Source organism: Paenibacillus sp. J22P277 (genome assembly GCF_059383675.1).
The window spans coordinates 57,672-115,342 of the sequence record NZ_JBXENS010000001.1 but is presented as its reverse complement, the minus strand read 5'-3'; the positions used below and the strand labels follow the sequence as shown (position 1 = coordinate 115,342).

Annotated in this window: 52 protein-coding genes and 1 riboswitch (1 of these 53 only partly in view); of the genes, 49 read left to right on the top strand and 3 right to left on the bottom strand. The window is 61.5% G+C overall.

All coding sequences use genetic code 11. From position 1 onward, the window contains the following. From AC50YL_RS00520 to AC50YL_RS00385, 28 genes are all read left to right on the top strand, one after another. Positions 1-179: the end of a heavy metal translocating P-type ATPase gene (locus AC50YL_RS00520; protein ID WP_494828462.1), read on the top strand. The gene continues 2,032 nt to the left of window position 1, outside the view; only the last 179 of its 2,211 coding nucleotides appear in the window; its start codon lies beyond the left edge, outside the window; the stop codon is at positions 177-179. A 260-nt stretch (positions 180-439) separates the two neighbouring features. Continuing rightward, positions 440-668, top strand: a riboswitch (cobalamin riboswitch). A 211-nt stretch (positions 669-879) separates the two neighbouring features. Beyond that, entirely contained in the window at positions 880-1,992 is a 1,113-nt protein-coding gene (locus tag AC50YL_RS00515; RefSeq protein ID WP_494828460.1) for an ABC transporter substrate-binding protein, read from the top strand. 1 nt (position 1,993) lies between these two features. Then, the gene (locus tag AC50YL_RS00510) at positions 1,994-3,031 is read left to right on the top strand and encodes a FecCD family ABC transporter permease (protein WP_494828458.1); all 1,038 of its coding nucleotides are present in this window, start codon (positions 1,994-1,996) and stop codon (positions 3,029-3,031) included. Then, complete coding sequence (locus AC50YL_RS00505; protein ID WP_494828456.1) at positions 3,028-3,840, top strand: ABC transporter ATP-binding protein; 813 nt, start codon at positions 3,028-3,030, stop codon at positions 3,838-3,840. The genes AC50YL_RS00510 and AC50YL_RS00505 overlap by 4 nt, the downstream gene beginning before the upstream one ends. Continuing rightward, positions 3,837-4,892 (top strand): nicotinate-nucleotide--dimethylbenzimidazole phosphoribosyltransferase, encoded by a 1,056-nt coding sequence (cobT, locus tag AC50YL_RS00500; protein WP_494828454.1) that lies wholly within the window; start codon positions 3,837-3,839, stop codon positions 4,890-4,892. The genes AC50YL_RS00505 and cobT overlap by 4 nt, the downstream gene beginning before the upstream one ends. Before the next feature lie 129 nt (positions 4,893-5,021). Beyond that, positions 5,022-5,624, top strand: coding sequence for a bifunctional adenosylcobinamide kinase/adenosylcobinamide-phosphate guanylyltransferase (cobU, locus tag AC50YL_RS00495; protein ID WP_494828452.1), 603 nt, complete (start codon positions 5,022-5,024; stop codon positions 5,622-5,624). A gap of 4 nt (positions 5,625-5,628) precedes the next feature. Further along, complete coding sequence (gene cbiB / locus AC50YL_RS00490) at positions 5,629-6,609, top strand: adenosylcobinamide-phosphate synthase CbiB (protein WP_494828451.1); 981 nt, start codon at positions 5,629-5,631, stop codon at positions 6,607-6,609. Next, positions 6,591-7,400 carry an adenosylcobinamide-GDP ribazoletransferase gene (cobS, locus tag AC50YL_RS00485; RefSeq protein WP_494828449.1) on the top strand — a complete coding sequence of 270 codons (810 nt, stop codon included), beginning with the start codon at positions 6,591-6,593 and terminating at the stop codon, positions 7,398-7,400. The genes cbiB and cobS overlap by 19 nt, the downstream gene beginning before the upstream one ends. Positions 7,401-7,434: 34 nt before the next feature. Beyond that, positions 7,435-8,583 (top strand): threonine-phosphate decarboxylase CobD, encoded by a 1,149-nt coding sequence (gene cobD, locus AC50YL_RS00480; protein WP_494828447.1) that lies wholly within the window; start codon positions 7,435-7,437, stop codon positions 8,581-8,583. Continuing rightward, positions 8,580-10,199 carry a cobyric acid synthase gene (locus tag AC50YL_RS00475; RefSeq protein WP_494828445.1) on the top strand — a complete coding sequence of 540 codons (1,620 nt, stop codon included), beginning with the start codon at positions 8,580-8,582 and terminating at the stop codon, positions 10,197-10,199. The genes cobD and AC50YL_RS00475 overlap by 4 nt, the downstream gene beginning before the upstream one ends. 14 nt (positions 10,200-10,213) lie before the next feature. Then, positions 10,214-10,927, top strand: coding sequence for an adenosylcobinamide amidohydrolase (locus tag AC50YL_RS00470; RefSeq protein ID WP_494828443.1), 714 nt, complete (start codon positions 10,214-10,216; stop codon positions 10,925-10,927). Positions 10,928-11,111: 184 nt separating this feature from the next. Next, the gene (gene hrpB / locus AC50YL_RS00465) at positions 11,112-13,724 is read left to right on the top strand and encodes an ATP-dependent helicase HrpB (protein WP_494828441.1); all 2,613 of its coding nucleotides are present in this window, start codon (positions 11,112-11,114) and stop codon (positions 13,722-13,724) included. Positions 13,725-13,883: 159 nt separating this feature from the next. Beyond that, the gene (locus AC50YL_RS00460; protein ID WP_494828439.1) at positions 13,884-14,162 is read left to right on the top strand and encodes a DUF1294 domain-containing protein; all 279 of its coding nucleotides are present in this window, start codon (positions 13,884-13,886) and stop codon (positions 14,160-14,162) included. Positions 14,163-14,330: 168 nt separating this feature from the next. Further along, positions 14,331-15,302, top strand: a complete 972-nt coding sequence (locus AC50YL_RS00455) for a sugar-binding transcriptional regulator (protein ID WP_494828437.1) — start codon at positions 14,331-14,333, stop codon at positions 15,300-15,302. 38 nt (positions 15,303-15,340) lie between these two features. Next, on the top strand, positions 15,341-16,627 hold the full coding sequence (trpB, locus tag AC50YL_RS00450) for a tryptophan synthase subunit beta (RefSeq protein WP_494828435.1): 1,287 nt from the start codon (positions 15,341-15,343) through the stop codon (positions 16,625-16,627). Continuing rightward, entirely contained in the window at positions 16,575-17,405 is an 831-nt protein-coding gene (gene trpA, locus AC50YL_RS00445; protein ID WP_494828433.1) for a tryptophan synthase subunit alpha, read from the top strand. The genes trpB and trpA overlap by 53 nt, the downstream gene beginning before the upstream one ends. A 204-nt stretch (positions 17,406-17,609) precedes the next feature. Then, entirely contained in the window at positions 17,610-19,703 is a 2,094-nt protein-coding gene (locus AC50YL_RS00440; protein WP_494828431.1) for a HelD family protein, read from the top strand. 367 nt (positions 19,704-20,070) lie between these two features. Further along, positions 20,071-21,168, top strand: coding sequence for a DUF3900 domain-containing protein (locus AC50YL_RS00435; protein WP_494828429.1), 1,098 nt, complete (start codon positions 20,071-20,073; stop codon positions 21,166-21,168). 27 nt (positions 21,169-21,195) lie between these two features. Next, positions 21,196-21,753, top strand: coding sequence for a ribosomal maturation YjgA family protein (locus tag AC50YL_RS00430; RefSeq protein ID WP_494829745.1), 558 nt, complete (start codon positions 21,196-21,198; stop codon positions 21,751-21,753). A gap of 561 nt (positions 21,754-22,314) precedes the next feature. Further along, positions 22,315-23,958 carry a methionine--tRNA ligase gene (metG, locus tag AC50YL_RS00425; protein ID WP_494828428.1) on the top strand — a complete coding sequence of 548 codons (1,644 nt, stop codon included), beginning with the start codon at positions 22,315-22,317 and terminating at the stop codon, positions 23,956-23,958. 122 nt (positions 23,959-24,080) lie between these two features. Then, positions 24,081-24,749, top strand: a complete 669-nt coding sequence (locus tag AC50YL_RS00420; RefSeq protein ID WP_494828427.1) for a response regulator transcription factor — start codon at positions 24,081-24,083, stop codon at positions 24,747-24,749. Between the two features lie 3 nt (positions 24,750-24,752). Beyond that, positions 24,753-26,210 (top strand): sensor histidine kinase, encoded by a 1,458-nt coding sequence (locus AC50YL_RS00415; RefSeq protein WP_494828426.1) that lies wholly within the window; start codon positions 24,753-24,755, stop codon positions 26,208-26,210. Positions 26,211-26,593: 383 nt separating this feature from the next. After that, positions 26,594-27,490, top strand: a complete 897-nt coding sequence (locus AC50YL_RS00410) for a LysR family transcriptional regulator (RefSeq protein ID WP_494828425.1) — start codon at positions 26,594-26,596, stop codon at positions 27,488-27,490. A gap of 348 nt (positions 27,491-27,838) precedes the next feature. Further along, positions 27,839-28,495 carry an FMN-dependent NADH-azoreductase gene (locus AC50YL_RS00405; protein ID WP_494828423.1) on the top strand — a complete coding sequence of 219 codons (657 nt, stop codon included), beginning with the start codon at positions 27,839-27,841 and terminating at the stop codon, positions 28,493-28,495. Between the two features lie 120 nt (positions 28,496-28,615). Further along, complete coding sequence (helD, locus tag AC50YL_RS00400) at positions 28,616-31,015, top strand: RNA polymerase recycling motor HelD (RefSeq protein ID WP_494828422.1); 2,400 nt, start codon at positions 28,616-28,618, stop codon at positions 31,013-31,015. Between the two features lie 46 nt (positions 31,016-31,061). Beyond that, the gene (locus AC50YL_RS00395) at positions 31,062-31,499 is read left to right on the top strand and encodes a GNAT family N-acetyltransferase (protein WP_494828420.1); all 438 of its coding nucleotides are present in this window, start codon (positions 31,062-31,064) and stop codon (positions 31,497-31,499) included. A 201-nt stretch (positions 31,500-31,700) separates the two neighbouring features. Beyond that, positions 31,701-35,054 carry a carbohydrate-binding protein gene (locus AC50YL_RS00390; RefSeq protein ID WP_494828419.1) on the top strand — a complete coding sequence of 1,118 codons (3,354 nt, stop codon included), beginning with the start codon at positions 31,701-31,703 and terminating at the stop codon, positions 35,052-35,054. A 67-nt stretch (positions 35,055-35,121) separates the two neighbouring features. Continuing rightward, on the top strand, positions 35,122-35,373 hold the full coding sequence (locus AC50YL_RS00385) for a hypothetical protein (protein WP_494828417.1): 252 nt from the start codon (positions 35,122-35,124) through the stop codon (positions 35,371-35,373). A gap of 32 nt (positions 35,374-35,405) precedes the next feature. Here AC50YL_RS00385 and AC50YL_RS00380 read toward each other — a convergent pair whose 3' ends face one another. Both AC50YL_RS00380 and AC50YL_RS00375 read right to left on the bottom strand, forming a co-directional pair. Further along, positions 35,406-37,241, bottom strand: coding sequence for a cache domain-containing sensor histidine kinase (locus AC50YL_RS00380; RefSeq protein ID WP_494828416.1), 1,836 nt, complete (start codon positions 37,239-37,241; stop codon positions 35,406-35,408). Positions 37,242-37,260: 19 nt separating this feature from the next. After that, complete coding sequence (locus AC50YL_RS00375; RefSeq protein WP_494828414.1) at positions 37,261-38,832, bottom strand: response regulator; 1,572 nt, start codon at positions 38,830-38,832, stop codon at positions 37,261-37,263. Between the two features lie 345 nt (positions 38,833-39,177). Between AC50YL_RS00375 and AC50YL_RS00370 the strand changes: the two genes are divergently transcribed. From AC50YL_RS00370 to AC50YL_RS00340, 7 genes are all read left to right on the top strand, one after another. Beyond that, a complete protein-coding gene (locus tag AC50YL_RS00370) occupies positions 39,178-40,050 on the top strand; it encodes an ABC transporter permease (protein WP_494829743.1) in 873 nt (290 codons plus the stop codon). 30 nt (positions 40,051-40,080) lie between these two features. Then, entirely contained in the window at positions 40,081-40,971 is an 891-nt protein-coding gene (locus AC50YL_RS00365) for a carbohydrate ABC transporter permease (RefSeq protein WP_494828413.1), read from the top strand. Between the two features lie 130 nt (positions 40,972-41,101). Next, the gene (locus tag AC50YL_RS00360; RefSeq protein WP_494828411.1) at positions 41,102-42,751 is read left to right on the top strand and encodes an extracellular solute-binding protein; all 1,650 of its coding nucleotides are present in this window, start codon (positions 41,102-41,104) and stop codon (positions 42,749-42,751) included. Between the two features lie 57 nt (positions 42,752-42,808). Next, positions 42,809-44,896, top strand: coding sequence for an alpha-amylase family protein (locus AC50YL_RS00355; RefSeq protein WP_494828409.1), 2,088 nt, complete (start codon positions 42,809-42,811; stop codon positions 44,894-44,896). A gap of 276 nt (positions 44,897-45,172) precedes the next feature. After that, positions 45,173-45,853: a TVP38/TMEM64 family protein gene (locus AC50YL_RS00350; protein ID WP_494828407.1), complete on the top strand. Its 681-nt coding sequence runs from the start codon at positions 45,173-45,175 to the stop codon at positions 45,851-45,853. A 174-nt stretch (positions 45,854-46,027) separates the two neighbouring features. Beyond that, positions 46,028-46,345, top strand: coding sequence for a hypothetical protein (locus AC50YL_RS00345; protein WP_494828405.1), 318 nt, complete (start codon positions 46,028-46,030; stop codon positions 46,343-46,345). 83 nt (positions 46,346-46,428) lie between these two features. Then, on the top strand, positions 46,429-46,647 hold the full coding sequence (locus AC50YL_RS00340) for a helix-hairpin-helix domain-containing protein (protein WP_494828403.1): 219 nt from the start codon (positions 46,429-46,431) through the stop codon (positions 46,645-46,647). A 29-nt stretch (positions 46,648-46,676) separates the two neighbouring features. Here the strand turns inward: AC50YL_RS00340 and AC50YL_RS00335 are convergent, their stop codons facing one another. Next, the gene (locus tag AC50YL_RS00335) at positions 46,677-46,817 is read right to left on the bottom strand and encodes a hypothetical protein (protein ID WP_494828401.1); all 141 of its coding nucleotides are present in this window, start codon (positions 46,815-46,817) and stop codon (positions 46,677-46,679) included. 172 nt (positions 46,818-46,989) lie between these two features. Between AC50YL_RS00335 and AC50YL_RS00330 the strand changes: the two genes are divergently transcribed. From AC50YL_RS00330 to AC50YL_RS00265, 14 genes are all read left to right on the top strand, one after another. Continuing rightward, complete coding sequence (locus AC50YL_RS00330; RefSeq protein ID WP_494828399.1) at positions 46,990-47,145, top strand: hypothetical protein; 156 nt, start codon at positions 46,990-46,992, stop codon at positions 47,143-47,145. Beyond that, positions 47,135-47,323: a hypothetical protein gene (locus tag AC50YL_RS00325; RefSeq protein WP_494828397.1), complete on the top strand. Its 189-nt coding sequence runs from the start codon at positions 47,135-47,137 to the stop codon at positions 47,321-47,323. Before AC50YL_RS00330 ends, AC50YL_RS00325 begins: the two co-directional genes overlap by 11 nt. A 56-nt stretch (positions 47,324-47,379) precedes the next feature. Continuing rightward, positions 47,380-47,934, top strand: a complete 555-nt coding sequence (locus tag AC50YL_RS00320) for an NUDIX hydrolase (protein ID WP_494828396.1) — start codon at positions 47,380-47,382, stop codon at positions 47,932-47,934. 104 nt (positions 47,935-48,038) lie between these two features. Next, on the top strand, positions 48,039-48,284 hold the full coding sequence (locus tag AC50YL_RS00315; RefSeq protein WP_494828394.1) for a hypothetical protein: 246 nt from the start codon (positions 48,039-48,041) through the stop codon (positions 48,282-48,284). Then, entirely contained in the window at positions 48,281-48,826 is a 546-nt protein-coding gene (locus AC50YL_RS00310) for a GrpB family protein (protein ID WP_494828392.1), read from the top strand. Before AC50YL_RS00315 ends, AC50YL_RS00310 begins: the two co-directional genes overlap by 4 nt. Positions 48,827-48,870: 44 nt before the next feature. After that, positions 48,871-49,353 carry a tetratricopeptide repeat protein gene (locus AC50YL_RS00305; protein ID WP_494828390.1) on the top strand — a complete coding sequence of 161 codons (483 nt, stop codon included), beginning with the start codon at positions 48,871-48,873 and terminating at the stop codon, positions 49,351-49,353. A gap of 21 nt (positions 49,354-49,374) precedes the next feature. Beyond that, positions 49,375-49,824, top strand: coding sequence for a GNAT family N-acetyltransferase (locus tag AC50YL_RS00300; RefSeq protein ID WP_494828388.1), 450 nt, complete (start codon positions 49,375-49,377; stop codon positions 49,822-49,824). Between the two features lie 19 nt (positions 49,825-49,843). Continuing rightward, positions 49,844-50,284: a GNAT family N-acetyltransferase gene (locus tag AC50YL_RS00295; RefSeq protein WP_494828386.1), complete on the top strand. Its 441-nt coding sequence runs from the start codon at positions 49,844-49,846 to the stop codon at positions 50,282-50,284. A 5-nt stretch (positions 50,285-50,289) separates the two neighbouring features. Continuing rightward, positions 50,290-51,003, top strand: coding sequence for a hypothetical protein (locus AC50YL_RS00290; RefSeq protein WP_494828385.1), 714 nt, complete (start codon positions 50,290-50,292; stop codon positions 51,001-51,003). Between the two features lie 42 nt (positions 51,004-51,045). Further along, on the top strand, positions 51,046-51,315 hold the full coding sequence (locus AC50YL_RS00285) for a hypothetical protein (protein ID WP_494828384.1): 270 nt from the start codon (positions 51,046-51,048) through the stop codon (positions 51,313-51,315). A 23-nt stretch (positions 51,316-51,338) separates the two neighbouring features. After that, positions 51,339-52,049, top strand: a complete 711-nt coding sequence (locus tag AC50YL_RS00280) for a class I SAM-dependent methyltransferase (protein ID WP_494828382.1) — start codon at positions 51,339-51,341, stop codon at positions 52,047-52,049. Positions 52,050-52,466: 417 nt separating this feature from the next. Next, positions 52,467-54,221, top strand: a complete 1,755-nt coding sequence (locus tag AC50YL_RS00275; RefSeq protein WP_494828380.1) for a cache domain-containing sensor histidine kinase — start codon at positions 52,467-52,469, stop codon at positions 54,219-54,221. Continuing rightward, positions 54,218-55,606 (top strand): response regulator, encoded by a 1,389-nt coding sequence (locus AC50YL_RS00270; RefSeq protein ID WP_494828378.1) that lies wholly within the window; start codon positions 54,218-54,220, stop codon positions 55,604-55,606. The genes AC50YL_RS00275 and AC50YL_RS00270 overlap by 4 nt, the downstream gene beginning before the upstream one ends. A gap of 106 nt (positions 55,607-55,712) precedes the next feature. Beyond that, a complete protein-coding gene (locus tag AC50YL_RS00265) occupies positions 55,713-57,446 on the top strand; it encodes a type 2 periplasmic-binding domain-containing protein (RefSeq protein ID WP_494828376.1) in 1,734 nt (577 codons plus the stop codon). The last annotated feature ends 225 nt before the right edge of the window (positions 57,447-57,671 follow it).

The window sequence follows — 57,671 nt, the reverse complement described above, 5'->3', positions numbered from 1 at the left end:
AGAACCTGGGCTTCGCCTTTCTCTACAATGCGGTCGTGATCCCGTTCGCGGCGGTAGGCGGCATCGAGCCTTGGATGGCGGGAACGGCGATGGCGCTCAGCTCCGTATCGGTCGTGGGGAACGCGCTTCGCTTGAACGGCCAGATGAAGCGCAAGCTGGATCGGCGCCTGGCAGCATAGGCGGTCGCAGCTCGCCGCCTGCCTGCATGCGGGCAACGGCAAGCACGGCCGCGGCGGCGAACAGCGCCGTGCGGCATCTGGCGGCGTGAAGCTCTTTCCGGCGGGACATTCGAACGCCTCCCAATAATGTATAGTGCTATGCTCGGAATTAGGGGAAGGGTATAGGATATGCGGCACAACCCGGCCAAAAGACCTCGTTTTTGGCAGAGGATCGTCTAGACAACGCTTGCGGAGGAATGGTATAGTAGCTCAGATACAATCGCATAGATGGAGTTACAGGTGCTGCACGATCGCGCTGCCAGCGAGCGTGCGGCTTAATAGGGAAGACCGGTGAGAAGCCGGCACGGACCCGCCACTGTAAGGAGCGCCCCGGCTGCATGACGAGCCCGGGCAAGGCATCGATGAAAGTCACTGGACGTTCGACCGTCCGGGAAGACGGCGATGCCCGCTGCTCCGAGTCAGGAGACCTGCCTGTAACGGGATAACGCTGCCTACGAGGATTTAGGAGGGTGTTAGAAAATGGCAATGAGCCGGATACGAACTCGAATTCCGCCGCTTCCGTACACGGAGCGTTTATTGCCGTCGTTCATTGGGACATGAGCATTTCTGACACTGTAGTCGGAGATGCTTTTTTTGTTGCGGGAACCAGTGAAAGCGAAGAAGTGAGTTGCATCAGATTATCGGAACGGGAGAGAGAACGATGAACATGAAACGAGAATGGAAACGGAAATCATCTGCTATTAGGAATATCGCTTTCGTCCTGCTGGCGGCGGCTCTGCTGCTGCTGACGACGGCCTGCGGCGCGCACAAAGCGAACGACGGCGGAACGACGAACAATGCCGCGGCGGGCAATGCGTCGAATGCGGCTGCGGGCAACATTGCGGCAGGCAACGGAGCGGCGGCCGATAATGCGGCCGCCGGCAATGAAGCAGCAGCCGATAACGAAACGGCTGCCGGCAACGAAGTCGCTGCGGCTGGCCCCCAAGCCACGACATATCCGCTTACGGTCAAGGACGTCACGGGTTCCGAGCTGACGTTCGCAGCCGCGCCGCAGCGGATCGTGACGCTCGTGCCGAGCGAGACGGAAATCGTCTACGCGCTCGGAGCGGGCGATGCAGTCGCGGCCGTGGATAACTACTCGAATTACCCGAAGGAAGCGGCGGATAAGCCGAAGATCGGCGACATGAACGCGGATATCGAGAAGATCGTCTCGCTCAAGCCGGACTTGATCCTCGCTTCGTACAGCATGAGCTCGGCCGTCGTCGATAAGCTGCGCGCGCTGAAGCTGCCGGTCTATGCGTCGGATCCCAAGACCTACGACGCGGTTATCGAGAAGGTGAAGCAGATCGGCGCGGTGCTCGATAAAGCGAAGGAAGCGGCGGCGGTCGCCGAGCATATGGAACAGGTGCGCACGCAGGTGGCGGATACGGTCAAGGATGCGCCGAAGCCGAACGTATACCTGGAATTCTCGCCGGGCTGGACAGTCGGCAAGGGCGAGTTTCTGGACGAGCTCATCACGCTGGCCGGCGGGACGAACATCGCCACGGAGCCCAATTGGTACGAGATCGATCCGGAGGCCGTCGTGAAGGCGAACCCCGACGAGATCATATATGCGTCCATGACGGTGAAGGAAGGCGAGAAAAACCCGATCCTCGCGGCGATCGAATCGCGTCCGGGCTGGAATGCGATCAAGGCGATCAAGAATAAGCAGGTATTCGAAGTCGATCAGGACCCGCTGACGCGGGTCGGTCCCCGCTTGGCCGACGGTCTGCTGGAAGTCGCGAAGAAGCTGCATCCGGATCTGTTCCAATAAGATGCGGACGAAATTATACGCGTATGGAGGAGCAGCGATGCTCCTCTTACTCGCATCTATGGTCGTCAGCCTGTCGATCGGCTCGGCCGGCTTGGCGCTGAAGGATGTGTGGGGCATTCTGCTGCATCAGCTGCCATGGATGCCGGATGCCGGCACGAAGTGGGATGCCGCGGATATCGCCATCGTGACGCAGCTTCGTTTATCGCGCGTCGTGCTTGGCGTGCTGGTCGGCGCTTGCCTGGCTTTGGCCGGAGCGGGCTTCCAAGGCGTGCTGCGCAATCCGCTCGCCGATCCGTTCACGCTCGGCGTCGCTTCGGGCTGCTCCGTAGGCGCCGCCTTCATGATCGTGTTCGGGCTGCAATCGGCGCTCGGCCTATGGACCGTCCCCTTGGTCGCCTTCGCCACGGGCATGGTTACGCTGCTGATCGTGTTCGCGTTATCCCGGGCCAGAGGAGCCATGAACGTCGAGACGCTGATCTTGTCGGGCGTCATCGTGCAGGCTTTCCTCGGCGCGCTCGTGTCGTTCCTGGTGACGCTGTCGCAGAACGTCGTGAACGAAGCGATGTTTTGGCTCATGGGCAGCCTCAGCGCAAGAAGCTGGGAGCACGCGAAGCTCATCGCGCCTTTCTTGATCGTGGGACTGCCGGTCCTGATCCGGTATTCGCAGCATCTGAATCTATTCGTCTTCGGCGAGCGGCATGCCGCGCATCTGGGCGTCAACGTCGAGCGCACCAAGCTGATCGTCCTGCTCGTCTCCACGCTGCTTACCGCGGTCGCGGTCTCCATCGCGGGCGTCGTCGGCTTCGTCGGGCTGGTCGTGCCGCATCTGATCCGGCTGATCGTGGGACCCGATTACCGGATTATCGTGCCGTTGTCCGCGATCGGGGGCGGCTTCTACCTCGTCTGGGCGGATACGCTCGCGCGGACGGCACTCAGTCCGAAGGAAATCTCGCTCGGCATCGTGACGGCGTTGATCGGCGCGCCATTCTTCGCGTATTTGCTCTATCGGCGCAAGGTGCTGCAAGGAGGTGCGTCATGATCGAAGCGAAGGGACTCGCGATGACGATTGCCGGCCATTCGATATTGAACGACCTGAACTTCTCGATGCGCAAAGGCGCCATGTACGGCATTATCGGTCCGAACGGCGCGGGCAAGTCGACGCTGCTGCGCCTGCTCTCCGGCATGGACCGCCCCACCGCGGGACAGGCGCTGTTGGAAGGCAAGCCGGCTCTGGCTTACAAGCGCAAGGAGCTGGCCAAACGAATCGCCGTGCTTCAGCAGGGCGGACTGCCGTCCGTCAGCTTCACGGTGCGCGAGGCAGTGACGATGGGGAGATTCCCGTATCAGAACTGGCTCGGCGAGGAAGCCCCCGAAGGCGGGCAGGTCGTGGAGCGGGCGCTTCGGGATATGGGGCTTGCCGAGCTGCAGGATCGCCGGGTCGACGGCCTGAGCGGCGGCGAACGCCAGCGCGTCGCGCTCGCGAAGGTGATGGCGCAGGAGCCGGAACTGCTGCTGCTCGACGAGCCGACGACTTATCTGGATATCGGTTACCAGGTGCAGCTGCTGGATACCGTCAAGCGCTGGCAGGCGGAGCGGCAGCTGACGGTGGTGGCCGTCCTTCACGATCTTAATCTGGCGGCGCATTATTGCGACGAATTGCTCGTGCTGCACGGCGGCGGCATCGAAGCGTTCGGGCCGCCGTCCGAAGTGGTCCGGCCAGACCTGATCGAACGGGTCTTCGGCGCGCGGACCGTCGTGCTGCCGCATCCCGCAACCGGCGTGCCGCAGCTGCTGCTGCTGCCGGAAGTTCCGCCTGCCGAAGAGAAGAGAGAGGAAGCGAATAAATGAGCGAAGAACGATTGTTGGCATCCATGGATCAGATCGGCGAGCTGGACGCCGCGGGCATGGCAACCGCGGAACAACGCTTGAACAGCTTGACGAAACCGCCGGGGAGCCTGGGCCGGTTGGAAAGCATCGCCGTGCAGGCCGCGGGCATAACCGGAGAGCTCGCCGCGGATTTCTCGAAGCGCGCCGTTATCGTCATGGCCGGCGATCATGGCGTTTGCGAAGAGGGCGTCAGCGCGTTCCCGGCGGAGGTAACGCCGCAAATGGTGTTGAATTTCCTGGCGGGCGGAGCTGCGGTGAACGTGCTGGCACGCGGCGCCGGCGCGGACGTCTATTGCGTCGATATGGGCGTGAATGCGGATTTGGCGCACGAAGGACTTATTGTCTGCAAGACGCGCAAAGGGACGGCGAACATGACGCGCGAAGCCGCGATGTCGCGCGCGGATGCGGTCGCCGCCATTCAGGGCGGGTTCGACCTCGTCGCGAGATTAGCGGCCGACGGCTATCGGATGTTCGCGACGGGCGATATGGGCATCGGCAATACGACGCCGAGCGCGGCGCTCTGCGCCGTGTTCGGCGGCTTGCCGGCGGACGAGGCGGTCGGTCTCGGCACGGGAATCGACGAGGCGCGCCGCCAGCATAAGGTCGAAGTCGTTAAGCGCGCGATCGCCCTGAACCGCCCCGACGCTTCCGACCCCATCGGCGCGCTGGCGAAGGTCGGCGGGCTAGAAATCGCCGGGCTCGTCGGCGTCATTCTAGGCGCGGCGGCGAACCGCTGCCTGGTCGTCGTCGACGGCTTTATCTCTTCCGCGGCCGCGCTCGTCGCGACCGCCATTGCGCCGAAAGCGGCCGCGTTCATGCTCGGCTCCCATCTTTCGCACGAGCAGGGGCATGCCGGACTGCTGCGGCGCATCGGCCTCGCGCCGATGATCCATCTGGAGATGCGTCTCGGAGAAGGAACGGGCGCCGTGCTGGCATTTCATTTCGTGGATGCGGCTCTCGGCGTGATGCGGGAGATGGCGACGTTCGAAAGCGCCGGTGTGTCGAGAGAGTAAGCTCGTTCCGCGCGAAGACAATCGCGATGCGAGCGGCTGTTATGAATGGGGAATGCGCATCTGCTGTTCGGATTACGGGCCCGGCCTGAGAGCGCAATAAGGAACGACATTGGAAACGGGGCGAGCGAAATGGCGATATTCATAACGGGCGGGGCGAGAAGCGGCAAGAGCGGCTTCGCCGAAGCGTATGCGATGAAGCTGTCCGGTCATGGCATCTATATCGCGACCGCCCAGAGCTGGGACGACGAGATGAAGGAGCGGACGGCGAGGCATCGGTCGACGCGCGAGCGATCCGGTTATCGCTGGCGGACGATCGAGGAGCCGCTCGTCCTGGCGGAGCTGCTGGGCGAGCTCGAACGCGAGCAGGGCGACGGCGGCGAACGGCCCGCGGTGCTCGTCGACTGCTTGACGTTATGGCTGACGAACCGGCTCCTGCGGCTGGATGAAGGTACGCGGGGCGACGGAGATCAGGATACGGGAACGTACGGGGAGCTGCACGCGGAAGTGGAGAAGCTGAGCGCCGCCGTCGCCGCCTATACCGGGCCGCTGCTGCTCGTCACGAACGAAGTCGGCAGCGGAATCGTGCCCGCCTACCCGCTCGGAAGGCGATTTCGCGATGAAGCGGGCCGCTTGAACCGCAAGCTCGCCGCGATCTGCGACGAAGCCTATCTCGTCGTCGCCGGCATCCCGATCGATCTGAAGAAGCACGCGTTTCGCCTGGAAGGGGAGTGACGGGATGTTGTTCTATTCCCTGCACGAAACGCTGTTGCTCGCGGCTGCCGCGATCGCGATCGACTGGGCCGTCGGCGATCCCAGATGGATCTCGCATCCCGTCATCCTGATCGGACGAATGATCGCGAGGCTGGAGCGGCTGTTGCGCCCTGAAGGGGTGCATTTGACGCCAAGCGCATTGAAAAGGCGCGGCGTGCTGTTGACGGCCGCGACGGTTCTCGTCTCGGCGGCCGTAACCGCGGGAATATGCTGGCTCGCCGCATGGATCCATCCTTGGCTCGGTTATGCCGCGTCGGCATGGCTGATGTCGACGACGATGGCGGTCAAAGGGCTCAAGGACGCGGCGATGCTCGTCTTCCGGCCGCTTGCCTCGGGCGACTTGAGCGAAGCCCGCAAATACGTCGGCTATATCGTCAGCCGCGATACGACGGCGATGGGCGAGCAGGAAACGGCCCGCGCGGCGATCGAAACGGTCGCGGAAAATACCGTGGATGCTTTTCTCTCGCCGCTGCTGTTCGCGGTGCTCGGGGCCGCTCCGCTTGCGATGCTCTACCGCGCTGCCAATACGCTGGATTCCATGGTCGGCTATAAGAACGATCGTTATGCGCGGTTCGGCTGGGCATCCGCTCGGTTCGACGACGTGCTGAATTACATACCGGCCAGAATGAGCGGCTGGCTGCTGGCAGCGGCGGCCTGGATCACGCCGGGTTTGTCGGCCGGCAGGGCGCTTCGGGCCGTCCGTCTGTTCGCGCGCCTTCACCCGAGCCCGAACAGCGGCATTCCGGAATCCGCCGCCGCGGGCGCTCTCGGCATCGAGCTCGGCGGACGGAACGTGTATTTCGGTACGGTCAGCGAACGCGCCCGGATGGGCTGGCCGCTTCGGCCGATCGAGGCTCGGGATATCGTGCGGACCGTCAGGTTGCTGTATATCGTGAGCTTATTTTGTTTTGCGGGGGTGATCGCCGCATGGCGATGGATTTCCTGAGACGCGAGCTGCAGGCGGCCGGCGCCGCGTTTCAACTGTTGACGCGCATTCCGGTGCCGGCGTCGATTCCGTTCACGCCGGAGCTGCTGGCCCGGAGCACGGTCTATTACCCGGTCGTAGGGGTCGTTATCGGCGGTCTGGTTGCCGCCGCCGGAGCCTTGTTGGACGGACATATACCGTCCATGCCCGCGGCGGTGCTGCTGCTGGGATTCTGGCTGCTGCTGAGCGGCGGGCTGCACTTGGACGGGCTGATGGATACGGCCGACGGCGTGCTGAGCCATCGGTCCCGCGAGCGGATGCTCGAGATCATGAAGGACAGCCGCGTCGGCGCCATGGGCGTGCTCGCCGCGATCATGCTGCTGCTGTTCAAATTCTCGCTGCTCGCGGCGTGGTTGGACGGCGGGAAAAATTGGCTGGACGAAGCGCCTCTGTTGGCGCTGGGCTGCGGCTTAAGCCGCTTGTGGGTCGTCGCCGCCATGGCATGCTGGCCGTTCGCGCGGGCCGATGAAGGCATGGCTGCGCTGTTCAAGGACGTCAATCCGCGCCATGCGGTCGCCGCGGCAATCGTCCAGGCGGCGATGTCGGTCGCGTGCCTGTTGACGATACCGTCCGGTCCAATCGGCTGGCTGGCGGCAATCGCGCTGCCGGCCGGACTTGCCGTCGCGGCAGGAGCCGCGCTCGCCGCTTGGCTGACCCGCAAGCTGGGGGGATTGACGGGCGATACGTACGGCGCGATGACGGAGATCCTCGAGGCGGTATTACTGTTCGTTATTATTTTGCAAGTGAACTAGTGTTGAAAACTGAAAGAACGCGAGGAGTGGTACGATGTTGGAACGCTACGGCCACGGCGGGGATTGGACAACCGCCCGGGAGCTGTTCGGAGCGGACGGCGGTCCGCGGCAATTCATCGATTACAGCGCGAACATGAATCCGTTCGGTCCGCCCTCCGGCGTTTTCGAGCTGCTTCGGAATTACGGAGACGCGATCATGCGTTATCCCGATCCGGCCGTTCGGGGACTGCGCGGCAAGCTTGCGCGGCATCATGGCATGCCGATGGACAGCCTGCTCGTCGGCAACGGCGCCGCCGAACTGATCGATTTGCTGTGTCGGTTGATGCGGCCGCAAGCGGCGGTACTCGCGGAGCCCTGCTTCGGCGAGTATCGGGAGGCGGCGGTCAAGAACGGCGCAATCGTTGAGGCGATCGAATTGCAAGCGGAAGAACAATTTCGGCTGACTCCCGAAGCGGTGAGGGAGAAGCTGGCGCAGCTGCGGCGATCGGGCTTGCGAAGCGGGCAGACGCTGTGGTTTCTGGGATCGCCGAACAATCCGACCGGGCAGGTCGTCGACGCGGCGATCGTGAAGGAGCTGCTGGATGAAGGCGAAACGGTGGCCGTGGACGAGGCGTTCATGGATTTCGCCGCGAATGAATCGGAGCTCGGCGTGCTGCGCGACGCCGCTTCGCGCGAGGGGCTGATCGTCATTCGGTCGATGACGAAATTTTACGCGATTCCCGGCATCCGGCTCGGGTACGTGGCGGCGCATCCTGCGCTGATCCGGCGGCTTGCGGCGCTGCAAGTGCCGTGGAGCGTGAATTCGCTCGCCCAGCAGATCGGCGAAGCCGTGCTGGAGGATATTCGGTACGCGGCCGACACGATCGCGTGGCTGGAGGAGGAACGGCAATGGCTGCGTGCGGAGTTGGCCGCGCTCGGATTGGTTACCTATGGCAGCGCCTCGGTTAATTACGTATTGACGGCCTTCCCGGATACGCGGAGCTGGACCTCCGCTCGCCTGCAGGAGGCGCTGGGTTTCAAAGGGATATTGATCCGCGACGCGGCGCATTTCGTCGGCTTGGATGATCGGTACTTCCGCCTGGCCGTCCGGCTGCGGCCCGACAACGAGCTGCTGCTGGAGCAGCTTCGGCAGCTGCTTTCGACAAACCCGCAGGCGGCGAGAGGGGAGGCAGAATGCGAATGAGTCAGTCCGAATATCGTCCCGCGCGCACGCTCATGATTCAAGGAACGGCCTCGGATGTCGGGAAAAGCCTGCTGACCGCGGCCGTTTGCCGGATTCTGAAGGAGGACGGCTACCGGACGGCCCCGTTCAAATCCCAGAACATGTCGCTGAATTCTTACGTCACGTGGGACGGCAAGGAGATCGGCCGGGCGCAGGGCATGCAGGCAGACGCTTGCGGCATTCTCGCGACGACCGATATGAACCCGATCTTGCTCAAGCCGAAGAAGGAGATGGTGTCGCAAGTCGTCGTGCACGGCAAGCCCCTCGGCGACTTCGAAGCGCGGGTCTACCGCGAAGAGGTGCTGGCGGAAGCCGGCACGATCGTTCAAGCGGCGCTCGGGCGGCTGAGAGACGCCTACGACGTCGTCGTGCTGGAGGGCGCGGGCAGCCCCGCGGAAATTAACTTGAAGGACCGCGATATCGTCAACATGCGGGCTGCGGCCTGGGCGGACGCTCCGGTCGTGCTGGCGGCGGACATCGACCGCGGCGGCGTGTTCGCGGCGATCGTCGGGACGCTCGAGCTGCTGGAGCCGCATGAGCGCGACCGGGTGTGCGGCTTCGTCATCAACAAATTTCGCGGCGACGTCACGCTGCTGCAGCCGGGACTCGATTGGCTGGAGGCGCGGACGGGCAAGCCGGTTCTCGGCGTCGTGCCGTATTTGCCGAACGTCGGCCTGGAGGACGAAGATTCCCTCTCGCTGGATTCAGCCATCGCGTCGGCGGCGAACTCGGCGGAGCGCCGGTTGGAAAGCCGCGGCGGCAAGCTCGATATCGCCGTCATCCGGCTGCCGCATATCTCGAATTTCACCGATATCGATCCGCTGGGCGCCGAGCCGGATGTTGCGGTGCGTTTTATCGCAAGGGCCGACCAGTGGGGCGAACCGGATGCGGTGATCGTGCCGGGCAGCAAAAACGCGGTCGACGACCTGATCTTCCTGCGCGCGAGCGGGCTGGCGGAAAAGCTGGAGCGGTTCAAACGCGAGGGCGGCCATGTCGCCGGATTGTGCGGCGGCTACGAGATGTTTGGCGAGCGGCTGCTCGATCCCCTGCATACGGAATCGGATCGCGATGAAGTGCCGGGCTTCGGCTGGTTTCCGTTCGACGTGCGGTTCGCGGCCGAGAAACGCACGGTCCGGGCGGACGGATATGCCGCCATGCCGGGCTGGCGGGCGGAATATCCCGTGTCGGGCTTTGAAATTCATACCGGCCAGGTGATTTGGCGCGGTCAGGCATCGATGGCCGGATCAGCGGGGCCGGCATCGCCCGTGGCCGGCCGACCTTTCCGGCTGCGCGAGAGCCGCATGGCTGGAGAATCGCCCGCGGCCGATTACGCGCCCGAAGGCTGCGCGGACGAAGATGGACGCGTATGGGGAACGTTTTTGCACGGCGTGCTGCATAATGACGATTTTCGCCGGGGCTGGCTGAACCGCCTGCGCATGGCCCGGGACATGGCGCCGCTCGAAGGCGGTATCCGCGTCGGCGAGCTGCGGGAGCAAGCTTTCGCGCGATTGGCCCATCATGTACGGCAGCATGTCGACATCGATCGGCTGAAGCGCATCATCGGACTAACTTCATAGAGAGGAGGAGGGCGATGAGTCAACCATTTCGAAAAGGAACGGCGTCCTTTCAATCCGCGCTTTGCCCCGGCATTACCATTCGCCGCGAGGAAGACCGCTTGGTGCTGAAGACGGAAGACGCTTATCTCACCTTAAGCAGCGCGGTGCACGGCGGCGGTTACGGAAGCGCCTATCGGTTCATTAATTGGAAGGTGCCGCTCAGCTACGATTGCGCAGACCCCGCCCGGGATTTCGGCTCGATGCTGAGCGCCTGGGGGTATTCGCCGCATACGACGATCGGATTCCTGACCGCGGCGAAGCTGTCGCACGCGTCGGTTTTGGAGGCGGAGGGCGAGGCGTTCAGCCTGTTGTGCTGCACGACGGCCGGGACCGGGAACGCCGCGCGCGCCGGTCTGGCCCGCGAGACGTATCCGGCCTACGAGCCGGGGACGGTCAACCAATTCTTGTTCATTGACGGGAACTTGACGGCGGCGGCGATGGTCAACGCGGTCATCACCGCAACCGAAGCCAAGGCTGCGGCGCTGCAGGACTGCGGCGTGCTGGACAAGCTGCATGGCCGGCCCGCGACGGGGACCACGACGGATGCCATCGTGATCGCCTCCAGTCAGACCGACCGGCATGGACGCACGCATCTATACGCCGGCGCGGCGACGCAGCTCGGGGACGCGATCGGCCGCCTCGTATACGATACGGTGACGGAAGCCGTGCGAACGCAGGGCGAGGCTTGACCGCTCGAAGCTGTTGCAGTTCGGTGGAGCGGGGGGAAGCGAGAATGAGGAAGCACGCAGCGCGCAGACCGAACGATTTGCGCGTTTTTTGTCTCGCCGTTCGGGGCAAACCGGCGCTTTTGACGGGTCCGCCGTAAAGTCCCTATAATGGAGCATAGGAAAAGACAGGACAGGGGATTAGGCCATGAACGAACATGACGATAACCAAAACGCACCGGCCCGGGCGCATCTTCCGATCGACGACCTGCTTCCGGAGCTCCGGACGGCGTTGGCGAATCGGGCTTCGGCGGTGCTGGTGGCGGCGCCGGGTGCGGGCAAGACGACCCGCGTTCCGCTCGCGCTTCTCGACGCGCCGTGGCTTGCCGGGCAGCGCATTCTCATGCTGGAGCCACGCCGGCTGGCCGCCCGTTCGGCTGCCCGGTTCATGGCGGCATCGCTCGGGCAAGCGGTCGGCGGGACGGTCGGCTACCGCGTGCGAATGGACACGAAGGTCGGTCCGCGCACGCGGATCGAAGTCATCACGGAAGGCGTGCTGACGCGGATGCTGCAGCAGGATCCTTCGCTCGATGGCGTCGGCCTCGTCATCTTCGACGAGTTTCACGAACGGCATCTGCACGGCGATCTCGGGCTGGCGCTGTGCCTGCAGGCGCAGTCCGTGTTCCGCGAGGAGCTGCGGCTGCTCGTGATGTCGGCAACCCTCGAAGCCGAGCCGGTCGCGCGGCTGCTGGGCGGCGCGCCGCTGCTCGTAAGCGAAGGAAGGGCTTTCCCGGTCGAGACGGAGTATGCGCCGAAGCCGCTGGCCGGCCGAATGGAGGACGCCGTCGTTCGCTGCACGTTGGAAGCGATGCGCGCGCATGAAGGCGACGCGCTCGTGTTTCTGCCCGGCGCGGGCGAGATTCGCCGGGTGGAGCGATTGCTGCGCGCGGCGCAGTCCGGCGGCGCGAACGGCCGGGGACCGGGACTGGAATCGGGCGTTGCCGTGCTGCCGCTCTACGGCGCGCTGCCTCCGGAAGCGCAGGACAGGGCCGTCTCGGCCGCGGCAAGCGACGAACGAAAAATCGTCCTCGCTACCTCGATCGCGGAATCGAGCGTCACCGTTCGAGGCGTGCGCATCGTCGTCGACTGCGGGTTAAGCCGCGTTCCGCGCTTCTCCCCGCGAACCGGCATGGCGCGGCTGGAGACGGTGCCCGTATCGGCGGCCTCCGCGGATCAGCGCCGCGGCCGTGCCGGTCGGGAGGCGCCGGGCGTATGCTATCGCCTATGGACGGAAGGCGAGCAGCGGCAGCTCAAGCCGCAGAGCGATCCGGAGCTGCTCGGAGCGGATCTGGCGCCGTTCGCGCTGGAGCTCGCGATCTGGGGCATCGCCGATCCCGGCGAGCTGGCGTGGCTGACCCCGCCGCCGGCCGCGGCGTACGCCCAGGCCGTCGAGCTGCTGCGCGAGCTGCGCGCGCTGGATGCCGGGGGCAAGCCGACCGCGCACGGGCAGGCGATGGCGGAGCTCGGCATGCATCCGCGCCTTGCCCATATGGTGCTGGAGGCGAAGCCGCTCGGCCTGGGCGCGCTTGCCTGCGAGCTCGCGGCGCTGCTCGGCGACCGCGACCTGCTGCGGAGCACGCGCAGCATCGATATCCGCCTGCGCCTCGACGCGCTGCACGGCCGCGGCGCCGGCGAAGCCGCCGATCCTGCGGCGGTCCAGAGGCTCGTCGCGGAGTCGCGCGAGTGGATGCGCGCGGCGGGTATTTCTCCGAGCCCGGACGGCAGAGCTTCCGGCGCCTCGCCTGCCGCGCCGCCGCGAGCGGATAGCGTGGCGGCCCATGCGCTGCAGCCGGACGCCGCCTGCGGCGTGCTGCTGGCGCTCGCGTACCCGGACCGGATCGCCCAGCGGCGCGGCGACGGCCGCTTCCTGCTCAGGGGCGGGCGGGGCGCCGCCGTGCAGGAATTGCAGCCGCTGTCGGCGGCGCCGTATTTGGCGACGGCCGAGCTGGAAGACAGCGGCAGCGACAGCCGAATCCTGATGGCGGCCCCGCTCGGGCTGGACGAGCTGATCGCGTATTTTGCCGATGAGATTCAATCGGAGACCGAAGTAAAATGGGAGCGTCAGGCGGAAGCCGTGCGGGCGAAGCGGCGGCTGCGGCTCGGGGCGCTCGTGCTGAAGGAATCGCAGCTTGCAGACGCGGATCCGGGGCTGGTCGCCGAAGCGCTGCTCGGCGGAATCGCGGAGCAGGGTCTCGAGCTGCTGCCGTGGTCCAAGCAAGCAAGACAGCTTCGGGACCGGATGAATCTCATGCATGCGCATAATCCGGAATGGCCGGATGTCTCCGACGAAGCGCTGACACGTTCGATCCGGGAATGGCTCGGTCCGTATATCGGGGGCATGCGCAGCCGGAACGACCTGTCGCGCCTCTCCATGGCCGCGATCATGGAATCGCTGCTCTCGTGGCAGGAACGCCAGCTGCTGGAGAAAGAGGTGCCGACGCATCTGACGGTACCGAGCGGTTCGCGCATTCCGCTCGACTACGGCGATCCGGCCGCGCCGGTGCTGGCCGTCCGCCTCCAGGAACTGTTTGGCTTGTCTCGGACGCCGCGCATTGCGGGCGGCAAACTGCCCGTGACCATCCATATGCTGTCGCCGGCGCACCGCCCGGTGCAAGTGACGCAGGACTTGGCCAGCTTCTGGGAACATGCGTATTTCGATGTCAAGAAAGATCTGAAGGGCCGATATCCGAAGCACTATTGGCCGGACAATCCGCTCGAGGCGCCGGCAACGAACCGGGCCAAGCCGCGGCCGCGACCGTAAGCTGCCGTGCCAACCGATCGGCCTCGCCGCTTCGTTCTTCGTTCAGCAAGTGCTTCGGGGATCATGCCGCAAACGCCTTGACGCGCGCAGCGCGTTAGCGGCAAGCACGCATCAAGCCTGCCGTCAAAGGCGGCCCGTAATCATAAAGGAGAATATCAGATGTCGCCCATAGAGAAACTCGTTGCGATCTACCTCGTCATCCTCAATATCTACGCGTTCGCGCTGATGCGCATCGATAAAATCCGGGCCGTGAAGGACCGCAGGCACCGGATTCCGGAACGCAGGCTGCTGGGAGCCAGCGCCGCGGGAGGAGCGCTCGGCGCCTTCGCCGCCATGCGGTTGTTCCGGCATAAGACGAAGCACCCCGCGTTCGCCGCGGGCATACCGATCATGCTGCTCGTCCATATCGTCGTCATTGTCTGGCTGGAAAGCCTATAACGCCGCAAGGAAACGCCGCGGGGGAAGAACTATTCTTCCTCAGAGCGGCGTTTTTCGTTGCATGAATCAGGTTTACATGGGCGGAACTCTAGGGTATACTCAAACCAACGATGAACAAATGTTTATATTATGTACATATGTACTATAAAGGCGGTGATCGGATAAACCATGAGCGAAATCAACCTGGAACGCCGCCGGATTCTCGTCAAGATTTGCCAGCTCTACTACGAGGACGGCTTGAATCAACAGGAGATTGCCAAGCGGCTCGGCATATCGAGGCCGCATGTCAGCCGGATGCTGACGGCCGCGAAGAACGAGGGGATCGTGCGGATTACGATCCAGAATCCGTTCTCCGGCGAGCAGCAGCTGGAGAAGCGCTTCGCCGAAACCTTCGGCATACAGGACGCGATCATCATCGATGCGTCCGCGAGCGATCCGTCGAAGCTGCGCTTGCAGCTTGGGCGCACCGGCGCCGCGTTGCTCGAATCCGTGCTGATGGACGGAGATATCGTCGGCATCATGGCCGGCCGGACCGTGGCTAGCGCAGCGGAGGAACTTGATTATTTTGCCCGCGAAGGACTGCGGTTCGTGCCGCTCATCGGCGGTTGGGGCTCGGAGGGCGGCGTCTGGCATGCCAGCTCCAACACGATGGCGTTCGCGAACAAGCTGAAGGCGAAGTACTGGATGATGCACGCTCCGGCGACCGTTGCCAGCGTCGAGACGGGGCGGCTCCTGCGGCAGGAGCCGGAAATCGCCAAGGTGCTCGAGCTCGCCCGGCAAAGCCGCGTAGCCGTGATCAGCATCGGCGAAGTGGACGATCAGGCGACGATGGTGGAATCGGGCAGCATGAGTCGGGCGGACGTCGGCGCCTTGACGGCGCTTGGCGCCGCCGCGAATCTGTGCGCCTCGTTCATCGACGCCGAGGGCAGAGAACTTGATTTTCCGGACCGGCAACGATGGATCGGCTTATCGGCTTCCGAGCTCCGCGCTATTCCGACCGTGATCGGCATCGCGGGCGGCGAGCGCAAAGTGAAGGCGATCGCGGCGGCGCTGCGCGGCGAATGGATCGACATCCTCGTCACCGATGCCGCGACGGCCAGAGCGGTCCTCGCGTTCCATCAAGGCGGGGAAACGAATTGATTTCACGCGCTATTCGATACGAAGGAGGACAGCATGCCATGTCAACAGAACCATTAGCAGCTGATAGAGCGATTCCCGATGCGACCCGCGCGCTCGCGCCGGAGAACGGATATTACGGCAATTACGGAGGCACGTTCATCCCCGAGATTCTGGTTCCTGCGTTCGCGGAGCTCTCGGCGCAGTTCGAAGCGATCAAACAGGACGCCTCGTTCTGGCAGGAATACACCGCGCTGCTGACGGATTATTCCGGTCGCCCGACGCCGCTCACGCACGCGGACAGGCTGACGGCGCATTTCGGCCGCGCGCGGATCTATGTCAAGCGCGAGGACCTGAACCATACCGGGGCGCACAAGCTGAACAACGCGCTCGGCCAAGCGATGCTCGCGAAGCGCATGGGCAAAACGCGGCTCATCGCCGAGACGGGCGCCGGCCAGCACGGCGTGGCGACCGCGACGGTGGCCGCCAAGCTCGGCATGTCCGCGACCATCTATATGGGGCGGGAGGACATGGAGCGCCAATACGCCAACGTGTTCTGGATGAAACGGCTGGGCGCGGAGGTCGTCGCCGTCGATTACGGCTCGCGGACGCTGAAGGACGCGATCAACGAGACGCTGCGCGACTGGGTATCGAGCTTCGAGACGACGCATTACCTGCTCGGCACGGCGTCCGGCGCGCATCCGTTTCCCGCGATCGTCGCGTTTTTTCAATCCGTCATCGGCATCGAAGCGAAGGAGCAGATCGTGCGCGCGGCGGGCCGTCTGCCGGACCGGGTCTATGCCTGCGTCGGCGGGGGATCGAATGCGCTCGGCGCGTTCCAAGCGTTTCACCCGCACGACGAGGTGCAGCTGGTCGGCGTCGAAGCGGGCGGACAAGGCCCGAATTCCGGCAAGCATGCGTCGCGTCTCGTCTACGGCGAAGCGTCGCCGGGCATCGCGCAGGGCTACAAGACGATGTTTTTGCAGGATCAGGACGGGCAAATGAAAGATACGTACAGCATCGCCGCGGGGTTGGATTACGTGGGCGTATCGCCGATACTGGCGGATCTGGCCGAGCGCGGCCGCGTCCGCTTCGAAGCGGCGACCGACGCGGAGGTCGTCGAGGCGCTGAAGCTCGTCATGCGAACCGAAGGGCTGATTCCCGCGCTGGAATCGACGCATGCGTTCGCCGGGTTGTTCAAGCATATCGAGGAAACGTCGGCGTCGGAGATCGTCATCGTCAACATGTCCGGACGGGGCGACAAGGATATATTCAATGTAGCGGAGGGGTTGCGGGATGAAGAATGGAACGGCTTTATCGAGCGGAAGCACAAGCAGTACAACGGATGAGCTTGCCGAACGCATCGCCCGCGGGGCGGCTGCGGGGAAGCCTATCCAGCTGATGACGCATCAAATTCTCGGTTATCCGGATTTCGAGGCCAACTACGAGATGATCCGCCTGTTTCACGAGAACGGCGTCGCGCTCGTGGAGCTGCAGCTGCCGTTCTCCGAACCGATCGCGGACGGACCGGTGTTTCTGAAGGCGAATCAAGCGTCGCTCGAGAACGGAACGACCACGGAGCAATGCCTGCGCTTCGCGCGCAGGGTGACGGCGGACTTTCCCGGCATCGCCTTCGTCTTCATGACTTATTACAATATCGTCGTCCGGCACGGCATTCAAGCGTTCGTCCGGACCTGCGCCGACATCGGGATCCGCGGGCTCATCGTGCCCGACGCGTATCCGGAGGAGAGCGCCGACTTCCTGGAAGCATGCCGCGAGCACGGCGTCGCGCCGATCCTGATCGTCACGCCGTATACGTCCGACGAGCGTCTAGCTTACCTGTGCGGCCAAACCGGCGGCTTCCTCTACTGCGCGGCGCGCAAGGGCGTCACCGGGTCGAAGACGTCCTTCGGCGAGGAGACGGACGCGTTCCTGGCCCGCGTACGCGGCGCCGCGCGGACGCCGATCGCCGTCGGATTCGGCATCCAGCATGCGGACGACGTCGCTTTCCTTCGGGGCAAAAGCGACATCGCGATCATCGGCACCCGTTTGCTGACGCTGCTTGAACGGGACGGACTTCCAGGCGTCGAACGGTTTCTGAAGTCGCTTTCCGGGGCCGCCTCTTAGACGGCCCGGAACCGATTGACAGCGGTTTACGGCATATGCTATATTGTGAACTCATGCTCCTAGAGAGCGCATATCCGCATAACAAATACGATCAGACCAAGCCGCATGCGAATGCGGCTTTCGCCGCCTTCAACCGCAATTCGGAGGCTGCGCTGGCCGCGTAAGAACGCGCGAGGCTTGCTGTCGCAGAGGGAGGTAACTGACATGACCGTTCAAAGTGCCTTTCAAGAAGAGGCGAAGCGCATCGACGAGGTGCTGAGCAGCATCCGCAAGCAGCTGCGCGAGATCGGACCGCGTTACACCGGGAACGATTTTACGGAGCAAATGCTCGAGCTTCAGCGCGAGCAGCGGGAACAGCGGCTGACCGTCGCCGAGCGCGAGCCGTATTTCGGCCGCATCGATTTTCAAGAAGGGGCGCATCCCGCGCCGAAGCCGCTCTATATCGGCAAAGCGGGGGTTGCCCACGAGAAGTCGAACGAAGTGCTGGTCGTCGATTGGCGCGCGCCCGTCGCGAGCTTGTTCTATGCCTTCAGCGGCGGGGAAGCCCCGGTAGCCTACGAATCGCCGGACGGCGACGTGGAAGGGACCGTGCATCTGAAACGCAACCTGATGGTGCGCGAAGGCAAGCTCGAGCGCGTCGTCGACAGCTACGTCCGGGGGCAGGAAGACGAAAGCGTCACGGACGAATTCCTGCTCTACCGGCTCGGCGAGAGCAAGGACAACAAGCTGCGCGACATCGTCTCGACGATCCAGCAGGAGCAGGACCGCATCATCCGGACGGACAAGAACAAAGCCGTCTTTATCCAAGGGGTGGCGGGAAGCGGGAAGACGACCGTCGCGCTTCACCGCCTCGCTTATTTGCTGTATCGGTACGCCGGCAGCATTCGCGCGGACCGCATGGTCATCTTCGCGCCGAACCGCATGTTCCTCGATTATATTTCCGGCGTGCTGCCGGAGCTCGGCGTCGGCGACATTCAGCAGACGACGTTCGCGGACTGGGCGCTCGAGCAGCTGCAGCAAGCGGTTCGGCTCGACGAAGCGTACGACCCGATGGCGTATTGGTTCGAGCAGCCGCGGACGCGCGAAGAGCTGTTGGCATCGACCGGGCGAATCAAGGGCAGCCTTGACTTCAAAGCGATCATCGACGCGAAGCTGGCGCATACGGAAGCCTCGCTCATACCCGAAGAATCGTTCGAACCGATGGCCGGCTGGCGGGTGACCCCCGCGATGATCGCGGAATGGCTCGCGACCGACGATATCGGCGAGCCGTACATGAAGCGCCGCGCCCGCCTTGTCAGCCGCTTGAAGCGCTGGCTGGAATCGGAATGGAAAGCGCGCCGCTTAACGGACGCCAAGCTGAAGGCGAAGCTGGCCGCGAAGCTGACCGCCTATGCGAAGAAAATCCCTTCCCCGACGCCGGCGCAGCTATACGGCGCGCTGCTCGGCGAACCGGCCGCGCAATCGCTGCTGCCGGCCAAGAGCTGCGCCGCGACGGCCAAGCTGCTGAAGGGGAAGCTCGTTTGGCCTGAGGACTTGGCTCCGCTCGTCTACATCCAAGTTCGCTTGAACGGCTTCGACGGCTCGCCGTACGATCATATCGTCATCGACGAGGCGCAGGATTACTCGCCGTTCCAGCTGGAAGCCTTGAAGCAGTGCCAGCGCCAGCCGTCGATGACGGTGCTGGGCGATTTGCAGCAGGGGATTCACGGCTATGCCGGCATTCACGGCTGGGCGGAATTGACGGCGCTGTTTCCGCAGGCGGACACCGGCTATTTCGAGCTGGACCGCAGCTACCGGTCGACGATGGAGATCATCGATTTCGCCAATCGCGTGCTCGGCGGCATGGGCGACGGCGTGAAGCCGGCCGTGCCGGTCTTCCGGAGCGGCGAGGCCGTGGATGTCGTGGCGATGGAATCCGACGAGAAACGCTTGATCGAAATCGTCCGGACGGTGCGGGATTGGCAGCAGTCCGGCGATTACCGCACGGTCGCCGTACTGGGACGCAATATTCGCTCCTGCGAAGCCATCGCGGAGCGGCTGAACGGCGCCGGGATCCAAGCTTCGCTCGTCCAGAGCAAGCAGGAAGCATACGGCGGCGGTCTTACCGTCGTGCCGGCGTACCTGGCCAAGGGGCTGGAGTTCGACGCCGTGCTCGTGGCCGATGCCGACGGGGAGAGCTTCGGCGGCAACGACGCCAAGCTGCTGTACGTCGCCTGCACCCGCGCGCTGCATAAGCTGAAGCTGCTCTATTGCGGCGAGCTGACCTCGCTGGTCGCGGAGCCGGCGGCCGTCGTCTAGCGAGTGCCGATTCAAAAATCGTCTATCTAATCGATCCGTCCGTCTGCCTCGCGCAGGCGGACTTTTTTGGCGTCCGCGAAAACAAGAACATTCGCCGCGGGGAATTTCTCTTTTTCGCGCGAGGCGCTCCCGGTATGATTTGAATTGTCGGCATGCTGGCCGGACGATGAAGGCGACGCGGGCAATGCGGGCCGCGCCGGTGCGGCGGTACATTCGCGATATCGCGGAACGGAGCGACGAAAACGACGAATAGCCTGAACAACGGTCACGACAGCCGGCGCCGAATTATGCTATGCTAATGTCTCGAGTGCCGCTCGGCACTGCTTAAGCTAACCGATCATCTCGGCAAAAGGAGTCATTCTACCGCATGGACTTTATCGTGGAATATTTATCGTTCTTCGTCATTCAAGGAGAAGGCGGCGACAACAACGCGGCCAAGACGTTCAGCCATTATCAGACGATGGACCGTTACGATTACGCGGACAGCGAGCTGAAGTCGTTCCTGGACGGCGAATTCTCGCGGATCGTGAAACGCAAGGCGGAACGCCATCCGAACTCGGAGGCGGCGCCGACCAAGATCGGCCGGTTCATCGCGGAGCCGGGCTACGAGCTCGACAGCAATCCCAATTACAACACGTTCCAGCGTCTGCGCACGGCCGAGAACGCCGCCGAATTTCACGGCTTCGCGGACGAGCTCGTCCGGCTCTACATGGATGCGGCAGCCGTGCGCGGCGGCGCCTTTATCGTCGTGCACGCCACGCCGAACCGGCATACGGACCAGCCGATCCTGTTCGTGCTGAAATGCGATTTCGAACCGAAGATCGCCCGCATCACCGACGAGCGCAACCTGATCTCCCACGTGGAAATGGCGATCAGCGCGCGCAACATGAAGTCGATTCAATACCCGCACATGCCGGAGGAAGGCATGCTGGAGTATTGGGAGCTGAAGATTCATCAGGCTTCGCATGCGCGGTATTTCGAGGATTTCCTGCGCTTTATCAGCTACGAGAAGGCGATGCCCGAGTTGATGAGCGAGCAGGTGCTGACGATGGTGCACGAGTACATGGAAGACAAATGGCAGGGGCAGGAAGGCGAAGACCGCCAGCAGGAAGCGCAGCGGTTCGAGGTTTGGGCGGCCAGCGAGAAGCGCGAGCTGCAGGAGTCCTGGCCGCAGGAACGCGTAATCGCGGCGGCGGAACAGCTCGTGGAGCAGCAGCCGAATCTGAGCGTGGCGTTCAAGCTGGGCGACGTATCGGTGAAAGGGCCGCTCTCGGAGTTCGGGCAGTCGATTCACTTCGCGACGTATAACGGGCGTTATGTCGCGCTGATCGAAGGCGACTTCTTTCAATTCGACCGCAGCATGTCGCCGGTGGAGCTGCTGCAGCCGCCGGATTTGCTGGAGGTGCTCGAGGTCGTGGGGCGCGGCAAGGAGAAGGAGCAGCCGAAGGACAACCTGCCCTATTAACGTGCATCCGGGCGGCGAAGGGAAGTGATGGCGTTGGCCGTCGACTACCGTGCAAGCAGCAATCTAACCGGCAATGATCATGCCGGAAGCGACAAGAACGGCGGCGAGCGCGCGGGAAGCAAACAACCGGGCGACTATCGTGGCGGAAGCAAACGGTCGCAGAGCCGCCGGCCTCGCAGCAAACGGGCCGGACAACGGCTCGGCTATGTGCTCGCTGTGGCAGCCGCCGTCGTTCTCGGCCTTTGTTCCAGGCGCTTCGCCGCTTCGCTGCCGGAATGGGTGGCGGATCAGGCCGGCGACGCACTGTGGGCGGCGATGATTTATTATGGCTGCCGGCTGCTTTGGCCCGGGCGAATGCCGTCGTTCGCGGCAATCGCCGCCGTCCTGTTCTGCTTCGCCGTAGAATGCAGCCAACTCTATCAGGCGGATTGGATCAATGAGATCAGGCGGACGACGCTGGGCGGTTTGGTGCTGGGACAGGGCTTCCTGGCCGTCGACTTGCTGCGTTATGCCGCGGGGATCGGCGCGGCCGTGCTGTTGGATTGGCTGATCGTCACGCGAAGGAGCGGGAATAGGCATGCATGAAGCCAAGACGCTGATCTCGTCCGTCGTATGGATCCTGCAGACGGCGCCGGATGAATGATCCGTCATGATGACGAAGATCGACAAGGTGCTGGACGACCAGGACGGATTCGACCGGACGGTACCCAAGTGGTATCGTCGCGCGTTCGGGCCGGGAGCCGCTTGACTTCTCCCATGCGATTGACTATTATTTACAATAACTTGCATAAGCTGAAAAGCGACGAAGAGAAAGAGTACCTCGGCCATGTCTTTCGCCAGAGAGCCCCGGCAGCTGGAAAGGGGCAAAGACGAACCTTGGGAACATGGTCTCCGAGCTGCGCATCGAACCCGTTCGCGGGCGTAGGCTGCGCCGTGCCCCGCACCCGTTATCGTGCTAGGGTATACACGCCTTCGGCGTCGTACCCGAAGAGGTGAGCGCCGCAAGGCGTTCATGAAATTGGGTGGTACCGCGCGAGCATAGCTCTCGTCCCTTGGGATGAGGGCTTTTTTGGCGTTTGGCGACGAATGGGCCGCAGCGACCGGTTCACGATCGGGCAACGAACAATTCGAAGGGTGGAGATCGGCATGGCGAATGTATTTATCGGCGGGGCATGGCCTTACGCCAACGGTTCGTTGCACATGGGACGCTTGGCCAGCGTATTGCCGGGAGACGTGCTGGCCCGTTACTTCCGGCTGAAAGGCGATCGGGTGCTGTACGTCTCGGGCAGCGACTGCCATGGCACGCCCGTCGCGGTTCAAGCCATGCAGGAGGGAATCGAGCCCGGCGATATCGCGAGCCGGTATCACGAGGAGTTCGCGGCGTGCTTCGCGCAATTGGGATTTACGTATGACCTCTATACGCGCACCGACCAGCCCTACCACCACCGCGTCGTTCAGGAATTGTTTTTGCAATTGTTGACGAACGGCCATCTATATAAGAAAACGACGCTGCAGACGTATTGCGAGACGGATCGGCGGTTTCTGCCCGACCGGTACGTGGAAGGGACCTGCCCGGTGTGCGGGAATCGCGCGCGCGGCGACCAATGCGACTACTGTTCCACCTTGCTGGAACCGTCCGATCTGATCGACAGCGTCTGCAAGCTGTGCGGCAATCCGCCGGTGGAGCGGGAGACCGAGCATTTCTACCTGGCGCTTTCGCGGTTTCAAGACGCGCTTGCCTCTTATGCCGAGCGGGCCGAAGGCTGGAAGGACAATGCCAAGCAGCTGACGAAGCGCTACCTGGACGAAGGACTTCAAGACCGCGCGGCGACCAGGGACCTGACATGGGGCGTCGACGTTCCGGTCGAAGGCTTCGAAGGCAAGAAGATCTACGTCTGGATCGAGGCCGTCAGCGGATATCTGTCGGCGAGCAAGCAGTGGGGCGAGCAGACGGGGGGCAGCTGGTCGTCCTTCTGGATCGGCGGGCCGGAAGCGATTACGGCCTATTACGTGCACGGGAAGGATAACATTCCGTTCCATACGCTGATCTGGCCGGCCCTGCTGATGGGAGCGGGGGGACTGCATCTGCCTGACCGGATCGTCTCGAGCGAATACATGACGCTGGAAGGGAAGAAGTTCTCGACGAGCAATAACTGGGCGGTTTGGGTGCCGGATATCCTGAGCCGCTATCAGCCGGATTCGATCCGCTATTTTCTGATCGCGAACGGCCCGGAGAAGCGGGATACGGATTTCTCGTGGCGGGAATTCATCCTCAGCCATAACGGCGAGCTGCTCGGGGCTTTCGGCAACTTCGTCAACCGGACGCTTGCCTTCATCGACAAGTCGTTCGACGGACGCGTTCCCGCGGGAAGCCTGGATTCCGAATGGACGAACGCGATCGAATCGCTGTACGCGGATGCCGGCGCGCTGATCGAAGAGGGCCGGCTCAAGGAAGCCTTGGAGCTGATCTTCGAGCTCGTCCGCCGGGCCAACAAGTTCTATGACGAGCGCAAGCCGTGGCTGCAGATCAAGACGAGCGTCGCGGATTGCGGGGCTACGCTCCACGCCTGCACGCAGATCATCGTTAATCTTTCCCGCCTGCTGCAGCCGTTCATTCCGTTTTCCTGCGCGAAGATCACCGCCATTCTGGCGCTCGAAGAACCGGCCTGGACGTTGGCCGGCGTGCCGGAAGGCAGGCGGATAGAAGGACTCGAGCTCTTGTTCCAGCGCATCGATCCGAGCCGCATCGACGAAGAAACCAAGCGCTTGGAGGAGCAAACGAAACGATGACCCCGAACAGGGAAATTCGTGCGCGGTTGTTCATATTCCGTTCACGCAACGATTCTATAGTGGATTCATCAGGACCGCGGGAAATCAAAGCGGACCAACTAGAGTAGGCGGAGATGATGCTGGTGACGACATTGCTGGTCGTAGACGACGATCCCCATATTCGAGAGCTGCTGCGGCTGTTTCTGGCGCGCGAAGGCTTTGACATCGTCGAGGCGGAAGACGGCGAGGACGCGCTGCGCGTGCTGGAGCAGACGCAGGTGCAACTGGTCGTTCTCGACGTGATGATGCCGAATATGGACGGCTGGGAACTGTGCAGGGAGCTTCGCCGCGACAAGGAACTGCCGGTGCTCATGCTCACGGCCAAAGGGGAAACGAGCCAGAAAATCAAAGGCTTCGACCTCGGCGCGGACGATTATCTCGTGAAGCCGTTCGAACCGCTCGAGCTCGTAGCCCGGGTCAAGGCGCTGCTGAAGCGATACCGCATCGCGACGTCGCACAGCGTCCAGGCCGGCAAGGTGCAGTTGAACCGCGAGACGCATGCGGTAACCCTGGAGGAAGAGAGCCTGTCGCTTCCGCTCAAGGAGTTCGAACTGCTCTTCAAGCTAGCCAGCTATCCCGGCAAAACATTCTCGCGCGAGCAGCTGATCGAACAGCTCTGGGGCTTCGATTACGAAGGAGACGAGCGCACGGTCGACGTGCATATCAAGCGGCTGCGCGAGAAGTTTCCCGAGGAGCGGAGCCGTTTCCGCATCCAGACGATCCGCGGGCTCGGTTACCGGCTGGAGGTGTGACGCATGGTCAAGCCCAAACGCGTACCCAAGCCCAAGCCGCCGATGTGGCTGCAAGTCGTAAAGGTGATCGCGGGCATTTTGCTTATGAACGTGCTGACGTATACCTGCTTCTTCATTTCATATACGGTGATCGGCTTCGTGAATGAAAAGCACGGCCAGGCTGCGGTCACCGAACGGTTGGTCCAGGACGGGCGGCTGATCGCGGACGCGCTCGGGTCGAAGCCCGCGGCCGATTGGCCGGTCATGCTGCAGGCGATCGCGAAGGAACGGCAGTACACGGTCGTCTTGGCGGATGCCGCCGGCGAGCAAACCTATTCGACCGCGGACGGGGACGGCAATCGGAACAACATCGAGCAAGAGGACGTGAAGCGAGTCATAGCCGGGGCCGAAGTGAAGGAGATCGACCGGAAATACCCGTTCTCCAAGGGCACTGCCGTGGCGGGCGTTCCGGCCGTGATCGAAGGACAACCTACCGGTCTGTTCCTAGCGCAGAAGGCGCCGAGCCTGTATCAAGATTTTTTGCAGCAGGTGCTGACCGTTTTCTTCGGCTTCCTGCTGATGTTCATCCTCATGATGCTCATCGGCCGGCCGTGGAGGGAGCAGGGCGGAGTCTACGTCTACATCTCGGCGATCCGCCGGATGTCGAAGGGGGATTTCACCGTCTCGATCGATAAGGCGGAGAAAATGCGCGGGCATTTCGGAGAACTCGCTACCAGCATCAACGACATGGCGGCCGAGCTGAACCAGATGGAGCAAATGCGACAGGCGTTCATCTCCAACGTGTCGCACGAAATCCAATCGCCGCTGACGTCGATCCGGGGATTCGCGCGCGCCCTTCAGCAGGATGGACTCGACGAGCAGCAGCGGCAGCATTACGCCGGCATCATCGAAGCCGAGAGCGTGCGCATGTCCAGGCTGAGCGATAACTTGATGAAGCTGACGACGCTGGAAGCGGACGAGCAGCAGCTTCATCCCAAGCCGTTCCGGCTGGATCAGCAGCTTCGCGCGATGATACTGGCTTGCGAGCCGCTCTGGACGGAGAAAAACATTTTGATGGACGTCAATTTGGATGAACGCGTCATCTTGACCGGCGACGAGGAGCTGCTGTCTCAAGTCTGGATGAACGTGCTGACCAATAGCTTGAAGTACACGTCCGAAGGCGGCACCGTGTCCGTCGAGGTGAAGCGCAGCGCAGAGGGAGCCGTCGTCGTCATCTCGGATAACGGCATTGGCATCGACAAGGAAGACCTGCCGCATATCTTCGAACGGTTCTTCAAGGCGGACAAATCGCGTACGCGCAGGCATAACGGGAGCGGGAGCGGGAGCGGGAGCGGGCTTGGATTGTCCATCGTCAAGGTCATCGTCGACATGCATGGCGGCCAGGTGAGGGCAAGGAGCAAGCCCGGCACCGGCACGACGATTACGATCTCGCTCCCGAATTTGCCGGTTAAGCAAGCTTAGCTTTCCGAGATTAACCGAATGGCACGCGCCGGAGCCGGCGACCCGCAGACAAGTCGTTGCCGCAAATTTTGCGATTCGCAAGAGGCAGCGCGATGCCCGGCAACGCTTTTTCTCGATCTCGCGATTATGTTCTCAAGCACATTACGGCAAAGCCTGTCCTTGACAGCGCCCGGCGCAAACATGCGCCGAAAGCGCGAATAGGCGGGCTTTAGCCGTTTTTTAATGTTTGTTCGCTTGCGGGCGGCTCGTCGGAACTCTACAATAAATGGAAATCATTAATAATCCTTTCAATGGAATGCATGTAAACGATAAGGAATCATTATGAATGAAGACGGTTTGCCGCAAGATGAATGCCGGCGTGCGAGCGGGGGAAGCTACAAACAATGAACTTGTACGGGATAATCGTGTTTCATCACGTGGCCGCGACCGGCAGCGTCACGAAAGCCGCGGAAGCGCTCGGAATCAGTCAACCGGCCGTCACGGCGCATGTGCGCAACATGGCGGGCGAGCTGGGGCTTGCGCTGCTTGCGCCGAAGGGGAGAGGGATATTCCTGACCGAAGCGGGGCAGCGATTGGCGGCGAATGCCGCGCGCTTATTTGTCCTTCAGCAGGAAATCGCGCGCGACATGACCGATTATCTGTCGGGCGCTGCCGGGGAACTGCGGCTTGCCGCAACGTCGCTGCCTGCCGGGTACTTGCTGCCGGAGCGGCTGGCCGCTTATCGGGCCGCTTATCCGGACGTCGCCATCTCGCTAAAGACCTTCCATGCCGGCGAGGCGCTGAACGCGCTGCTTCGTTACGAAGCGGACGCGGCCGTCATCGAAGGCGATATTCAAGAGTATCCCGGCTTGTCCCGGAGATTGCTGCTGGAGGACGAGTATTGGTTCGTCGCGTCGCCCTCGCATCCGCTGGCCGGCCGGCGGTCTTCGCTTAAGAAGCTCGTAAACGAGCCGTTCGTCATGCGGGAGGAGGGAAGCGCGGCCAGGAACCAATTGCTCTCGCTTTGCCGGATCCGCGGCATGTCGCCGCCTATGGCCGCGCTGCAAGTCAGCGGCGCCCACGAATCGCTGCTTGCCGCGGCTTCCGGTCTCGGCTTGGCGTTCGTCTCGTCCTTGGAAGCCCGTGCGGCGGTTGCCCGAGGCGAGCTTGCGCGCCTGCACGCGGAAGGAATCGACCTGCGCAATGCCATTTCCCTGTACACGCGATCGGACGAAGCGCCGGTTCCGTCGGCCTTGCATTTCGTCGACCTGCTGACCCGCCGGACCGAGCCGTCGCCGTAACGATTTCGCGGGAAATCGTGAGGAAACCTTCATTGGCTTATTGCGGCCGACTATGCTATAACAATAAGACCGGAAAAGGTTTACGCTCCGCGCGGGCGGAATTCCGGCTTTTGCGCTAGACCGGCAGGCTACTAAGCCCATGGCCGATTAACTTTATTTTGCGTATGGCGGGCATTCATTATGTGCCGAGGAAAAGCCGCCGGCTTCATGCCGGGGTCGGTTAAATTAAGCAATCCCGCCAGCAACAATCGCGCAGCCTCGCCTATATCGTTACATGAAGCCCTCCTTGGCGGAACAACCTATGGAGCGTCACTCATTCTAACGAAGAGGCAGGGATCGCATTCAACCATGGCGAAAGTACTTTACATTACCGCGCATCCGCACGATCACGCCAAGTCATACAGCATGGCAGTCGGACAAGCTTTCATCGATGCTTACCGCGCGTCTCATCCGCAGGATGAAATCAAGCATCTGGATTTGTACGGCATGGACATTCCGCATATCGACGCCGATGTCTTCAGCGGCTGGGGCAAGCTGCAGACCGGCGGGCAGTTCTCGGATTTATCGTCCGGGGAGCAATCGAAGGTAGGCCGTCTGGGCGCGATTGCCGACGAGTTCGTCGCCGGCGACAAATACGTGTTCGTGAACCCGATGTGGAACTTCTCGTACCCGCCGATCATGAAGGCTTATATCGACTCCATCTGCGTCGCGGGCAAAACGTTCAAATACACGTCGAACGGCCCTATCGGGCTGCTGCCGGACAAATCCGCGATTCATATTCAAGCAAGCGGCGGTATATATTCAGAAGGTCCGGCCATGAGCATGAACTTCAGCCACAATCATTTGGCCAGCATCATGCAGTTCTTCGGAATCACCGACTTCAAGCATGTTTTCTGCGAAGGCATGGCCGCGATGTCGGACAAAGCGGAAGAAATCAAAGCCAAAGCGATCGAAGACGCCAAGCAGGCCGCGAAAACGTTCGGGCATGACAAGGTAAACGCGTAATCATAAGCGGTGCACAGGCTCCCCTTCGGTCCCATCGGTCTTCACGCGCGATGGTTGAAGGGGAGTCGTATGTATACATAACGATTTGCGCGCGGCGACATTAGGAAAGGGTGGTTTAGGGTGAGCGAGAGAGAACCGGAGTGGCTTGTCGAGCAGCAGCGCGTCGACGAGGTCGTCGAACAGGTCGAGCGGCGCATCGAGACGCTTGAGCTGGAAACGTCCGATGCGCATTCGGAAATGGTCGACATCCGCAAAAATTTCTGGGACGACGTGACCGTCAATTTCGAAGATTCGGCCGAGATGGCCGAGACGTTCGCGAGCCTCAAGCAGCAGGCGGAAATCCTGTCGGAGCGGGAGCGCACGCACCGCCATGCGGCTCGGCAGCTGCGAACGCTGCGCAAGCTGAAATCCTCGCCGTATTTCGGCCGCATCGATTTTCTGGAGAACGGCGAGACGGCTGCCGATCAGGTCTATCTCGGCATCGCGTCGCTGCGGGACAAAGCGGACGAGAATTACTTGATCTATGATTGGCGGGCGCCGATCGCCAGCCTGTATTACGACTATCCGCCGGGCCCGGCGGAGCTGCAAACGCCGTCCGGCCGCATCGAGGGCGAGCTGCTGCTCAAGCGGCAGTTCGTGATCCGGGACGGCGATATCGTCAGCCTGTTCGATACCGGCGTCACCATCGGCGACAAGCTGCTGCAGGAGGTGCTGGGCAGGCACTCCGACGCGCAAATGCGCAGCATCGTCGGCACGATTCAGCGGGAGCAGAACCGGATCATCCGCAACGAGCGCAGCCGCTTGCTGCTCGTGCAAGGCGCGGCGGGCAGCGGCAAGACGTCCGCGGCGCTGCAGCGCGTGGCTTATTTGCTGTACCGCTTCAGAGGCACGCTGAGCGCGGACCAAATCGTGCTGTTCTCGCCGAATCCGATGTTCAACAGCTACGTCTCCACCGTGCTGCCGGAGCTGGGCGAAGAGAACATGCAGCAGACGACGTTCCAGGATTATCTGGCCGCGCGCCTCGGGCATTCCTTCAAGCTGGAGAATCCGTACGCCCAGCTGGAATACGCGCTCAGAGCGGAACTCGAACCCGGTTACGAATCCCGGATGTCGGGTATCCGGTATAAAGCGACGATGGGCTTCGTGCGGTTGATCGACGGCTATCTCGGCGTTCTGGGCGGCGAAGGGATCGTCTTCCGGGACGTGCGATTCAGCGAGGAGGTTCTCGTCCCCGGTGAGGCGATCAGCGCGTATTTCTACGGACTGGACCGCGCGATCGCGGTGCCGAACCGGATGCGCTTGACGGCGGAATGGCTGCTCGGGCAGCTGAAGGAGCGCCAGAAAGCCGCGCTCAAGGAAGATTGGGTGGACGCGGCGGTCGATCTGCTGGACAAAGAAACGTATCTGAAAGCGTATCAGACGTTAAGGCGCCAGAACCGCAAGCTCAAGGACGAATCGTTCGACGATTATGACCGCGAACGCGAGCTGCTGGGCCAATATGTCGTGATGGAGGCGGTGAAGCCGGTGCGCGCGCGTATCAGGCGGCTGACCTTCGTCGACGTGCGCTCGACGTTTCTCAAGCTGTTCCTCGATTCGGATATGGCCGCGCGCGCCGCGTCCCAAGCCGGCATCGAGCTTCCGGAGCATTGGGAGGCGATCTGCAAAGATACGATCGATCGGCTGCTGGTCAAGAAAATGGCGTACGAGGACGCGACGCCGTTCCTGTACGTCGTGGAGCGGATTCGGGGCTTCCAGACGAATACGTCCGTGCGCCATGTGCTGATCGACGAGGCGCAGGATTACACCGCGTTTCAATTCGCGTACTTGCAGCGGTTGTTCCCGTTCAGCCGCATCACGGCGCTCGGCGACCTCAATCAGTCGATTCAGGCGCATGCGGACACGGGCGAGAGCACGGGCTTTACGGCGCTAGCTTCGCTCTACGCGGCCGAGGAGACGGAGACGATCGTCCTGAAGCAGAGCTACCGCTCCACGCGGCCGATCGTGGAGTTTACGAGCATGCTGATTCCCGGCGGCAGCGAGATCGAGCCCTTCAACCGCGAAGGCGACAAGCCGACGTTGACCGTCGCCGCGGACGCGGACGCGCTGGAAGGCCTGATCGGCGAGCGGCTGAAGCTGCTGGCGGCACAGGGCAACCGCACGATCGCGGTCATCTGCAAAACGGCCGCGCAGAGCAAGGCGGTTTGCGAGGCTTTGCGGGACAGCATGCCGCTGCGGCTCGTGGAATCCGAGACGTCCACGTTCGAACCGGGCATCGTCGTCATTCCGTCGTACTTGGCCAAGGGCGTCGAATTCGATGCGGTGCTGGTGTACGATGCGTCCGGCTCGCCTTCGGGCTACGGCAAGGAATCCGACCGGCGATTGTTTTACACGGTCTGCACGCGCGCGATGCACGAGCTGCATTTGTTTGCGATCGGCAGCGCGGGTCCGTTCCTGCAAGGACCGGTCGAGGCGTACTTCGAACAGGCGCAGCGCGCGGCGGACATGCAAACGAACTCCTAGACAAACGAACTTATGCATCACTATAAGAAGAAAGAGGTCATTCGAAGTGGATTACTTGAAAGTAACGACGCAAGATTTGCTGGAACAAGCCATCGAGGTCCGCTTTACGGTGTTCGTGGATGAGCAGAAGGTGCCGGTCGAGGAAGAGCGGGACGCCTACGACGACACGCCGGCATCCTGCCATCACTTCGTCGTCAAGGACGACGGCAAGGCGATTGCCGCCGGCAGATGGAAGGAATACGAGCCGGGAACCGCGAAGCTGCAGCGGATCGCCGTGCTGCTGCCTTACCGGGGAACCGGCGTGGGCAGGAAGCTGCTCGAGGTCATGGAAGCCGACGCCAAAGCGGCTGGTTATTCGGCGGCCGTGCTGGGCGCGCAAGTTACGGCGGAAGGCTTCTATCATAAGCTGGGCTACGAGACGGAGCCGGGCGGCGTTTTCCTCGATGCGGGCATCCCGCATGTCAATATGCGCAAACTCCTGTAGCAGGAGGCGAAATCGGTATTGTTTACGGACGGAGAATTGCCGATCCGTTTTATACGTTCAGGGGTCCGCTCGCGCAGCGGACCTTTTTTCGGTTCGTTTCCGGCATATTTTGATGCATTCTTGTATGGAACGCCGCGATTCTCTCGATTAGAGTGAGACATGTACCTCATATCATCGTTTAAGCGAGAGGAGAAATTAATCATGAGAACGCTTTCGAGGATTGCGGCGATCTGCCTGCTGGCCGGCAGCATCGGCTATGCCGCCGCGCCGCTATCCAATGCCGATCCGTCCGAAACGGCAAGCTCGCCTTCGGTCGTCCAACAGGCGGCCGCGGACGATGCGCCCGTCAGTTACGAGGCCGAGGCGGAAGGCAACGCGCTGACCGGAAATGCTTCCGCGGCGGACTGCGCCGCCTGTTCGGGGGGCAAGAAAATCGGCGGCCTGTACCAAGGCAGCAGCCTGCGGTTCGCGGACGTATCCGTTCCGGAGGCCGGCCAGTACGACGTTGCGTTCGCCTACCTGTCCGGGGACCCCCGGGGAGCGGATATTCGCGTGAACGACGGCGCGCCGGTGCATTACGAATTCGATAAAACAGCCGACTGGGACACGCTCGGCGCGAAAACCATCCGCATGACGCTGGCGGAAGGCAGCAACGCCATCGAGATCTCCGACGGCGGCGGATATGCGCCGGATATCGACAAGATCGCCATTGCGCCCGCATCCGACGGCTACGAAGCCGAAGCGCCCGGGAACGTCCTGACCGGCAACGCGAAGGTCGGCGATTGCGGCGGCTGCTCGGGCGGCCGGAAGGTCGGTGATCTCTATCAGGGCGCATCGCTGCAATTCAACCATGTCGCGGCGGCCGCAGCCGGCGATTACAAGCTGACCGTCGATTACCTCTCCGGCGATCCGCGCAGCGCCGACATCTCGGTCAACGGAGGCGCGGTCCGGCATGTCGATTTCGAGAAAACGGCGGACTGGGACACGGTCGGCAGCATGACGATAACGGTCGCGCTGAACAAAGGCGAGAACGCGATCCTGTTCTCGGACGGCGGCCAATATTCGCCGGACATCGACCGGATCGCGGTCGCGCCGCTGGCATCCGGCTACGAAGCCGAATCGCCCGCCAATGCGCTGAGCGGCAACGCGAAGATCGCGGAATGCGGCGGCTGCTCGGGCGGCCAGAAGGTCGGCAATCTCTATCAAGGCGCATCGCTGCAATTTAACGGCGTCCAAGTTCCGGCCGCGGGGAGCTATACGGTAACGGTCCATTATATCTCCGGCGATCCCCGCGCGGCGGATGTCAGCGTGAACGGCGCCGCGCCGCAAAACATCCTGTTCCCGGCGACGGCGGACTGGAACACGACGGGGACGTATTCGTTTGCCGCTCCGCTAAACGCGGGCAGCAATTCGATCCTGTTCTCCGACGGCGGCGGTTATTCGCCGGACTTCGACAAGCTCGTCGTCACGGTCGATGACGGGCAGGCGATCCAGCCGTGCGAGCGGGCGCAAGCGGCCCCTGCGGAGCCGGGGAAATCCGTCGCCGGCAAGACGATCCAGTCCGTCTCGGTGAAGCAGTTTGCCGACGCCGTGGTCGTCGATAACGGGCAGTACAAGGTCACGTTCGATCTCAAGTCCGGGATGGCGTCCTATGCCTGGAACGGCAAGACGGTCGCGACCGGCGTTTACAGCAAATTCGGCGACCAGGCCAGCAGCTGCTACGGCGCGCACGGCTTCGCGATGAACGACGTCAAGCCGATCAAGGACGGCTTCGGCAAAGGGATCTCGCTCAAGATCGTCAACAAGCAGGACGGCCAGCCCGACCTGACGCAAACGTACAGCTTCTACGCCGATTCGCCGTTCTTCCTCACGCGCGCGGAAGCTTCCGCCGCCGCGCCGGTCAGCGCGAATTATTTCGCGCCGCTCGTCACGAACACGAACGGAGGCGTCGACGTCGGCGTCGTCGCGGACGGCCGGGTATTGTCCGTGCCGTACGACAACGATATGTGGATCCGCCACCAGGCGGTGCCGATCAACGCCGCCGACACGAGTTACGAAGTATCGGCGGTCTATGACAATGCGACCCGCAGCGGGCTGATCGTCGGCTCCGTGACGCACGATACGTGGAAGACCGGGATCCGCTTCGCGGGCGGCGCCAACAAGCTGAACGCGCTCGAAGTCTACGGGGGCGCTTCTTCCGCCAAGACGCACGATTCGCAGCCGCACGGCACGGTCACCGGCGCGCGGCTTCAGTCGCCGACGGTATTCGTCGGATTCTATGACGATTACCGCGCGGGCATGGAGGCGTACGGCCGGGCGAACGCCGTGATCGCGCCGCCGCTCGAATTCGGCAAGCGCGTGCCGGACGGCGTGCCGGTAGGCTGGAACAGCTGGGGCGCCTACGAGAGCAGGCTGACGTTCCAGGACGTCATCGACACCTCGAATTTCATCAAAGCGAGCCTGCAGAAGCAGGGCTTCAACAACGACGGCACGACTTACGTGAACATGGATTCGTATTGGGACAATTTGTCCGACGCGCAGCTTGCGGACGCGGTCGCGACGATCAAGCGCAACGGGCAGAAGGCGGGCATCTACTGGGGACCGTTCGTCTATTGGGGCGATAACATGGACCAGCCGGTGGAAGGCTCGACGACGTATAAGTACGGGGACATTCTCTTGCGGGACGCCGATGGCAAGCTGCTGCCGAAGCTCGACGGGGCGTATGCCGTCGACCCGACGCATCCGGGCGCCAAGCAGCGGATGGATTATTACCTCAAGAAATTCAAGAAGCTCGGATTCGAGTACATCAAGCTGGATTTTCTGACGCATGGCGCGCTGGAAGGCCGCCACTTCGATCCGAAAGTTCAAACGGGCACGCAGGCGTACAATCAGGGCATGGCGTACGTCGACAAGCTGGTGGCGGACCAAATGTTCATCAGCGAGTCGATCGCGCCGCTGTTCCCGAGCCAATACGCGCACAGCCGCCGGATCGCGACCGATACGTTCGGCAGCATCTCCGATACGGAGTTCGAGCTTAACGCGCTGACCTACGGCTGGTGGCAGAACGGCACGATTTATTCGTACACGGACCCTGACCATATGGCGCTGAGCCGAGCGGGTTCGCTGACGGAAGCGCGCTCCAGGGTCAATTCCGCGGTCATCTCGGGCACCGTATTCCTGAATTCCGACGACATGCACGATCAGCGCGCGCAGGAATACATGAAGACGCTGCTGACGAACAAGACCGTGCTGGCGCTCGCCAAGAAAGGCGAAGCGTTCCGGCCGCTCGAAGGCAATACGGGCGCGAAAGCGGCGGAAACGTTCGTCCTGAAAGACAAGGACGCGTATTACCTGGCCGTGTTCAACTACGACAAGTCGCCGGCGGCCAAGACGATCGATCTCGCGAGAGCGGGTCTGAAGACTGGCGCGGCGTACCAGGTAACCGACCTGTGGACGAATGCCGGCTCGAACGTTACCGGCCAGCTGGCGGTCCAGCTCGAGGGCATGGAGTCGAAGCTGTTCCGCCTGGAGCCGGACAAGAAAAACGGGCATTAATCCCCCTGCTGGCTGCCGTTAGGCGGCCATCGCCGTCCGGCAGAGAACCGGAAGCATGTAAGTTGCAATGAATCGCATCGGCAAGCATGCGGTGAATCGCATCGGCAAGCATGCGGTGAATCGCATCGGCAAGCATGCGGTGAATCGCATCGGCAAGCATGCGGTGAATCGCATCGGCAAGCATGCCGCGATCCAGCAGGAAGTACGGCAAATAACCCGGGGGCAGCGCCCCCGGGTTATTTGCCGTGTCTCACGCGAATCGGATATCGGGCCGCTTCGGGCCTTGTCCATCCAGCCTCGCCCGCCATGTTCAAGCTGACCATCGCGACAACGTTCGCGCGCGGAAGGCCTCTACAGCGGGCCGCTGAGCGGCACCCGCAGCTGGACCGTCGTGCCGATGCCGAACCGGCTGTAGATCCGCACGCCGTAGGCGTCCCCGAACGTCATTTTGATGCGGCGGTCGACGTTGCGGATGCCGTACCCGCCCGTCGAACCGTCCATCGCGCCGACCGCCGCGCCGCCGGCCGCGTCGTCCGCCGCGCTGCTCCGGATTCGCGCCAGCGTCTCCGGGCGCATGCCCATGCCGTCGTCGATGACCTCCAGCACGAGCGCGTCGTCTTCGATGCGGGCTTTGATGATGATCGCGATGCCGGCATCGTCATCCCAGACGGCATGGTTGATGGCGTTCTCGATGAACGGCTGGAGCACGAGCTTGACGACCGGATAGGGCAGCGCGGCTTCGTCTACCGCATAATGCAAATGCAGCAGCCCGTTGAACCGGAGCTGTTGGATCGCGATGTAGGAATTCGTCAGCCGGAGTTCTTCGCCGAGGCTTACGATCGTTTTGCCCTTGTTCAGCGAGATGCGGTAGAACTTGGCGAGATGCGTGACCATCGACTGAATGCGGTCGTCATGGTTCCGCATGGCGAGCGCGGAGATGGACGCCAGCGTGTTGTACAGGAAATGCGGATTGATCTGCGCCTGCAGCATGTTCATCTCGGCTTCCTTCTTGGCGATCTCCTTTTTGTAGACCTCGTTGATGAGCGCCTTCATGCGGCCCGCCATTTTGGTCATGGCGAACATCAGACGGCCGACCTCGTCCTGCGAGATGGAGCCGGCCTGCACGTCGAAGTCCTCGCGCTCGATCCGGCGCGTGATCTGCAGCAGCTTCTCGATGCGCTTGGTAAACATCCGGGCGGCGACGTAGATCAGCACGATCGCGAGGAGGACGCAAACGATCGCGATCGTGAACAGGCGGGAGAACGCCCGTTTGACGTTGCTGAGCAGGCTGTCGTAGGAGACGATCGAGACGACTTTCCAGCCGTTCTCGATGGAGTTGTAGACGACGTAGACGTTCTCGTCGTCGTACCGGCCGAGGAAGCTGCCGGTCCGTCCTTGCTCCAGGCTGCCCTTGATGTATTCGCCGAGCGGATGGTTCAGCTTCGCCTTGTCCCGGGCGGAGATGATGACGCCCTGTTCGGAGACGATGAACAGGTCCTTGTTGCGGTTCTCCTTCGCCATGAGGGCGTACAGGTCGGTCTCCGGAATGTCCATCGCCAGGACCCCGTACGGAAAGTTAAGGCTGTCGTTGTCGAGCAGGCGGGCGAGCACGATCCGGGACGGTTTGCGGTCCTGCAGACCCAGCGTCACCTGCTGGTCGGTCGGATGGGTCGCCGGCATGGGGGTGAAGGTGACGTTGCCGAAGGCTTTCTTCGCGGCCTCGTACCACGGCGTCCGCTTCGCGTCCGCGTTCGCGCGCCTGATGTAGACCTCGTCGACGGGCAGCGTGGGGTTGTCCAGGTAGACGGCGATGCTCGTGATGTCGGAATTGGTGACGAGCATGCTGCGAAACACGCCGTCGACGTAGTCGTAGCCGTCGATGTACGCAAAGCTGTTCGTATAGTCGGCGGACAGGAAGTCCCGGAGTCGCCGGTCGAGATAGAGCGAGGAGGATACTTTGGAATACGAGTCCAGCTTCATTTTCAGATTGGCGCCGATCTGGTCGGTCGTCGTGGCCATGCTGGCGTACATCTGGCGGCTGAGCTCGTTCTTCATCGTTTCGTACGAGTAGACGGCGAAGAACAGCAGGGGCGCGACGGAGGCGAGCCCGAGCGCCACGAACAGCTTGTTGCGCAGGCGCATGTCGAGGAAAGGCCTGATGAGATAGCGTTCCAGCGGGCGGTGCACGAGGCTTCATCCTCCATCGTCAATAGAATTGTTTGCGGTACTGGTTGGGGGTAACCCCGGCGGTCTTGTGAAACAGCGAGCAGAAATACGACACGTTCTCGTAACCCACCTGCCCGGCGATCTCGTGAATCTTGAGCGAGCGGTCCGCGAGCAGGGCGGAGGCGCGTTCCATCCGTTTGTCCGTGATGGCCTCGAGGATGGTTCGGCCGGTCTTTTCTTTGAATATCGTGCGGATGTAGTTCGGCGACAGGTAGATTTCCTTGGCGATGTCCTCGACGGTCAAGGCAAGGTGGAACGATCGGTCGAGAATCGCTTCGATGCTGCGGGCGATGCCGAGATGGCGGTCGCGGTCCTTCTCCGAGAAGACGAGGATGAGGCTGCCGCAAGCCTGTTTCAAGTAGTCGCCGATATCATCGAGCACCTCGCAGTTGTTCATGATCTCCCACTCGCCGCGATTCAGGCCGGAAGAAGCGTCCTTGACGGAGGCGCCGAGCTGCTGCTTGACGCCGGACAGGAGGCGGACGGCGGCGGCGCGCGCCGGATGGCGATGCACGTACCGTTCCTTGAGCGCGCGCATGAACCGGTCGATCTCATGGTCGGCCTCCTCCGGCTTCAATTGGCCGATCGCGCGGACGAGCGCGGCTTGATGCTCTTCGACGCCGAACTCCTCCGTATGGGGTTCCCGCATCGCTTCCGCCTTTAGCAGCGAGCCCTTGCCGAGGTAGAAGTCATGCTCGGCCGCGGCGCGCGCGTCCTTGAACAGGGCGAAGGCATCCTCGGGCCGTTCGCCCGGACGGGACAGGCCGATCGTCAGCCGCACCGGGAAGCTCTCCTGCATCTCCCGCTGAAGCGCCGTCCACAGCGCGTCGCCGTTGCGGGAATCGTCGGCCGGGAACAGCGCGGCAAAGGAGCCGTACTCCCAATCGATCAGGGCGCCGGCGAAGCCGAGCGCCTTCAGGCGGGCGCGCACGGCTTCGCCCAGGCCCTCCTCCAGCTGCTTGGGCGGACTTTGGGCGGACGCCGAGCCTTCGTCTCCGTTGGTCCAACCGATCGTCAGGCAGGCGGCCGCGAGCGGGCCGCGCAGGAGGTCGGCCATGCCTCCCATGCGGAGCAGCTTGGTCGCTGCTTCCGAGCGGGCTTCGCCGCGCTGCTCGATGAACAGCGTGCGGAGCAGCTTCTCCGCCGCCATCGCATGCGTCTGCTCGGCCAGCCGCGCCTCGTCGCATTTCTGTTTCACTTTCTCCATCAAGGTCCGCAGCTCGTCGAGATCGATCGGCTTCAATAGGTAGCCCGACGCTTCCACGGCGATGGCCGCTTTGATATATTGGAACTCGTCGTGTCCGCTGAGGAAGACGATCTTTACCCGTTTGCTGAGCGCTTTGGCGCGCTTCGCGAATTCGAGCCCGTCCATGATCGGCATGCGCACGTCGGTCAGGATAATGTCCGGATCCAGCGTGCGGGCCAGTTCGAGCGCATCTCTGCCGTTCTTGGCCGTGCCGGCGACGGCGATGTTCATCGACTCCCACGGCACATATCGTGAAAGCGTATCCAATTCCATTTTTTCGTCGTCCACAAGCAGGATCGAGTACATGGGCATGTATCCTTCTTTCTCTATGAAGTGGAATCTATTTCCGGTTATCGCATGCGATCGCTGTCCAATCACGAGCTTCCGCTACATTATTGTATGTCGGCCGATGGATTTCAACAATGGGACGGACGCAACTGAGGAGGTTTGGAGCATGAATCGGCGGATGTTTGCATGGATGCGGCGGCCGGTTGTCTCCTATAATTGGGATTGTTCCCGCTACGACAACCTAATGGACGGAGGAAAGCGATCGTGAAAACCCAAGTGGAACATGCGGCTTCCGGCCTGCCGCCGGCCGCGCGGCGAACCGGCAATTGGAAACGGTTACGAAACCAGAAGTTTCTGTGGCTGATGATCCTGCCCGCCTTCATATGCACGCTGCTGTTCTCTTATACGCCGATGTTCGGGCTGTATATGGCCTTCATCAACTACCAGCCCGGAGGATCGTTCGCGTCGTCTTTCTTCGGCGGCGAGTTCGTGGGACTGCAGTGGTTCAAGTATTTTTTCGACAGCGGCGATTTCTGGATCATCCTCCGGAACACGCTGGCCCAAAGCTTGCTCAGCCTGGCGTTCGGCTTCCCGGCGCCGATCATTCTCGCCATCGCGATCAACGAGGTGCGGAGCGGAGCGTTCAAGCGCTTCGTGCAGACGGTGTCTTACCTGCCGCATTTCATCTCGTGGGTCATCGCGGCCAACATCATCATCTCGGTGCTGTCCTCGCAGGGGCTCGTGAACAAGGTGCTCATGCTGTTGAACGTCACGGACAAACCGATCGCGTTCTTTCAGCACGGCCCGTACTTCTGGTGGATCATCGCGTTCTCGAACATGTGGAAGGACATGGGCTTCAACGCCATCATGTATCTGGCGGCCATTGCTTCCATCAACCCGGAGCTGTACGAAGCGGCCAGGGTCGACGGCGCGAGCCGCATCCGCCAAATGCTGCACGTCACGCTGCCGGCGCTGCGCCCGACGATCGTCATCCTGCTCATTCTCGCGGTCGGCGGCGTGCTGAACGCGGGCTTCGACCAGCAATACCTGATGCAGAACGACCTCGTGCTGAAATATTCCGACGTCATCGATACGTACACGTACCGGTACGGCTTGCAGAACGGCATGTTCTCCTACGGCGCGGCGGTCGGCCTGTTCAAATCGCTCGTGGCGTTCATCCTGGTGCTCATGGTCAACCGGCTGGCCAAGAAAGTCAACGACCAAGCGCTGTTCTAAGCCGCAGACTATACGCGAAGGAGTGAGGGCATGAGAGGCAAATCGGCAGGGGACCTGCTGTACGCGGGCGTGGTGTACCTATTTCTGTTCGCGATCGTGTTCGTGACGTTCTATCCGTTCTGGAACGTGCTCGTCCTGTCGGTCAACAGCGCGTCCGACACGATCAAAGGCGGCATTTATTTTTGGCCGCGGGAGTTGAATTTTACCAGCTACAAGGAAATATTGACCGACCATGAGATCCTGCACGCGGTCTGGGTGACGGTGGCGCGGACGGTGATCGGCACGCCGCTGACGGTCATCGTGATCAGCCTGCTCGCGTATCCGCTGAGCAACCGCGAGCTGGTGGCCAGAAGGCCGGTGACGCTCTACTTCATCTTCACGATGTACTTCGGCGGGGGCTTGATCCCGTACTACATGGTGCTGAAGAACCTGCAGCTCATCGACTCGTTCTGGGTGTTCGTTCTGCCTGGCTTGATGAACGTCTTCTATATGATTCTCGTGCGGACGTTCATCGAGCAGCTTCCGCAGGAAATCTCGGAATCCGCCAAGATGGACGGCGCGAACGACCTGCAGGTGTATTTCCGGATCATCATGCCCCTGACGATGCCGGTACTGGCGACCATCGCGCTGTTCACGGCGATCGGGCACTGGAATGCCTGGTTCGATTCCTACGTGTTCACGTATAAGTCGAGCCTGAAGACGCTGCAGGCCGTGCTCGTCAAAATCCTCAACCAATACCAGACGGGCGCGATGGTATCCGACGCCCAGAAGCTGGCCGATTCCAGCAAGCGGCTGGCGGTCTCGTCGGACACGATCCGCATGGCCGCCACGATGGTCGCCACGATCCCGATCGTCATGGTATACCCGTTCCTGCAGCGCTATTTCGTGAAAGGCATGACGCTCGGCTCCGTGAAGAGCTGACCGGGACCGATGCTAATGGAAAGGGGTGAACGCCGGCCATCCCGCGCCCGGCCTGCCGGAAACGACAGCCATCCGTCCGATGGAAGATCCATGCCGATTCATCAACTATGCCTATAGGGGGTAAGTTTCCATGAAGAAAAAACAAGTTCTGCCCGTCGTGCTCGCGGCGGCGTTAATGCCGGCCCTGCTTGCCGGATGCGGCAGCAACGGAGACGGCAACGCGAACGAAGGAGCGAACGGAGGGTCCAATGCCGGCACGAACGCGGCGGCCAACAACGCGAACGCCGGGAACGCCGACAAGCCGTCCGAGCCGATCACGCTGACCTTCTTCGATAAGAACACCGGCGCCGCCTTCGACAATCCGGTCGCCCAGGAGATCATGAAGCGCACCGGCGTCAAGGTCGAGATCCAGCAGCCGACCGGCAACCCGTCGGAGAAACTGAACCTCATGCTGGCGAGCAACGACCTGCCGGACATCATCCTGATGGACCGCGGCGGCGAGATCGTGAACAAATACATCGCGGCCGGCGCCATCATCCCGCTGAACGACCTGCTCGATAAGTTCGGACCGGACGTGAAGTCGCAGTACGGCGATATTTTGCAGAAAACGCGCTTCAAGGACGGCAAGAACTATTACCTCTCCAACTGGTACGGCATGGACAACGATCCGGTATTCGGCGTTCAGATGCGCAAGGATCTGCTCAAGGAGCTCGCCCCGGACAAAGCGGAAGGCGGCCAGCCGTTCACGACGGACGAATTCGAGCAGCTGCTGAAGGATTTCAAAGCGAAATATCCGAGCATCGACGGCAAGCCTTCGATTCCGCTGACGCTGAACGCGGAGAACATGGGCGCGGTGCTGGGGACGTTCAAGGGCATGTGGGGCATGAAGCCGTATTTCGAAGACGGCGACAGCCTGAAGTTCGACGTGAAGGATCCCAAATACCGCGACATGATCCTCTATATGAACAAGCTCTACCGCGAAGGCTTGATCGAGCAGGATTGGGCGGTCAACAAATCGCAGACGTGGGAGCAAAAGATCTCGAACGGCATCGTGTTCTCCACCGTATCCGCGTATTGGGATCTCGGCAACGCGAACGGCGCGTTGAAGAAGGACGGCGGCTTGGATAAGCAGCTGTTCGCTTACAAGGTCGTGGCGCCCGGCACGGACCCGTCGCAAACGACGTTCGGTCCGCGCAGTCCGCTCGGCTGGGACGCGATCGCCATCACGAAAGCAAACAAGCATCCGGAAGAAACGATGAAATTCATCAATTACCTGGCCAGCGAGGAAGGCCAGTACCTGTTGATGTGGGGCGTCGAGGGCCAAACCTGGGATGTCAAGGACGGCAAGCATACGCCGAAGCCGGAGGTGCTGAAGGCGCTGAAGGACGACTGGGCGGGCGAAACCAAGAAAACGGGCATCCGCACGTGGACCTGGTTCATCAAGAACGGCCTCGGCTCCGACGGATCGCCGTACGACATCTCGCGGCTTAACCGGGGCGAAATCGAGCAAATGGCGACGAAGAACCTGCTGGATTCCGTCTACGACACCTCGCCGTACGACAACTTGAACCCCGAGGGCGGCACGCCGGTATCGCTCAGCTTCCAGAAGGTGCAGGATATCATGAAGCAGTCGCTGACCAAGATCATCATCTCCAAATCCGAGGAGGAAGCGGGCGCGGGCTTCGACGCCATGCTGGCGGAGATGAAGGCGGCAGGCGACGAGAGCGTCGAGAAAGCCATCACGGACAATTACAAGGCTCGCATGGAGCTTTGGAAATAGCGTTGCGCGGGGGGCTGCGAAGCCCCCTTCAGGCATTCAATTCGGGAGGTTGAAACCATGACGATCGAACAATCGCAACTGAGGACGTCGACGGACGGCGCGCTGTTGAAGGTCGACAACGGCTTGCTGGAACTGCAGGTCGATCTGGCGGCCGGCAGCTATGAGCTCGCTTGGAAGGACGGCTCGGTGCTGAGGGGCATCACTGCCGCGTACCGCTTCGGGAACGACGTATTGCTTACGACGGATTACGGGATTCATACCGCAGGCGAGGATGCGGTACAGGAAGTGAACGACGGCGCCGTCCGCGGCATCCGGCTCGCGGTTCGGCACGAAGCGCCGGAGCTCCCGCTGCTGAAGCAGCATTTTACGCTTTACGAGGAGCGGCCGTCGATCGTCGTCGGCTTCGAGCTGGAGGCCCGGGCGGGCGATACGCTGACATCGAATTATTTGGCACCGGTGCTGGCCGCTTCGGCAATCGGCTCGCTCAGGCTGGGCAGCGGCGGCTGCGAACAATCGGCCGATGGCAAGGAAGCCGCCGCTGCGCTGTTGGCGCTCCGCGTGCCGTTCGATAACGACAAATGGGTCAGGTACGAGACGACGGTTATGCCCGGGGCGCTGGAGAGCTACGAAGCGACCGCCGTCTATGAGCCGGTATCGCGCAAAGGCATGGTGATCGGGTCCGTCCGGCACGATACGTGGAAAACGGGACTGAAGCTCGCGAGCGGGAGCGGCGCTCATATCGAGACGGTCGAAGCGTACGGCGGGGCGGCGGGCGAGCTGACCCGGGACAGCATTGCGCATGGCGCCGTGACGGGGGCGACGATCGCTTCGCCGGACATCTGGATCGGCGTTTACGGGGATTACCGCCGGGGACTCGAGGCGTTCGGGCAAGCCAATGCGGCGATCGTTCCCGCGCTCGCGTGGGAGCATGGCGTGCCGTTCGGTTGGAACAGCTGGTCCGCGGCCGCCGACAAGCTGGATTACGACCTGTACGTCAAGACGTCGGATTTTCTGCGCGGGATGCAGGATCGGGGCTTCCACAATAACGGCGACATCTATATCAATTTCGATTCGTTCTGGACGAATCTGACGTCGGAGCAGCTCGAGCAGGCGGTGGCGCATGTCAACCGCAACGGCCAAAAAGCCGGCATCTATTGGACGCCGTTCGCTTTCTGGGGGAAAGATGCTAGTCGCAAGGTCGAAGGAACGGACGGACGTTATACGTACGACGAGCTGCTGCTGCGAGACCGCGAGGGTAACTTGCTGCCGGAACTGGACGGCGGGCTGGCGATCGATCCGACCCATCCCGGCAATCTGCTGCGGACCGAATACCATCTGAACCGCTTCGTGGACTGGGGCTTCGACTACGTGAAGCTTGATTTTCTGGGGCATGGGGCGCTGGAGGGCCGGCATCACGACCCGTCGGCGCAAACGGGCTTGCAGGCGTATAACCTCGGCATGGACTACGTGCGCAAGCTGCTCGCCCCGGAACGGATCGGCCGTCCGTTTCACGTCAATCTGTCCATCGCGCCGCTGTTTCCGTACCAATACGGGCATAGCCGGCGCATCTCGTGCGACGCCTTCGGGACGCTCTCGGACACGGAATACATGCTGAACTCGCTCGGCGGCGCGTGGTGGGCGAACGATGCGCTTTACCGGTTCAACGATCCGGACCATACGGTACTCTACAAGAGCTACAATCAGGATGCGACGTCTTATCACGAAGGCCGAAGCCGGTTGAACGCCTCGGTCGTCAGCGGAACGGTCCTGCTCCTGGGGGACGATTTCCGCAAGGAGGAAGCGCGGGAGCGGGCGTCCGAATGGCTGCCGAACGACAAGGTCTTGGCGCTGGCCCGGCGCGGCGAGACATTCGTTCCGGTCGAAGGCGTTCCCGGTTCGGGCTCGATTGATGCGTTCATGCTGGACATCCAAGGCGAAGGAGTGTTTCTGGCCGTATTTAATTTCGACCAGGCGTCGTCGGCCGTCAAGTCCGTATCGGCGGAGCGCATGGCCGCGGGCCGGGGCTCGTCCCGTTACCGGCTGGAGGATCTGTGGTCCGGGGCCGTGACCGAAGGCATCGGAACCATCGAGCTGCCGCTTGCGGCCGGGGAATCCGTGCTGCTCAAGCTGACTTGGTTGGCGTAATCGCTTCCTGATCGATTTCGGAAGCCCGACGGCTGGACCTCGTACGAGAGGCCGCATGGAGACGGAAACGGCAGTTGCCGTACCGTTCCGGCGGCCTTTTTGCCGCATGCACCCGCCGCATGCGTCCGCAGCCATACGCATATACGGCGATGCCGATCGCGCCAGCCTGTCCCTGGGCGCACAAGCACGCTATAATGGGGGCATGGGTTAATTAATGGCAAGACGAACGGAGATTATCGGACTTGAGCAAAATGTCGCATTCGATCGAGGTTGAATATGGTAAAGGACACTGAATCGAACGACGGTCCGCGAAGCCGGACGCCGGCCTGGAAACGATGGCTGCCGCTGCCGGCTTATCTCGTCATCGTCGCCGCGGTATGGGCGAACAAGACCGAGCTTATCGCCTGGATCAACGGCGGCGGCGTTCCGCCGGCGCTGATGCTGCTCATCGTAGCCGGGCTTGCCTGCGTGCCCGTCATTCCGTTCAGCGTCGTCATCGGCACGATGGGCTATCTATACGGACCGCTGTTCGGCGCGTTGATGAGCTTAGCCGGGGCTTGGTTTGCCGCGCTTATCATGTACGGCGCATTCCGGTATACGCTGCGCGACCGGGCGAGGTTGCTGCTCGGCCGTTATCGCCTGACCGACCGCTGGACGACCCTCGTCGAGCGCCGCCCGTTCCGGTCGATCGTCGTAGCGCGGCTGCTCCCGGTCGTCCCGCAGCAGGCGGTGAACGTCTATGCGGCGGCGCTGCCGATCCCGTTCTTGGTCTATGCGGGCGCATCGCTGATCGGCAAAATCCCGGGCATGCTCGTGTTCGCCTTCATCGGCGACCGGATCGCGGGCGATCGTTCGTCGTTAATCGCCGCTATCTGCGTCTACGCGGGGTTTCTGCTCGCTATCTATGCCGGACATCGGCTTTGGAAAAGAAAAGGCGCATCGGCGAGCGCGGAGTGAGGCGGACAAGGTTTTTTGCGCCTTTTGAAGGAGCCGGTTGCCATGAAGGGCGCCGCCGGCGCCTTTTTTTGTTTTCCAATATTTAGAATACCGTTATAATGGGAGAGTGCCTTTTGGGAGGAACACGGGCAATGATCAACTATCGGCAGGTACGATAGCAGCGAGGTGAGGGCGTTGAAACGTATCGTTGCAGGCATTTCGATGCTGTTCTGCGGGATCTTATTATATCTCGGCACGAGCATCGCGGCGGTGATTTACTTGCCGAACGTCACGGCGTGGAGGACGTCGAGAATGCATCAAGCACTGCAAGAGACGGGCGGATCGGCAGCGCATGTCATAGGGATATGCCTCGCGGTCGCGGGACTGTTGATTGTCCTCTACGATTGCTTCTTTATGGGTATTTCCGGACGCTACAAAGAACTGCTGGAGCAACGGAACGAAGAATTTGACCGGAAGTACAAGGCTTCGGTCTTGGATGAAGAAGGAAATTGAGAAGCTTCGGAGAACAATGATCATGTGGCCGCTGCTTTCGGATCGGCGATCAGCATCGTTCATGCCAAAGGAGGATGGATCTTTTGAGTACCGCTCAAAGTCAACAACCGGGCAGCGATCTGCCGGACGGGCTGTCCAAACCCGCGCAGCGCGCATTGGCGAACGCCGGGCTGACCAGTCTGGACCAGTTGTCCGGACTAAGCGTAGGCGAGTTCAAGGAACTGCACGGCATCGGACCGAAGGCAATCGAGCTGCTGAGCCGGGCGCTCGAACGCAAAGGCTTGTCGTTTCGGGGCGAGTAGAAACCGAACATCGCGCGAAGCGAATGGACTTATCCTGCCATCGAACGAACGCGCGCGGGCTGGCCTTCTAGCACAAACAAGGTTTTAAACCCTTCGATCTGAAGATCGTGCCCGTCGATCATAAAGGCAGCATCATCACGATTCACATGGGAATCGACCTCTGACTGCAATTGGGAACGCTTCCTTTGAAAAGACCGGAACATCTCGTCGTTCTGGAGAACCCGTTTCGATAGCGGCTGAGTCAAACCTAGGCTTGTTCAAACTGCCTGATACGTAGAACCTCGAACGCGCAGGTGTGAAACTGATCGAACGGATCGCTTTTGTCAAAGGAGGTCGCAAGCGATGGTTTTCCAAATTGTCGTCATTCTGCTCCTAATTGTCATCGCAATCCAACTGGCTGAAGTTATTCATAGACTGCCGCGGCGCGATATTGCCAAAGAAGCGATGGAACGCGATCTGCAGCGCGCGAAAGAAGGTGCTCGGCCGGATGTCCAATAGCCGCAATGGATGGAAGACAGGATGGATCGTGCTGCTCATCGTCGAATTGTTTTATTTCAACCATATACGGCACGATGGATCAAGCACGATGGACGCGATGTATATCATGACGTTGATCGCGGTCACGCTGGTCGTCGGCGCGGTTCTGCTTGTTTTGCAACAGGCCCGCAATAAATAAGACGGACAGGCACTCATCGCTGGATTCGACTGCGTTTACGAAACACAAGAGGAGGCATGAAGCTGAACACGCTGGATGCTCGCATTTATCCCACGCTGTCCGGGCCCATCGTCTGGGGAACGGTGACGGGTACGTTCGTCATTTCAGATGAAGCCGGCGATTTGTCGCTCGTCAGCAATGTCAGCATCATTCCGCATGTCGGAGACAAGGTGGTCATGATGCAATTGGACGACGGACGGTGGGAATTGCCCGGCGGGACGCTCGAGGCCGGGGAATTTTATCTCGACGGGCTGCGGCGCGAGCTGATGGAGGAGCTCGGCGCCGAGCTCGCGTCCTATCGGATCTTCGGCTATTTTCGATGCCGCTCGAGCGCGCCAGCGCCTTACCGGCCTTACATTCCGCATCCGTGCTTTCGGAGAACGGTCGGATATGGCGAAGTGTACGTCGTTGGCCAACCCCTCAATCCCGCCGACGGCGAGCGGGTCGTCCGCGTCGAAGCCGTCGATATCGGCGAGGCGGTTCGCCGGTTCGAAGGCGACGGCAGGTTCGATTTGGCCGAGCTTTACCGGCTGGGCCACGCGATTCGAATGCTTGAAGCAGACGGGCCGTAATTGGATAGGTTCATTGGCGCAACGACACGGAGAGCTAACTACCGGCAAGGCGCAACACATCGGCGTTTCCTTACATGACGTTAATCCGCGAAGGGAGATGGACTATGAAATTGCGTCTATTATTGGCAGGATTGGGTATCTCCGCAGCCTTTCCTTGGCTGGTGTATTTTATTTTATTGGGCATGCAGGCAAAATTTCAAACGCAGAAAAACGATTTTCAATACCATGACAGCTATTTTATCGTCATGCATGTGGGATGGACGGGGTATGCGATTTGTTTTCTCGCGTGCTTCGCGCTGTTTCTGATCGGGTATGCGGCGTATTCGTTGACAAGGAAGGTGAAGTCATGAGAGATCCGATCGTGATCATGCCCTATGACGCGAATTGGCCGGCGGAATTCAACGAGATCGGCAGCCGGCTTCGCCATGCCCTTGCGGCGCGTGCGCTGCGGATCGACCATATCGGGTCCACCGCGATCGTCGGTTTGGATGCCAAACCGGTCATCGATATCCAGGTGTCCGTGGAGAGGTTTAACGACAAGCGCGAATTGGCCGACGTCTTCGCCGATCTCGGTTACGTGCTTCGGGACGATAACCCCGATTTGACGAAACGGTATTTCCGGGAGTCGGACGGCATGCGCAGAACGCATATCCATGTCCGGGAGCAAGGAAGCTTCACGGAGCAGCTGGCGCTGTTGTTCCGGGACTACGTTCGAACCCATGCGCACGAAGCGAAACGTTACGCCGCCGTCAAGCATTCGCTGGCCAAGTCGCTGCGCCATGAACGCGACAGATACACGGAGGAGAAGGAAACGTACGTCTGGGACATCCTGCGAAGCGCCAGCCGCTGGAGCCAGAAGACCGGATGGAAGCCCGGGAAATCGGATGCGTAATGAGCCATGATTTTAAATTTCGAGCGGTACAGGAAGGTTGCGTCATGATGAACGCGCAAGAAGCGATCGCGCTCCGGGAGCAGGGACGGCCGGAAGAAGCCCGAGCGATGCTGGCCGAGCTGCTGAAGCAAGAACCGGGCAATCCGGATCTCTGGTACCAATACGCCTGGGTGCACGATGTCATGGAACTGGAGCGGGAAGCGGTGGCGCATTACGAGCGCGCGCTCGAGCTCGGTCTGGCGGGCGAGGCGCGGCCGGGGGCCATGCTCGGTATCGGCAGCACGCTCCGAACGCTGGGCCGGTACGGCGAGGCCCGGGCACTGTTCGAATCCGCGATTCGCGAATATCCCGAGCGGCGCGAGTTCGAGACGTTTTATGCCATGGTGCTGTATAATTTAGACGAACATGCCGCGGCGATGCACATCCTGCTGCGCCAGCTCGCCGATACGAGCCAGGACAAAGGCATTCAAGCATACGGCCGGGCGATCGGCTTCTATGCGGATCAATTGGATCGCATTTGGGAGTGAGCAGGCAGGAGGCGGTAAAAGGTGTCGAGTCTATTGACGTTTCGTTTCGCCGTGCCGGACGATGCGGCGCTGCTGGCCGGCATGAACCGGCAGCTGATCGCGGACGAGGGCAGCGAGAATCCGATGGGTCCGGCCGAGCTGGAAGCGCGCATGCGGGGCTTTCTCCAAACGGATTGGATTTGCGCGATCCTGGAACTGGAGCAGGCGACGGCCGGATACGCGCTTTATCGGGCAAGGCCTCATCCTTATGCGGAGGATCGGCAGGAAATCGATCTGCGGCAGTATTTCATCGGGCCTGAATACCGGAGGAGAGGCATCGGCCGGGCGGGCATCGCGCTGCTGGAGGCGGAGGCTTTCCCGCCCGGCGCGGCGGTCGTCATCGATGTGCTGAGCGCCAATCCGCGCGGGGAACGGTTTTGGCGAAGCCTCGGCTTTGCGCCCTATGCGGTCAACATGCGCAAAATGAACTGAAAAAAGGAGCGGCTGCATCATGAACATGCGAATGCCGGAACCGGCAAGCTCTCGCGAAGAGAGCACATATATTCGAAACCGGCTGATCGCCTTCAACAGCAGCCATTTGCCGGAAGCGTTAAGCAGCCGGTACGAGGAAATCGATCTCGTCCAGCGCGATGCGGACGGCCGGATCGTCGGCGGGATTCTGAGCGTCTATTGCTGGAATTGGATCGAAGTCGACATTCTGTGGGTGGACGACGCCTGCCGCGGCCAAGGGCATGGCTCCGCGCTGCTGGCGGCCGTCGAACGCGCCGCGGCGGAACGCGGCTGCACGTTCGTCAAGCTGAACACGTTCTCGTTCCAAGCGCCGGAATTTTATAGGAAACACGGTTACCAAGAGCTTGCCGTCATCGATAATGCCCCCCTCGGACATCAGCATTATTACTTGATCAAACCATTGCAGCATGAAGGGGATTGAAAATTTTGAGTCCAATCGTCGCGGCCGCGGTTCCGGCCGTTATGTTTTTTATGCTTATTTTCGGCTTATGGCGATTTCAGAAGAACGCGCAGAAAGGACGTTCGACGGGGAGTCGCGATCGACAAGCCGGCGTATCGTTCGATGCCGCGCCGGACATGCCGGTTCCGTTCGGCTACAAATGCCAGTGGTATGCGGTCAAAACGACGGATACGCGCGCGGTCGCGGATCTGCTGAAGCTGGCAGGCCGGCAGCGGGCTAATTGGCGGACCGGCATCGAAGGCGCCTACCAAGGCTATTATTTCGTCGCCCCTCCGATGCGCGGCTGGACGTTCGTGGTCAACGCATCGATGCCGGACCTCTCCATGCCGGAAGCGGCGGGACCCTTGCAGATGCTCGCCGGACTGAGTCTGGCCTTCGGCGAGGCGTGTTATTTCGCGACGCATCGCGTGGTCGACTATCAGGCATGGGTCAAATCGTCGAACGGCGAAATCGTCCGCGGCTATGCGTATATCGGCGAGCGCGGAGAGACGTTGCTCGACCAAGGGGAGCTTAGCCGGGAAGAGCGGGAAGCGAATCTCGCCTTTACCGGAACGGATGCCGAGCATCCCGTGCTTCCGAACGAAGCCGACGTGCTGCGCATGGCCGGGCTTTGGAGCGTCGATCCGTCAGTGGAAACGGACGGCGGCGAAGCCGGCGCAGGGTTGATCGGCATGAAATAGCGACGGTTGGCGATACCGGCTTAAACGGAAGGAGATGGGCGAATGGGCGTCGCTGTTCTGATTTGGTTGTTCGCGGCGATCATCGGCTGCATCCTCTTGCATTGGATTATCCAATCGGCGATCAACGGCTCGGTGCTGGGCGAAGTATTCGACGAACTGCGCACGGCGAGCAGCGAGCATAAGCGCGAGATGCAGGAGATGCAGGAACGGATCGCGGAATTAACGGCCGTCATCAAGGCGCAGCAAGGCAAAATCGGAAGGTCAACGTCAGCCGCGGGCGGCAGCGAAGGCGAACCGCAAGGCGGCAAATGATCCGCTGTAAAGGAGGCGTCGTCTTGGACCGGATAACGTACATACGCGAACAAGAGAAGATCTACCATGACGCCTGCTATCGCGAGCACGAATTGTTCGAGCCGGGCTCGTGGCTGCACAAGCCGGTTCGGACCGTCATGGAGCTGATGGCCGAGTTCGACGGCCGCGAGGAGCTGCGGGTGCTGGATCTCGGCTGCGGCGTCGGCCGCAACAGCATTCCGATCGCGGAAGCGTTGGTTGGCCGAAGAAGCATCGTGGCAGGCGTTGACCTGCTGGAATCGGCAATCGCGCAGCTGACGGCGAATAGCCGGAAGTTCGGCGTCGCCTCAATAATCCAGCCTGTCCTCTCGAGCATCGAGGCGTTCGGGATCGAGACGGGACGATACGATTATATCGTCGCCGTATCGACGCTGGAGCATTTGGCTTCGCTCGACGCGCTCGATGCCAAGCTTGCCGAGATGGTCCAAGGCACGAAGGCGGGAGGCATCCATTGCCTCGTCGTCGGTTCGGGCATGGGCGAGAAGGCGGCGGATACCGGCGAAGCGCTCGAGCCGCTATTCGAAATCAATTTGGCGGCAGCCGACCTGCTGGCGTTGTTCGATAAGCATTATGCCGGCTGGGAGGTTCTCGTTCGCACGGTCAAACCGCTCGTCTTCGACATCGACCGGCAGGGACGGCCCGTCATCCTGTCGACGGACTGCGTCACGTTCGCGGCGAAGAGACCGATCGGGTAACCGGCGATCGGAGGACAACCGGGAGTCAGTCCGCCGAATTCGGTTCTGGCCGGCAGTTGTCCGGCTGCGGCACAATGCGATTCCTGCTCCGCTGGTCAGGATGCAGCATGCGCTGCTTGCCGAATACTCCGCTGCCAAGCCGGATTCGGCAGGCAAGCATCCTGCCGGCATTATCGAAAGATCGGCGCCCCGCGTTCCAAGCGCGGAGCGCCTTTTGCCGTTTTTCGACGAAAACGCCTCACGGGAGCTCGCAGCCCTTCCTTCGCGCCTAGCGGGGGCATGACCGCCCGTTTGCGCAGATTTCGTTTTTGGGATATGATGCGCACAGAAGGGGGTTGCGGGCTTGTTCGTGAATGGATTACGGCTGGAGCGGAAGCCGCCCGTCTCCCGCGGGGAACGGGACGCGGGGTGCTGCGGGTGAACGGTTTTGCTAGACGCTTGCAGTGCATGCTGCCCTATACGCTGAAACGCCGGCTGCTCGCGATGCTGCTCCTGTCGGTCATGATCCCGTTGTCGCTCATCGGGGCGATCTCCTATTACGGCATCTACAACGTGCTGCAGAACAAAGTCGAACGGGGCGTCGAGAAGAATCTGGAGCAGGAGCGCAACGGGCTTGAGTCGGTGCTGAGCAACCTCGACTATTCATCGCGGCAGCTTGCGTTCGAGGGCAAGGTCGGCAAGGATTTGAAGGCGTATCTGAAGAAGGACGACTTGGTCGTCAAACAGAAGCTGGGCGAGGAAATCGAAGACTACATCTCGCTGATCAATTATACGAATCCGCTGCTCGGCCTCACCGCTTATTATTTGCCGGAGACGAAGCAGTTTCTATTCGAGAACTTATACATTAACCCGAAGCTGAGCATCGAAAGCTTTCATAAGATCACCACGGATACGGACAACTACACGCTGAACGGGCCGCATCGGACGCTGTACGTCAACAGCGACAACTCCGTGTTCTCGATTATGCGGGAAACGGAATCGGGTTCGAACAATCCGGACGGACCGCCCATCTTCGTCTATATCGAGACGAACGTGTCGACTATCTCCAAATTGTTCAACAGCGAACCCTACGGCATGCCGGTGACGCATCTGCTGTTGGACCAGCAGGGGAACGTCATCTACAGCGGCGGAAACAAGCAATTTCCGGCGGGAACAAGCTACAAGGAGCTTCAATCCGCGCGCAAGAGCAGCTTCGTCTTCTTCGATATTCCAAGCAAGTACGGCATCCAGCTGGCGATTGTCATCGACCGCGTGGATTACCACAAGGAAATGAACACGTGGCTGAAACGCTTCTCCCTCGTCGCCCTGCTCTCGCTGGTGGTCGGCCTGCTGATCGGATGGGTCATCTGGACGATGATCTACCGCCCGCTGCAGCGCATCCGCGCGCAGTTCGGGATGCTTGGCGAGAACCGGTTCAACGAGCCGCCCGATACCATTCAGATCAAGGAGTTCGACGAGCTGCTCTCGCATTTCTACGACATGCGCAAACGCATCCGCGGACTGATGTCCGAGATCGAAGAGAAGGAGACGCGCAAGCGCCATTTGGAAGTCGAGAAGCTGATGTATCAGATCAATCCGCATTTCATCCATAACACGCTCAACTCGGCGCAATGGCTGGCCAGGATCAACGGGCAGGAAGAGATCGTCAAGCTGCTGTCGATTTTCGCGCGCGTGCTGAATTACAATTTGGGCAAAGAAGGCAAGCTCGTTACCGTTCGGCAAGAAATCCAAACGGTGCGGGATTATATCGAGCTGCAGCATATGCGCTACAACCATCAGTTCCGCGTGGAGATCGACCTGGACGAGGACGCGGCATCGATCGAGATGCCCCGGTTCCTGATGCAGCCGCTGGTCGAAAATGCGCTTTATCATGGCTTTAAGCATAAGAACGGCGTCATTCGCGTCGCCGTTCGACTGACAGGCGACGGGCATTTCCTGATCGAGGTGACGGACAACGGGGAAGGGATGGCGCCGGAAACCGTCCGGGCGCTGTTCGCGGCGGACGGAGGGGAACAAAGGAAGGTCGGGCTCGGGATCGGGCTCGCGTTCGTCAACAATATCGTCGCCGTCTATTACGGGGACGAATACGGATTGAAGGTTGAGAGCGAGCTCGGCGCGGGTACGGCGATGCGGCTGCGGCTGCCGGTCAGGATGAAGGAGGTTTCGGGATGATCAGGACATTGATCGTGGATGACGAGCATTGGGTCCGGAAAGGATTGATGCTGACGCTGCCGTGGGAAGCGCGCGGCTTCCAAGTCGTGGGCGAGGCGGACAACGGCGAGTCCGCGCTGGAAATGATGGAAAAGCTGCCGGTCGACTTGCTTATGACGGACTTGACCATGCCGGCGATGGACGGCTTCGAGCTGATGAGGCGGGTCAGGGGCCGGTATCCGTCCGTATTCACCGTCGTGTTGACCTGCCATCAGGATTTTCATTTTCTGCAGGATGCGATGCGCCTTGGGGCGATCGATTACGTGGTCAAGACGAATTTGGCCGACGAAAACCTCGAAGAGATGCTGATACGGGTTGCGGATCGCATGCAGCTGTATCAAGGGCATCCGTCTTCGCTGGCGATTAGTGCGGCGCCGGCCAAGCAATCGCTGATCCTGCTCGGCACGGGGGATGCGGACGAAGCCGGAGCAGCGCGGTTCGAGCCCGCGGGCGGCGCCGTCTCGCTCGGCGGGAACAGCTGGCTGTTCGCGAATCGCGGCCGTTCGGAGATCGACGACTTGATCGCGGAAATGTCCGCATCTCCCGTGGCCGGCCATGCCGGTTTCGTCAGGGTGACGGATTGGCACGCGCGCGCGAAGCCCGCGGAATGGCTTGCCGCGCTGCGCGAGAAGCTGTTCTATGACGAAGACGCCTTCGCGGAAGGCGCATGGTCCGTCTCGCTCGAAGAACTGGAAGCCCTGCGTCTTCCGAGGCCGTCGGAAACGGAATTGCAATGCGTCCGCCAGGCTTGGACGGCGATGCGCTGGGTATTCGACGCGAAAGAGTTTCAAGGTCTGACGTCGCTGCTGCGGACGTTGCGGCTGCCGAGCCGCACGGCGATCATGCTGTTCGAGCGGAGCGCGGCTTCCTGGGCGATGCTGGCCGGGATTTCCGAGCCTTTCCGGCAGTGGCGGGAGCATGTTGCGCGTTTCCGGACATTGGAGGACTGGCTGCGCTGGTTCGGGCGGTATCGCGACGAGCTGGCGGCGATCGCGAAGGGGTTTGCATGCTCGGGCGATGTTTTCGTGGCGATATTGCGCGCGATCGAGCTGCTGCAGACGGAGGACGGAGAACATGCCGGACGCGCGGATCTGGCGGCGAAGGTGAATTTGAGCCAAGGCTATTTCAGCACGATTTTCAAGGAAATCGTCGGCCGTTCGTTCCATGACGCCGCCAAGGAAATTCGGCTGGAGAAGGCCAAAAAGCTGCTGCTCGTTCATGCCGATATGCCGATTTATTGGATCGCGGAGAAGACCGGGTTCCAGGACGAGAAATATTTCAGCAAGATCTTCCGGGTCCAAACCGGCATGCTGCCCTCCGAATACCGGGATAAGCGCCTTCGCTAGCCAGGAAGAGCCGTGGCGCGACCTGCGAGTCGTGCGCTGAACCGGCAGAGGACTTTCCTTGCCGGACTGGTTTCATGATGAACAACATCTCGAAAGAAGGGTTTGCATGAGCAAGAGAATAACGACCGTCGCCGCGATGCTGATGGCTCTGCTGCTTGCAACCGCTTGCGATTCGAACGGCGGCAACCGCGCATCCGATCGCGCGGCGGCAGACCGCGGCGAATCCGGCGGGGCTTCGAACGCGCGGCGTCCGGACGCGGGCCCGGATCCGTTCGGCAGATATCCGGAAACCGTCGCGTTCACGACGATCCTGAACAACAACCCCGAAGCGGCGAGGAGCTTTCCTCCGGGAGAGTCATTCGAATCGAATCGGTACAAAACCTATATCGAGAACGCGCTCAACATCAAATCGACGCCGCTCTGGGAGGCGAACGGCGCCGCTTACTTCAACAAGTTCAACCTGATGATCGCGAGCGACGACCTGCCGGACATCTTCACCGTCGAGCGAATCGACGCCGAGCCGGCGAAGACGATCCTGAAGCGGCTGTACGATAATGGCATGCTCGAGGATTTGACTTCGGTCTACGAGCAGTACGCCAGCCCGGCGATCAAGGAGGTGCAGGACTCGGTTCAAGGCAAGGCGCTGCAGAACGCGACCTTCGACGCCAAGCTGTACGGTCTGCCGAACGTGGTGGACATGAACAACGTGCAGATGGTCTGGGTCCGCCAGGATTGGCTGGACAAGCTCAAGCTTCCTGCTCCGGACAGCATCGAGGATCTGATGAACGTCGCCAAGGCGTTCAAGAACGACGATCCGGACGGCGACGGCAAGGCGGATACGCTCGGCCTGGCGCTCAAAGGAGATATGCTGTTCGATTCGCAGCCGTTTTCCTTGAACGCTTTCGCATGGGCGATGGATGCCTATCCGGCGATGTGGGTCAAGGACGGCGACGGCAAGCTCGTGTACGGCTCGACGCAGCCGGCCATGAAGGAAGTGCTCGCGAAGCTGGCGCAGATGTATAAGGACGGCACGATCGATCATGAGTTCGCGCTTCGCGACGGCAACATGACGAGCGGATTCTTGGCGGACGGAAGCGCCGGCTTGATACTCGGCAAATGGTGGGCTCCGGTCTGGCCGCTCGGGGGCGCGATCGACAACAACCCGAAGGGCGAGTGGAAAGCGTATCCGATCATGACGGGCGATCACGTCAACGTAGACAACGGCTATATCTCCAACGCGTTCCTGGTCGTGAAGAAGGGCTTCGCGCACCCGGAGCTCGCGATGAAATTCATGAACGTGCTGAAGGAGGCATCCCAGCGTCGCATTCCGGAGCTGCAGGAGCTCGAGACGACCGGCATCTATAAATCGGCCGATTCGACGCGATATATGTTCGGCTTGAACAATAATCTGATCGCCCCGGTGTTCACGGACACGACGGCGCGCACCGTGCGCAAGTTCGACGCGATCTTCGCCGGCAAAGCGCAGCCGGACATACTCGACGCGGCGGAGAGGACGATCTACGATCAGGTGAAGTCGGAGAAGGACAACCCGAAGAAGGATCTGGGCAACTACAAGACCTATCTGGCGTGGATGGAAGGCAACGGCGTGGTCGCGCGCACGAAGCAGAACAACGTGTTCAACGAATTTACCGGCACGACCGAGACGATGGCACGCGACTGGAACGCGCTGACCGACCTCGAAACGAAGGCGTTTCTCCAGTTCATCACGGGCGGCAAGCCGATATCCGACTTCGACCGCTTCGTCGCGGCATGGAACAAGCAGGGCGGGGAACAAATCACGAAAGAAGTCAACGAACAGCACGAGAGCGAAGCGAACTGATGCATCACCGTTCCGTTCATGGCGCGCTTCGTATGAATCGGGCGGCATTCGTGCCGCTATTCCTCGTGCCGAAACGCGGTTTCAAGCGCCGAACGGCCCGGCAGGTAAGAAAAACGTCATCTGCGTAACCGATATTCCAAAAAATGGTTCAAACGGGTTCCGGATTCCGTACGAATTTCCCCCTGCTTAAGTCGCCGCCCCGTTTTATAATGAAGATGCAGGTCA

Coding starts and splice junctions, on each gene's coding strand:
- AC50YL_RS00325 (WP_494828397.1), top strand. CDS start 47,135: ATGTCCAATAGCCGCAATGGATGGAAGACAGGATGGATCGTGCTGCTC.
- AC50YL_RS00475 (WP_494828445.1), top strand. CDS start 8,580: ATGAGTCAGTCCGAATATCGTCCCGCGCGCACGCTCATGATTCAAGGA.
- AC50YL_RS00350 (WP_494828407.1), top strand. CDS start 45,173: ATGGTAAAGGACACTGAATCGAACGACGGTCCGCGAAGCCGGACGCCG.
- AC50YL_RS00365 (WP_494828413.1), top strand. CDS start 40,081: ATGAGAGGCAAATCGGCAGGGGACCTGCTGTACGCGGGCGTGGTGTAC.
- AC50YL_RS00430 (WP_494829745.1), top strand. CDS start 21,196: ATGGCGTTGGCCGTCGACTACCGTGCAAGCAGCAATCTAACCGGCAAT.
- AC50YL_RS00320 (WP_494828396.1), top strand. CDS start 47,380: ATGAAGCTGAACACGCTGGATGCTCGCATTTATCCCACGCTGTCCGGG.
- trpB (WP_494828435.1), top strand. CDS start 15,341: ATGTCAACAGAACCATTAGCAGCTGATAGAGCGATTCCCGATGCGACC.
- AC50YL_RS00270 (WP_494828378.1), top strand. CDS start 54,218: ATGATCAGGACATTGATCGTGGATGACGAGCATTGGGTCCGGAAAGGA.
- cbiB (WP_494828451.1), top strand. CDS start 5,629: ATGTTGTTCTATTCCCTGCACGAAACGCTGTTGCTCGCGGCTGCCGCG.
- AC50YL_RS00435 (WP_494828429.1), top strand. CDS start 20,071: ATGGACTTTATCGTGGAATATTTATCGTTCTTCGTCATTCAAGGAGAA.
- AC50YL_RS00385 (WP_494828417.1), top strand. CDS start 35,122: ATGAATCGCATCGGCAAGCATGCGGTGAATCGCATCGGCAAGCATGCG.
- cobS (WP_494828449.1), top strand. CDS start 6,591: ATGGCGATGGATTTCCTGAGACGCGAGCTGCAGGCGGCCGGCGCCGCG.
- AC50YL_RS00370 (WP_494829743.1), top strand. CDS start 39,178: ATGATCCTGCCCGCCTTCATATGCACGCTGCTGTTCTCTTATACGCCG.
- cobD (WP_494828447.1), top strand. CDS start 7,435: ATGTTGGAACGCTACGGCCACGGCGGGGATTGGACAACCGCCCGGGAG.
- AC50YL_RS00390 (WP_494828419.1), top strand. CDS start 31,701: ATGAGAACGCTTTCGAGGATTGCGGCGATCTGCCTGCTGGCCGGCAGC.
- AC50YL_RS00505 (WP_494828456.1), top strand. CDS start 3,028: ATGATCGAAGCGAAGGGACTCGCGATGACGATTGCCGGCCATTCGATA.
- AC50YL_RS00285 (WP_494828384.1), top strand. CDS start 51,046: ATGGGCGTCGCTGTTCTGATTTGGTTGTTCGCGGCGATCATCGGCTGC.
- AC50YL_RS00310 (WP_494828392.1), top strand. CDS start 48,281: ATGAGAGATCCGATCGTGATCATGCCCTATGACGCGAATTGGCCGGCG.
- AC50YL_RS00415 (WP_494828426.1), top strand. CDS start 24,753: ATGGTCAAGCCCAAACGCGTACCCAAGCCCAAGCCGCCGATGTGGCTG.
- cobT (WP_494828454.1), top strand. CDS start 3,837: ATGAGCGAAGAACGATTGTTGGCATCCATGGATCAGATCGGCGAGCTG.
- AC50YL_RS00470 (WP_494828443.1), top strand. CDS start 10,214: ATGAGTCAACCATTTCGAAAAGGAACGGCGTCCTTTCAATCCGCGCTT.
- metG (WP_494828428.1), top strand. CDS start 22,315: ATGGCGAATGTATTTATCGGCGGGGCATGGCCTTACGCCAACGGTTCG.
- AC50YL_RS00295 (WP_494828386.1), top strand. CDS start 49,844: ATGAACATGCGAATGCCGGAACCGGCAAGCTCTCGCGAAGAGAGCACA.
- trpA (WP_494828433.1), top strand. CDS start 16,575: ATGAAGAATGGAACGGCTTTATCGAGCGGAAGCACAAGCAGTACAACG.
- AC50YL_RS00410 (WP_494828425.1), top strand. CDS start 26,594: ATGAACTTGTACGGGATAATCGTGTTTCATCACGTGGCCGCGACCGGC.
- hrpB (WP_494828441.1), top strand. CDS start 11,112: ATGAACGAACATGACGATAACCAAAACGCACCGGCCCGGGCGCATCTT.
- AC50YL_RS00460 (WP_494828439.1), top strand. CDS start 13,884: ATGTCGCCCATAGAGAAACTCGTTGCGATCTACCTCGTCATCCTCAAT.
- AC50YL_RS00360 (WP_494828411.1), top strand. CDS start 41,102: ATGAAGAAAAAACAAGTTCTGCCCGTCGTGCTCGCGGCGGCGTTAATG.
- cobU (WP_494828452.1), top strand. CDS start 5,022: ATGGCGATATTCATAACGGGCGGGGCGAGAAGCGGCAAGAGCGGCTTC.
- AC50YL_RS00510 (WP_494828458.1), top strand. CDS start 1,994: ATGCGGACGAAATTATACGCGTATGGAGGAGCAGCGATGCTCCTCTTA.
- AC50YL_RS00405 (WP_494828423.1), top strand. CDS start 27,839: ATGGCGAAAGTACTTTACATTACCGCGCATCCGCACGATCACGCCAAG.
- AC50YL_RS00305 (WP_494828390.1), top strand. CDS start 48,871: ATGATGAACGCGCAAGAAGCGATCGCGCTCCGGGAGCAGGGACGGCCG.
- AC50YL_RS00455 (WP_494828437.1), top strand. CDS start 14,331: ATGAGCGAAATCAACCTGGAACGCCGCCGGATTCTCGTCAAGATTTGC.
- AC50YL_RS00515 (WP_494828460.1), top strand. CDS start 880: ATGAACATGAAACGAGAATGGAAACGGAAATCATCTGCTATTAGGAAT.
- AC50YL_RS00315 (WP_494828394.1), top strand. CDS start 48,039: ATGAAATTGCGTCTATTATTGGCAGGATTGGGTATCTCCGCAGCCTTT.
- AC50YL_RS00375 (WP_494828414.1), bottom strand. CDS start 38,832: ATGTACTCGATCCTGCTTGTGGACGACGAAAAAATGGAATTGGATACG.
- AC50YL_RS00440 (WP_494828431.1), top strand. CDS start 17,610: ATGACCGTTCAAAGTGCCTTTCAAGAAGAGGCGAAGCGCATCGACGAG.
- AC50YL_RS00355 (WP_494828409.1), top strand. CDS start 42,809: ATGACGATCGAACAATCGCAACTGAGGACGTCGACGGACGGCGCGCTG.
- AC50YL_RS00265 (WP_494828376.1), top strand. CDS start 55,713: ATGAGCAAGAGAATAACGACCGTCGCCGCGATGCTGATGGCTCTGCTG.
- AC50YL_RS00330 (WP_494828399.1), top strand. CDS start 46,990: ATGGTTTTCCAAATTGTCGTCATTCTGCTCCTAATTGTCATCGCAATC.